The 41,859-nt window shown below is 33.4% G+C and carries 38 protein-coding genes, 3 tRNA genes and 1 pseudogene; 20 read left to right on the top strand and 22 right to left on the bottom strand.

Annotated elements, in window-relative coordinates; translation table 11 throughout:
• Positions 1-50 precede the first annotated feature (50 nt).
• A complete protein-coding gene (xerA, locus tag GMC_RS0112960; RefSeq protein WP_010522547.1) occupies positions 51-1,124 on the bottom strand; it encodes a site-specific tyrosine recombinase/integron integrase in 1,074 nt (357 codons plus the stop codon).
• Between the two features lie 154 nt (positions 1,125-1,278).
• On the opposite strand from xerA, the gene GMC_RS0112965 reads away from it, so the two are divergent.
• Positions 1,279-1,662: a hypothetical protein gene (locus GMC_RS0112965; protein ID WP_010522548.1), complete on the top strand. Its 384-nt coding sequence runs from the start codon at positions 1,279-1,281 to the stop codon at positions 1,660-1,662.
• Between the two features lie 60 nt (positions 1,663-1,722).
• Here the strand turns inward: GMC_RS0112965 and GMC_RS0112970 are convergent, their stop codons facing one another.
• The 5 genes from GMC_RS0112970 to GMC_RS0112990 all read right to left on the bottom strand — a co-directional run bounded on the left by GMC_RS0112970 (position 1,723) and on the right by GMC_RS0112990 (position 5,690).
• Entirely contained in the window at positions 1,723-2,778 is a 1,056-nt protein-coding gene (locus GMC_RS0112970) for an alpha/beta hydrolase (RefSeq protein ID WP_094766298.1), read from the bottom strand.
• Complete coding sequence (locus GMC_RS22350; protein ID WP_010522550.1) at positions 2,768-2,953, bottom strand: hypothetical protein; 186 nt, start codon at positions 2,951-2,953, stop codon at positions 2,768-2,770. The genes GMC_RS0112970 and GMC_RS22350 overlap by 11 nt, the downstream gene beginning before the upstream one ends.
• Positions 2,954-3,018: 65 nt before the next feature.
• The gene (locus GMC_RS0112980; RefSeq protein WP_010522551.1) at positions 3,019-4,320 is read right to left on the bottom strand and encodes a sugar MFS transporter; all 1,302 of its coding nucleotides are present in this window, start codon (positions 4,318-4,320) and stop codon (positions 3,019-3,021) included.
• An 11-nt stretch (positions 4,321-4,331) separates the two neighbouring features.
• The gene (locus GMC_RS0112985) at positions 4,332-4,631 is read right to left on the bottom strand and encodes a hypothetical protein (protein ID WP_010522552.1); all 300 of its coding nucleotides are present in this window, start codon (positions 4,629-4,631) and stop codon (positions 4,332-4,334) included.
• Positions 4,632-4,646: 15 nt separating this feature from the next.
• Positions 4,647-5,690: a hypothetical protein gene (locus GMC_RS0112990; protein ID WP_010522553.1), complete on the bottom strand. Its 1,044-nt coding sequence runs from the start codon at positions 5,688-5,690 to the stop codon at positions 4,647-4,649.
• A 400-nt stretch (positions 5,691-6,090) separates the two neighbouring features.
• Here GMC_RS0112990 and hisG point away from each other — a divergent pair, with 400 nt between their 5' ends.
• The 10 genes from hisG to hisF all read left to right on the top strand — a co-directional run bounded on the left by hisG (position 6,091) and on the right by hisF (position 14,906).
• Positions 6,091-6,948 (top strand): ATP phosphoribosyltransferase, encoded by an 858-nt coding sequence (gene hisG / locus GMC_RS0112995; protein WP_010522554.1) that lies wholly within the window; start codon positions 6,091-6,093, stop codon positions 6,946-6,948.
• Between the two features lie 124 nt (positions 6,949-7,072).
• Positions 7,073-8,353 (top strand): histidinol dehydrogenase, encoded by a 1,281-nt coding sequence (gene hisD / locus GMC_RS0113000; RefSeq protein WP_010522555.1) that lies wholly within the window; start codon positions 7,073-7,075, stop codon positions 8,351-8,353.
• A gap of 18 nt (positions 8,354-8,371) precedes the next feature.
• The gene (locus GMC_RS0113005) at positions 8,372-9,223 is read left to right on the top strand and encodes a ChaN family lipoprotein (protein ID WP_010522556.1); all 852 of its coding nucleotides are present in this window, start codon (positions 8,372-8,374) and stop codon (positions 9,221-9,223) included.
• A 58-nt stretch (positions 9,224-9,281) separates the two neighbouring features.
• Entirely contained in the window at positions 9,282-10,322 is a 1,041-nt protein-coding gene (hisC, locus tag GMC_RS0113010; protein ID WP_010522557.1) for a histidinol-phosphate transaminase, read from the top strand.
• A gap of 25 nt (positions 10,323-10,347) precedes the next feature.
• Complete coding sequence (locus GMC_RS0113015) at positions 10,348-10,932, top strand: hypothetical protein (protein WP_010522558.1); 585 nt, start codon at positions 10,348-10,350, stop codon at positions 10,930-10,932.
• Between the two features lie 193 nt (positions 10,933-11,125).
• Complete coding sequence (hisB, locus tag GMC_RS0113020; protein ID WP_010522559.1) at positions 11,126-12,265, top strand: bifunctional histidinol-phosphatase/imidazoleglycerol-phosphate dehydratase HisB; 1,140 nt, start codon at positions 11,126-11,128, stop codon at positions 12,263-12,265.
• Between the two features lie 70 nt (positions 12,266-12,335).
• Positions 12,336-12,923: an imidazole glycerol phosphate synthase subunit HisH gene (gene hisH / locus GMC_RS0113025; RefSeq protein ID WP_010522560.1), complete on the top strand. Its 588-nt coding sequence runs from the start codon at positions 12,336-12,338 to the stop codon at positions 12,921-12,923.
• A gap of 26 nt (positions 12,924-12,949) precedes the next feature.
• Positions 12,950-13,309, top strand: coding sequence for a four helix bundle protein (locus GMC_RS0113030; protein ID WP_010522561.1), 360 nt, complete (start codon positions 12,950-12,952; stop codon positions 13,307-13,309).
• Between the two features lie 41 nt (positions 13,310-13,350).
• Positions 13,351-14,073, top strand: coding sequence for a 1-(5-phosphoribosyl)-5-[(5-phosphoribosylamino)methylideneamino]imidazole-4-carboxamide isomerase (gene hisA / locus GMC_RS0113035; protein WP_010522562.1), 723 nt, complete (start codon positions 13,351-13,353; stop codon positions 14,071-14,073).
• A 77-nt stretch (positions 14,074-14,150) separates the two neighbouring features.
• Positions 14,151-14,906, top strand: a complete 756-nt coding sequence (gene hisF / locus GMC_RS0113040; RefSeq protein WP_010522563.1) for an imidazole glycerol phosphate synthase subunit HisF — start codon at positions 14,151-14,153, stop codon at positions 14,904-14,906.
• Between the two features lie 307 nt (positions 14,907-15,213).
• On the opposite strand, the gene GMC_RS20830 is transcribed toward hisF, so the two are convergent.
• Both GMC_RS20830 and GMC_RS0113050 read right to left on the bottom strand, forming a co-directional pair.
• The gene (locus GMC_RS20830) at positions 15,214-17,415 is read right to left on the bottom strand and encodes a cellulose binding domain-containing protein (protein ID WP_094766299.1); all 2,202 of its coding nucleotides are present in this window, start codon (positions 17,413-17,415) and stop codon (positions 15,214-15,216) included.
• Between the two features lie 283 nt (positions 17,416-17,698).
• On the bottom strand, positions 17,699-18,751 hold the full coding sequence (locus tag GMC_RS0113050) for a DUF3810 domain-containing protein (protein WP_010522565.1): 1,053 nt from the start codon (positions 18,749-18,751) through the stop codon (positions 17,699-17,701).
• Between the two features lie 71 nt (positions 18,752-18,822).
• Between GMC_RS0113050 and GMC_RS0113055 the strand changes: the two genes are divergently transcribed.
• Positions 18,823-20,283 carry an aminoacyl-histidine dipeptidase gene (locus GMC_RS0113055; RefSeq protein ID WP_010522566.1) on the top strand — a complete coding sequence of 487 codons (1,461 nt, stop codon included), beginning with the start codon at positions 18,823-18,825 and terminating at the stop codon, positions 20,281-20,283.
• 412 nt (positions 20,284-20,695) lie between these two features.
• Here GMC_RS0113055 and GMC_RS0113060 read toward each other — a convergent pair whose 3' ends face one another.
• The 4 genes from GMC_RS0113060 to GMC_RS0113075 form a co-directional block, all read right to left on the bottom strand.
• Positions 20,696-21,451 (bottom strand): sulfite exporter TauE/SafE family protein, encoded by a 756-nt coding sequence (locus GMC_RS0113060; RefSeq protein WP_010522567.1) that lies wholly within the window; start codon positions 21,449-21,451, stop codon positions 20,696-20,698.
• Positions 21,451-21,828, bottom strand: a complete 378-nt coding sequence (locus tag GMC_RS0113065) for a DUF1801 domain-containing protein (RefSeq protein ID WP_010522568.1) — start codon at positions 21,826-21,828, stop codon at positions 21,451-21,453. Before GMC_RS0113065 ends, GMC_RS0113060 begins: the two co-directional genes overlap by 1 nt.
• A 65-nt stretch (positions 21,829-21,893) precedes the next feature.
• Positions 21,894-22,778 (bottom strand): cysteine synthase CysM, encoded by an 885-nt coding sequence (cysM, locus tag GMC_RS0113070; RefSeq protein WP_010522569.1) that lies wholly within the window; start codon positions 22,776-22,778, stop codon positions 21,894-21,896.
• Complete coding sequence (locus GMC_RS0113075) at positions 22,768-23,571, bottom strand: serine O-acetyltransferase (protein ID WP_010522570.1); 804 nt, start codon at positions 23,569-23,571, stop codon at positions 22,768-22,770. Before GMC_RS0113075 ends, cysM begins: the two co-directional genes overlap by 11 nt.
• Positions 23,572-23,792: 221 nt before the next feature.
• On the opposite strand from GMC_RS0113075, the gene GMC_RS0113080 reads away from it, so the two are divergent.
• Genes GMC_RS0113080 through GMC_RS19960 form a run of 3 tightly spaced genes read left to right on the top strand, consistent with a single transcriptional unit; the run spans position 23,793 to position 25,382 of the window.
• On the top strand, positions 23,793-24,476 hold the full coding sequence (locus tag GMC_RS0113080; RefSeq protein WP_010522571.1) for a DUF2461 domain-containing protein: 684 nt from the start codon (positions 23,793-23,795) through the stop codon (positions 24,474-24,476).
• 14 nt (positions 24,477-24,490) lie between these two features.
• The gene (locus GMC_RS22805; RefSeq protein WP_316928978.1) at positions 24,491-24,700 is read left to right on the top strand and encodes an EamA family transporter; all 210 of its coding nucleotides are present in this window, start codon (positions 24,491-24,493) and stop codon (positions 24,698-24,700) included.
• Positions 24,693-25,382, top strand: coding sequence for an EamA family transporter (locus tag GMC_RS19960; RefSeq protein ID WP_316928979.1), 690 nt, complete (start codon positions 24,693-24,695; stop codon positions 25,380-25,382). Before GMC_RS22805 ends, GMC_RS19960 begins: the two co-directional genes overlap by 8 nt.
• A 241-nt stretch (positions 25,383-25,623) precedes the next feature.
• On the opposite strand, the gene GMC_RS0113090 is transcribed toward GMC_RS19960, so the two are convergent.
• Positions 25,624-27,222, bottom strand: coding sequence for a hypothetical protein (locus GMC_RS0113090; protein WP_010522572.1), 1,599 nt, complete (start codon positions 27,220-27,222; stop codon positions 25,624-25,626).
• Positions 27,223-27,429: 207 nt separating this feature from the next.
• On the opposite strand from GMC_RS0113090, the gene GMC_RS0113095 reads away from it, so the two are divergent.
• The 3 genes from GMC_RS0113095 to GMC_RS0113105 all read left to right on the top strand — a co-directional run bounded on the left by GMC_RS0113095 (position 27,430) and on the right by GMC_RS0113105 (position 27,730).
• Positions 27,430-27,513, top strand: a tRNA-Ser gene (locus GMC_RS0113095).
• A 39-nt stretch (positions 27,514-27,552) separates the two neighbouring features.
• A tRNA-Pro gene (locus tag GMC_RS0113100) sits at positions 27,553-27,627 on the top strand.
• 29 nt (positions 27,628-27,656) lie between these two features.
• A tRNA-Arg gene (locus GMC_RS0113105) sits at positions 27,657-27,730 on the top strand.
• A 736-nt stretch (positions 27,731-28,466) separates the two neighbouring features.
• Here the strand turns inward: GMC_RS0113105 and GMC_RS23020 are convergent.
• Positions 28,467-29,297: pseudogene (locus GMC_RS23020) on the bottom strand (recombinase family protein); the annotation flags it as partial.
• 66 nt (positions 29,298-29,363) lie between these two features.
• Complete coding sequence (locus GMC_RS0113110; protein WP_010522574.1) at positions 29,364-29,561, bottom strand: hypothetical protein; 198 nt, start codon at positions 29,559-29,561, stop codon at positions 29,364-29,366.
• Positions 29,562-30,732: 1,171 nt separating this feature from the next.
• On the opposite strand from GMC_RS0113110, the gene mobB reads away from it, so the two are divergent.
• Complete coding sequence (gene mobB, locus GMC_RS0113120; protein WP_010522575.1) at positions 30,733-31,986, top strand: conjugal transfer protein MobB; 1,254 nt, start codon at positions 30,733-30,735, stop codon at positions 31,984-31,986.
• A 2-nt stretch (positions 31,987-31,988) separates the two neighbouring features.
• Here the strand turns inward: mobB and GMC_RS0113125 are convergent, their stop codons facing one another.
• The 7 genes from GMC_RS0113125 to GMC_RS0113155 form a co-directional block, all read right to left on the bottom strand.
• Positions 31,989-32,612 (bottom strand): JAB domain-containing protein, encoded by a 624-nt coding sequence (locus GMC_RS0113125; RefSeq protein WP_010522576.1) that lies wholly within the window; start codon positions 32,610-32,612, stop codon positions 31,989-31,991.
• Between the two features lie 221 nt (positions 32,613-32,833).
• Positions 32,834-33,223 carry a heavy-metal-associated domain-containing protein gene (locus tag GMC_RS0113130; RefSeq protein ID WP_010522577.1) on the bottom strand — a complete coding sequence of 130 codons (390 nt, stop codon included), beginning with the start codon at positions 33,221-33,223 and terminating at the stop codon, positions 32,834-32,836.
• Between the two features lie 11 nt (positions 33,224-33,234).
• Positions 33,235-34,941 carry an efflux RND transporter periplasmic adaptor subunit gene (locus GMC_RS0113135; protein WP_010522578.1) on the bottom strand — a complete coding sequence of 569 codons (1,707 nt, stop codon included), beginning with the start codon at positions 34,939-34,941 and terminating at the stop codon, positions 33,235-33,237.
• A gap of 3 nt (positions 34,942-34,944) precedes the next feature.
• On the bottom strand, positions 34,945-35,676 hold the full coding sequence (locus tag GMC_RS0113140) for a heavy-metal-associated domain-containing protein (protein ID WP_029489770.1): 732 nt from the start codon (positions 35,674-35,676) through the stop codon (positions 34,945-34,947).
• A gap of 2 nt (positions 35,677-35,678) precedes the next feature.
• The gene (locus GMC_RS0113145; protein ID WP_010522580.1) at positions 35,679-36,902 is read right to left on the bottom strand and encodes a TolC family protein; all 1,224 of its coding nucleotides are present in this window, start codon (positions 36,900-36,902) and stop codon (positions 35,679-35,681) included.
• Positions 36,892-40,617, bottom strand: coding sequence for an efflux RND transporter permease subunit (locus GMC_RS0113150; RefSeq protein ID WP_029489771.1), 3,726 nt, complete (start codon positions 40,615-40,617; stop codon positions 36,892-36,894). The genes GMC_RS0113145 and GMC_RS0113150 overlap by 11 nt, the downstream gene beginning before the upstream one ends.
• A 100-nt stretch (positions 40,618-40,717) precedes the next feature.
• Positions 40,718-41,137: an HYC_CC_PP family protein gene (locus tag GMC_RS0113155; RefSeq protein ID WP_029489773.1), complete on the bottom strand. Its 420-nt coding sequence runs from the start codon at positions 41,135-41,137 to the stop codon at positions 40,718-40,720.
• Between the two features lie 454 nt (positions 41,138-41,591).
• Here GMC_RS0113155 and GMC_RS0113160 point away from each other — a divergent pair.
• Positions 41,592-41,859, top strand: a 268-nt coding sequence (locus tag GMC_RS0113160) for an Arm DNA-binding domain-containing protein (protein WP_010522583.1), incomplete at its 3' end; no start/stop codon positions are given.

Consider the following 41,859-nt stretch of genomic DNA (forward strand, 5'->3'; position numbering starts at 1 on the left):
AACAATTGTATATGTGTACCTAGGTACACATATATTTTTTATATAAAGCGCTAATCTAGTGGATTTTTAATGGTTTGCAAATTATTTGTGGCAACTCTGGTGTAAATTTCTGTAGTTTTTGTGGAACTATGCCCTAATAATTCTTGAATGTATCTTATATCGGTACCAGATTCTAGTATATGTGTGGCAAATGAATGCCGTAACATATGTGGGGTAACTTTTTTGTAAATGCCTCCTTTTTTTGCGGCACGTTTTACAATTTTTACAACACTTGCAGCACTGTAAGCAATTCCTTTTTTGCCTTCAAATAAATAAATTTGAGGTTTATATAATTTAAAATATTCACGTAGTTCTAATAGCACCTTTTTGGATAGTAATGTATAGCGGTCTTTATTTCCTTTTGATTGCTTTACGTGTATTAGCATACGCTCGCTGTTAACATCGGTAAGTTTTAAATTTAATAATTCACTTCGGCGTAAGCCAGCTGAATACAACAGGCTTACTATACAACGGTGTTTTAAATTATTAGTATTGTTAATAATGGCAAGCACTTCTTTTTTTGATAGTATTTCTGGCAGTTTTTCTTGCTTTCTAGGGCGCTCAATTTCATAAAATCGATTAGGCATATCCAATACAATTTCGTAGTAAAATTTAATGCTATTGATACATATATTTATGGCTGAGTTTGATCTGCCTTGTTTTATAAGTAGTTGTATGTAGGCTCTAATGTCTATTTCATTTAAAGTGTTTAGTTCTTTTGATTTGTAGTGGTTTATAAAAGCTTCAAATGCCGAAACATAAGAGTTTATAGTATTTAATGCATATTTTTTTAAAATCAATTTTTGAATATAACTATCGGGGCATTTTTTATAGTCAGTTGGGTAAACTCGTCGCTTAAATAATGAAGCATCATTGTTGTTATTGTTATTGTGTAAGGGTTTGTTTTTAAAAAAATAGGAAGTATTGATCCAAGCTACCCCTTTAAATTTTTCGAAAATAAGATCAAGGTTTTCTTTAGTGTTTCTAATGTACACCATATTTAATTTCGCATGCCACTTAGGGTTTGGGAGTTCTTTTATAAGTGCTTGGATGACCTTGTCGGGATAAAATAATAACCCAATCATTTTAATGTCATTGATGAGTAGGTGTTTTAGGGTGATATTTTTTAAATGAGAATGTTTCATTGTCTTCAAAATTCAATGAAAAGAATGGTAAATAAAATTATAACTGTGTATTTATACGTATATTAAACGTTTAATTCAATGATTATTAATCACGATGGATGCTACTTGTTTGTATTGCAATGAAATTTTGTCTGGCAGGTTAGGTAAAAAGTTTTGTTCACCTCATTGCAGGTCAGCATATCATTACAATGAAAATAAACATAAGCAAGATAAGTTATACGTTGCTATTGATAAGCAATTGAAATTGAATCGAAGAATTTTAAAAGAATATAATAAATCAGGTTTATCCACTGTTCGTAAGCAAAAGTTGTTAGATGTAGGTTTTAACCCCAGATATTTTACACACTATTGGAAAAACAATAAAGGGCAAGTATATTTATTTTGTTATGAATTTGGTTTTTTAGAAATTCAGGAGCCTAGTAAAATAAAATATGTGTTAATCAAATGGCAAGCTTATATGGATAAGTCCAAATACTAAGTGAACTAATTTTATATATTAAAAATCGTTATGTATTTTTGAAATAAAGCTTCATCTTATTTATTCCTTCAATAAGTTTTCTAGTTTAATTTTTGAAACAGAATCTTTGTTCAATGCTATTGATTTTTTAAAATGTTCAATAGCTTTTTCTTTATTATCTAACGTTAAATATAAATCTCCCATGGAATCGAATACATCAGCGCTTTCTGGATAATTCAAAATGTTTAATTCAAAAAATTGCTTAGCTTTTTGGTAATTTTTAATGTATATAAAATTATGACCCAAACCATTTATATGATCTTTGTCAGGTTTTATTTCAACACCATATGCTTTTGAAATCTGCTTGTAATGATTTACAACTTTATTAAAAATATCAGTTTTTTCATTTAAAAAATCATTGCTATCAAGTTTAAAATCATAAAAATTAAAAATAAATCGAAATGCATCATAAGTTGCAATTAAAGGGACCGATCCATGAGTATCATTTTCGTAATACTGGCTTTTATAGACTAACTTTTTTTGTTTATTGTTTTTTAAAATGGAATTTAACTTTAAAGTAGAGCGGATATTAATAGAAGTAGTATTATAAGTAGTATCCTTTTTTACACTAGTGGTGTCTACACCATTATTCATGGTATTGGCAATGCCAATAAAAAGGGATTTGTTTTTATAGCGTTCCCCAAATTTTATATTTTTTGCTTTTTTTACTATTCGCTGATAATTTAACCAGACTGAAGGATCAATTGACACGTAAGCATTAAATAATTCAGGTTTTTCTAAAAGTGTATCCATTACAAGTAATCCTCCTAAAGAATGACCTACAAATGTTTTATATGATAAGCTTGGATATTTAGCATCAATATATGGCATCAATTCTTTTTCAATAAATGAAATAGTCTTTCTTCCTCCACCAGAAACTGCAGATGATTGATCATCGATAAAGGGATGTCCCTTAGGTACTTTTACGGGCGATAAATCTCTAAATCGATTTGTATTAAGTATGCCTACAACAATTATTTCAGGAAGAATTTTAGCATAAATACTACTTAATGGTTGAATTATTCCAGTTACAGAATGAAAAAAAAATCTCCATCTAATAAATACACTACAGGATATTTTTTATCACTTGTTGGAGAAGTTTTTTAGGTACGCTAACCCATATTTTTTGTTGTTCATTTAAAATATTGGATTGTATGCTATCTATTTTTTCAATACTAATATCATTAATATTTTGGGCAAAAGCACTGTAAAAACATAAAATAAATGAGGTGATGAGTTTAAGTTTTATCATGTGTTGGTTATTTAGGTATAAAAATTAATAAAGGATTAGGATAGCTCTAAAGAAAAACAAAACTCCTAAACCTTAGGAAATCCAATACGATGTCCTCTTTTCGCAAACCATAAAATATAGATGTAGCATATTAGCATTACAAATACAAAAGCGGATTTAAAATCAAAACCAAAAATGTTGTCTGCATGGTACAACCAACCGTAAAATGGTGGTATAACAGCACCACCAACAATTCCCATAATTAAAATAGCAGATCCTAAATTTGAAAATTTTCCAATACCACGAATGCCCAATGGGAAAATAGCGGGCCACATTACGGCATTTGCAAATCCAAGGGCTGCTAAACAACCCACGGCAAAAGATCCTGAAACAAAATAAGAGGTAATGGTAAGTATCATGCCTAAAATTGCTGAAATGGTCAACCAATTTTCTTGTTTAATATATTTGGGAATAAGGATAATGTTTGTAATGTATCCAACCAGTAAACCTACCAATCCAAAAACTGCAAAAAATTTGGAAGTATCATCGGAAAAGCCAAGGTTTTTGCCGTAAATGGTGATTAAATCTCCAGCCATAACTTCGGCGCCTACATACATAAATATGGCTACAGCTCCTAGGAGTACATGTGGGAATTGAAAAACAGAAGTTTTACCTTCGGAAATATCCATGCTATCTGGGTTAGTATCCGAGGTTTGACTTTTAATATCGGGCAATGATGAGGTGTAGATAACCACAGCAATCACTAATAAAAAAACGCCTAAAACTATATAAGGAGTTTCCACCCGGCTGGCTAAGTTGTCAAGTAATTGATTTTTTAATTCGGGATTGGTTTCATTATCTATTTTGGTTTGAATTTCGGTAGCATTTTTTAATAAAATGGAACCAAACAATACATTAGCCAAAATACCCGCCAATTTGTTGCAAATACCCATAACACTAATTCGTGTAGCGGCAGATTCAATGGGGCCAATAAGACTTACATAAGGGTTTGCAGCTGTTTGCAAAAGGGCTAATCCCATACCTACAATAAACAGGCCTAATAAAAATATAGGGTAGGAGCGACTGCCTGCGGCCGAAACAAATACCAAACAGCCCAAAGCCATAATAACTAATCCGGTGGACATTCCTTTTTTAGTACCCAGCTTATCTAAAATCCACGATGATGGGATAGCCAAGAAAAAATAAGCAGCAAAAAATGCCGTCGCTACATAAAATGCTTGTTGATCTGTCAACTCACATGATTTTTTCAGAAAAGGAATGAGTATACCGTTTACCCAAGTCACAAAACCAAATACGGCAAATAAAACACCTATAATAGTGATTTGATATATATAGTTTTTGTATTTCGAGTTGGATGCGGCAGACATGTTACTAGGTATTAGTTGTTAGTTGTATTTTTTGTGGATAAGCTGTTGTTTTGTTTTGGAGGAACAACCGCATTTCCCTTTCGGTCTCGGGTAAGCACGGCTTTTATGGTTGTGGGTTCTGAAATGATATCTCTTGGATCAGTGATATCCATAGCCTCAGTTACTTTTTTGGTATTTTTATTATTTGAAGTTTCCGGTCTTGATTTTTTGTGAGTCAATGGGATACGTGCACAAACGTAACCCAGCACAAATGATATTAATAAAAGGACTACAATTTCTAAAATTGCTGTAGAACTATCTAAGGGGTTCATATTTTTAAACATATATTACTCAATTATCAGTGTAACACCTTGGTTTAGTTGATTTCCTTTCTCTTGCGATTTTAATGCAGTAATAGTCATGTCAGCTTTTGTGAGCTCTTTTTTTGAAATATACGATTTCACATTTGAAGCTAATTCCAGACCTAATTGGTAATTATCGACGATACTTTCATTCTGATTTGAATATCCAATCAGTTTTATAGTTGTTGCCGTAGCATTAGTAGCAAGAAAGTTTTTTAAATTTCTGGAGCCCTTAAATTTATTATTTTTAAAATCTAGTTGCGTTACAGTATAACTGTTTTTTAAGGAATTCTTTTTTGTTGCTGGTTTTTGCGGTGAAGCTATCGGATAAGTATTTTTTAAAACCTTCTTTTCTAAAGTATTAATTTCAGGGGTGTAAGATACTTTTGGCGAAACGATAGTAGTATTGTTAAACTCAATTTTTTTAATTTCTGGAATATCAACACTAGTATAATCGATATGCTTTAAGTCAACCGTAGTTTCGGAAGGTTGAAATTTGAAAGTGATCCCTCCTTTAAATTTTCCATTTTTAAAAATGAAAGGAGCTTTTTGTGTTTTTAGGGTAATTAATGAATCAGGTATCCCAAGTTTAGTTAAACGTTCAGCAATATTTTGTGCTCTGTTTTTTCCAATTTCAATACTTTCATTTGTATTGTGGAAACTGGCAATGGTTAATAATAGGTTTTTGGTGTCCATTTCCTTAGCAATAGCGTGTCCATAAGTACTCATTGGAAAAGGAATTTGTATTCTGTCAGAGTTTTCATAAATCCTAAAATTACTTTCAAAGTTGATAACTAATTCATCATTGTAATATACATTGAGGTAGCTTGGTTGTAATGAATCCTTTTTAGGAGCTACCGCTTTATTAACAGTTTTGCTATTTTTTATAGAATCTAATGTGCCTTCTGCGTAAGCAAAAGAAGTATCTTTAGTTTTAGTATTTAGCTTGTTTTGATGAGTAATAATTTTTTTATTGAATACCGTAGGTTCAGGCGCGTTATTGGTGATTGGAAGGCTATCCTTATCCAAACATAAGCCTTTAATTTTACAAGTATAATACGTGCTTGCAATGGACGCCCATACAAAAAAACAAAAAAACTAAGCGCAAATCGCTTCATAAACCAAGGTATAATATGGACTAAAATAGTATAAAAAACTACAAATTGATAAAATTAGTTTGAATAGTACTCAAAAAATATAGATAATAAGTTGAAAATGGTTCAATAATTTATTTATTTTGCAGCATACATGGAAACAGGTATAATTAATAAAATTTGAAAATGAATAATTCATGTCTACATCATCATCATTACTACTTAATCGCTCAAGCGGGGTAGTTTGGTATGTAAACATGTAAGCATATTTTAAACCCGTTTGAGTTTGCCTCAAACGGGTTTAGTTTTTTAAAATTGATACAATTTTAATTGTTATGACAAAAATTAGAATAGCCATTCAAAAAAGTGGTCGATTAAACGAAGATTCAGTAGCAATACTTAAGGATTGCGGAATTTCTATTGATAATGGTAAGGACCAACTAAAGGCGGAAACACGTAATTTTCCTATGGAAGTCATGTTTTTAAGAAACGGTGATATCCCACAATACTTGCGCGATGGGGTAGTTGATATTGCTATTATTGGCGAAAATGTTTTGATTGAAAAAGGGAAAGATATTTCAATAGCGGAACGTTTAAACTTTTCAAAATGCAAGGTATCTTTGGCAGTTCCTAAAGGAGTTGCGTATAATTCTATTCAGGATTTAGATGGTAAAAAAATTGCTACTTCATACCCTAATACGGTGGATCAGTATTTAGCTGATAAAGGAATTAGTTATGAAATTCATCAAATTTCGGGTTCGGTAGAAATAGCGCCAAATATTGGTTTGGCTGATGCTATTTGTGATATTGTTTCCAGCGGAAGCACCTTGTTTAAAAACAATTTAAAAGAAGTAGAGGTTATGTTAACTTCGGAAGCGGTGTTGGCAGTATCACCAAAAATATCAGAAGAAGCTAAAGCACTTTTAAGCAAGTTACAATTTAGAATTCAGTCTGTTTTAAAGGCACGTAATTCAAAGTATGTATTGCTCAATGCACCAAATGATAAGTTAGACGAAATACTAAAGCTGTTACCGGGTATGCGTAGTCCAACTATTTTACCCTTGGCGGAAGAAGGTTGGAGTAGTGTGCATACGGTGATTCAGAAAAATAAGTTTTGGGAAGTTATTGATGAGTTAAAAATAGCTGGTGCCGAAGGTATTTTGGTTTGCCCAATTGAAAAAATGGTACTTTAGTTTAGTAGTGAGAAGTTAGATGTTAGATCGCTTCGTTATTAAAGAATTCTTTATATGTGATATTGAAATATAAGTTCCTTTGGTTTCTCATATCTCATATCTCATATCTCATATCTAAATAAAAATGAACAAAATATATAATCCTAAACCAACTGATTGGAATCAACTTTTAAAAAGGCCAACACAAACAGTTGCCGATATTGAAGGAACAGTTGCTGATGTTTTTGATGCTATCAGTACCAAAGGAGATCAGGCAGTAGCAGCATATACAGAAAAGTTTGACGGCGTGGCGTTGGATACTATTTTAGTTTCTGAAAAGGAAATTGAAGCAGCAGTGCATTTGGTGTCTGATGAATTAAAAGATGCAATTCAATTAGCAAAAGGGAATATTTCTCGTTTTCACGAAGCACAAAAAACTACTAAGGTACAAGTGGAAACCATGAATGGTGTAGATTGTTGGCAAGAGAAACGGCCTATTCAAAAAGTAGGTTTATATATTCCAGGGGGAACAGCTCCTTTATTTTCAACAATTTTAATGTTAGTATTACCCGCAAAAATAGCAGGTTGCAAGGAAATAGTGTTGTGTTCACCACCAAATGCAGCAGGAGAAATACATCCCGCTATTTTATACACTGCAAATTTATGTGGGGTTACTAAAATTTGTAAAGTTGGGGGTATTCAAGCCATTGCCGGAATGACATTTGGTACGGAATCTATTCCGCAGGTATATAAAATTTTTGGTCCAGGAAATCAATTTGTTACTGTTGCAAAACAACTTGCTACTAAATACGGAGTAGCTATTGATATGCCCGCAGGTCCAAGTGAACTTTTGATTGTTGCCGATGATAGTGCCAATGCGGCTTACGTGGCATCCGATTTATTAAGTCAGGCGGAACATGGTAAAGATAGTCAGGTGATTTTAGTGGCTACATCCAAAAAATTAATAGATGCTGTGGAGCTTGAAGTTGAAAAACAATTAGCGGTATTACCTAGGGTTGAAATTGCTACAGAAGCCATTAAAAATTCGAAATTAATATATGTTGAGAACGATAAAATTGCGCTAAATTTAATTGATGAATACGGTCCGGAACACTTTATAGTTTGTGTACATGATGAGGATTTTTATGTATCTAATGTAGCCAATGCGGGATCTGTTTTTATTGGTAATTATACACCAGAGAGCGCAGGAGATTATGCCTCGGGAACAAACCATACATTGCCTACAAATGGCTATGCTAAAAATTATAGTGGTGTTAATTTGGATACATTTATGAAAAATATGACGTTTCAAAAAATATCCAAGCAAGGTATCCAAGCTATAGGAAATGCCATTGAACTCATGGCTGAAGCCGAAGGCTTACAAGCGCACAAAAACGCGGTAACCCTTCGTTTAAACGAAGCCTAATAACATAAATTTATTTATATGAAGCAGCTGATTGCATACATTATTTTATCATTTTCGGTAGTATCCATTTACGGACAAAAAGCTGCGTATGTAATTTACAATAGTAAAGGAAAAGCTGTTAAGTATGAAAAAATGATACACTTTTTAGTAAAAAATGAAGTCCTGTTGTTTGGTGAGCTTCATAACAATCCAATTGCGCATTGGATGGAGTTGGAATTAATACGTGATCTAAGTAAACAACGTGCGCTTATTTTGGGTGCCGAGTTTTTTGAAAGTGACGGACAATTAGCTTTAAATGATTATATGTCAGGTAAAACTAATCAAGCATTATTAGAAACTCAGGTAGAATTATGGTCCAATTACCAAACAGATTATAAACCTATTGTAACGTTTACAAAGGCTAATAACATCCCTTTTATTGCTACTAATGTGCCCAGACAATATGCGCAATTAGTACACAAGGAAGGTTTTGAAGTGTTGGAACATTTAGTGCCAGATGAAAAGAAGTTTATTGCTCCTTTGCCTATTAAATATGATCCTGATTTACCAAGTTATAAAAAGATTTTAACCATGTTTGAGGATCACGGCACACCTGAATTAGTAAAAGCACAGGCAATTAAAGATGCTACGATGGCTCATTTTATTTTAGAAAATTATGTGGAGAATAAATTATTTTTTCATATCAATGGAGCTTATCATTCAGATAATTATGAAGGAATTCTGTGGTTTTTAAAGCAGCATAATGATAATTTAAATTACGTTACTATTTCAACCGTTGAACAGAAAGATGTAAATGAATTAATGGAGGAGAATAAGAATAAAGCGGATTACATTATTTGTATCCCCGATACAATGACAAAAACTTATTAAATGTATAGCGGTATTCAATAACTAATTAAGAATAGTATTTTCTATTATTATCACACAAATGAAATTTGATTTAAATACGTTAATACGTGCCAACGTAAAGGCAATGAAAGCCTATAGTTCTGCAAGGGATGAATATGTTTCGGATGGATCTGAAATGGTATTTTTAGACGCTAACGAAAATCCTTTTGAAAATGGAGTAAATAGGTATCCTGATCCTCAACAAAGGAGTGTGAAGGAGGTAATAGCAACGCAAAAGCAAATAGCTACTTCTCATATTTTACTAGGGAATGGTAGTGATGAGGTATTGGATTTATTATTCCGTGCGTTTTGCCAACCCAAAGAGGATAATATAATTACGTTGCCACCTACTTACGGGATGTATACCGTGCTTGCAAACTTGAATGAAATTGAAGAGCGAAAAGTACAATTACAAGCTGATTTTCAGCCTGATGTTGATGCTATTTTAAAAGCTGTAGATAGTAATACTAAAATGGTATTTATATGCTCACCAAACAATCCGACGGCAAATTTAATTGCGGTAGATAAAATAAAGCAACTTTTACAAAATTTTGCTGGTCTGGTGGTTATTGATGAAGCGTATATCGATTTTGCAAATCAATCCAGTTGGATTGAAGAGTTGTCTAATTACTCTAACTTAATAGTAACTCAAACACTTTCAAAAGCCTATGGTTTAGCGGGTATTCGCTTAGGTTTATGTTTTGCTGCTGCAGAAGTAATAACGGTACTCAACAAAATTAAGCCACCTTATAATGTAAATGAACTTACTCAAAAAGCTGCCCTAGAGCGCTTATTGGATAAGGCAAGTATAAGCAATGAAATTGAAGCCATTTTATCGGAAAGGGAACTAGTCATTGAAGCATTAAAAGAAATATACTTTGTAGAAAAAATTTATCCCACTGAGGCCAATTTTGTACTCGTTAAAGTTGATGATGCTACAAAACGTTATAACGAATTATTATCCAAAGGGATAGTTGTAAGAAACCGAACCACGCAGGCTTTATGTAAAAACACTTTGCGATTTACAATAGGTACAGCTGAAGAAAATAAGTTGTTAATAGCGGGCCTAAAATCATTATAATTAACAAATTAAATGCAGTTGCAAAATGAAAAGTAGTTTTTTGTTATTTATTTTAGGGGTTAGTTTATTTTTTTCAAATTTACAAGCGCAGTCTTTACCATTAGGACAAAAAAGATGGAGCGCTACAAATACATTGAATGCAGATGATTATAAAATTGCAGTTGGTGTAAATACTAATGAATTAATTCATAGTCAGTTTATAATTACCCATCAAATAATGGGATTTGATTTTATAAAGAAGAACTTAAATAAAAAGATAGAAAATATTTTTGTAGGAAAAGCTTCTTGGATTGATACTACTAGAGTGGTGAGCATTGATGCTGCTATTGCATATCAGCAATTGCAATTTGACTTATGTGAAGTGTATGCACGAAGGTTTAGAAAACAACTTTTCATAAACAAAAAGAAGTTATTAAAGGGCTTGGATTTTGTTAAAGAATTAAATAATAAAATGATTGCTGGTTTTTCTGAAGAAAGAGCCTTATTGGTACAAGAAACCAAAGATGGTAGGGATAAAGAACAACTGACAGTTTGGGAAGAAAAAATAAGAAATTATTTATCAACTTTAAAGCAGTTTGATTATGCCAATGGTGCCAAAATTAAACTTTAATTTTGCATAGAATTAAAACAGGAAATTAATGCGTAAAGGATAGAGCGGTTACCCCGCAGTCCGACCCAAGGAGGAACGAGGAGTAGTAGCGAAAGCCTGACCCGTAGGGATACGCCCCAAAAAGAGTAAAAATAGAAACAAGCTGATGGTTAATAGCTTATAGCTCAAAGCCATATCGCAAAGCGAAATAAATATGAAAAAAGTATTATTTATTGACAGGGATGGTACCTTGGTGTTGGAACCACCAGTGGATTATCAATTGGATAGCCTTGAAAAACTTGAATTTTATCCCAAAGTATTTCAATACATGGCTAAAATTGCTAGTGAGTTGGATTACGAATTGGTAATGGTAACCAATCAGGATGGTTTGGGTACGGATTCATTTCCTGAGGCTACCTTTTGGCCAGCTCAAAATAAAGTGATAACTGCTTTTGAGAAAGAAGGTGTAGTGTTTTCGGAAGTTTTTATTGATAAAACATTTCCGCATGAAAATGCAGATACCCGAAAACCGAGAACAGGGTTGTTAACGCAATATTTTGATAAAGAAAAATACGATTTAGCGAATTCATTTGTGTTAGGTGATCGTATTACGGATATGGAATTAGCTAAAAATTTGGGAGCCAAAGGAATTTTTTTATCGGAAGATCCAGAGTTGGGAGCTGATGAAATTGAGGCAGATAAAAAGGTTATTACCGACTGTATTGCTTTGACATCCACTGATTGGAGAGAAATTTATGAGTTTTTAAAATTAGAAGACCGCGTTTCTGAAATTACCCGAAATACAAATGAGACTAAAATTTATATCAAGTTAAATTTAGATGGTTCTGGTAAAAATGATATTGCTACAGGTTTGGACTTTTTTGATCATATGTTAGATCAAATTGGGAGACACGGTGCTATGGATTTAACCGTAAAAGTCGATGGGGATTTGCATGTGGATGAGCACCATACAATTGAAGATACCATGATTGCCTTAGGAGAATTGTTTCACAAAGCACTAGGGAATAAATTGGGTATTGAACGTTATGGTTTTTGTTTACCAATGGACGACTGTTTAGCGCAGGCAGCAGTTGATTTTGGGGGACGTCCATGGCTAATTTGGGAAGCTGATTTTAAGCGCGAAAAGATTGGAGACATGCCAACAGAAATGTTTTTGCACTTATTTAAGTCTTTTACTGACGGTGCAAAATGCAATTTAAACATTAAGGCTGAAGGAGACAATGAGCATCATAAAATAGAAGGTATTTTTAAAGCCTTTGCAAAAGCTATGAAAATGGCTGTAAAACGCGATGCCAATAAGATGTTTTTACCAAGTACAAAAGGAATATTATAGTATTGAGACATTAGATTTGAGATGTAAGACGTTCTCAAATCTCATATCTTAATTCTCATATCTTTATTAAATGAAAATAGTAATAATAAATTACGGAGCGGGAAATATTCAGAGTATCAAATTTGCTATTGAGCGTTTAGGGTATAAAGCCGTGTTGAGTGATAATGTTGACGAAATTAAAAATGCAGATAAGGTAATATTTCCAGGTGTTGGTGAGGCTAGTAGTGCTATGAATAAGCTTCGTGAAAGCGGATTAGATAAATTAGTACCTAGGCTAAAGCAGCCCGTGTTGGGAATTTGTTTGGGAATGCAGTTAATGTGTAATTCTACAGAAGAAGGCGATACAAAGGGTTTGGGTATTTTTGATGTTGATGTTGTTCGTTTTACGAATGAGGTAAAAGTGCCACAAATTGGATGGAATCAAATCAGAGATTTTAAATCGGAATTATTTGATGGAGTTATTAATGAATCATACATATATCTTGTACATAGTTTTTATGCGCCTGTTTGTAAGGAAACAATTAGTGTAACTGATTATGGAATAAATTACAGTACGGCATTACAAAAAAACAATTTTTACGGTACTCAATTTCACCCAGAAAAAAGTAGTGATGTTGGAGAAAAAATTCTATCGAATTTTCTCTCTAGTACAAAGTAGTCAGTATAGAGTACAAAGATTTAATAATGAATAAATATCAAGATCTTAAAATTTGGCAAAAGTCAATGATTCTCACAGAGGAGGTTTATAAGCTTTCTAAAGTATTACCAAAAGATGAAAAATTTGGTTTGATTTCTCAAATAAAGAGATGTTCTGTAAGTATTCCTTCTAACATTGCAGAAGGAGCAGGGCGGAACTCTAAAAAAGAATTTTTACATTTTTTAAGTATAGCTCATGGCTCTTTGATGGAGTTAGAAACACAATTACAGTTATTATATAGGCTTGATTTAGTTAAAATAGATATCATTAACTCATTATTAGAAATTTGTAATGAGGTTCGTAAGATGAATTACTCACTTCAAAAATCATTAAAAATAAACATGTAAGTGCTTTGTACTTTGTACTCAGTACTCTTTACTAAGAATATATGAGAATAATACCAGCAATAGATATTATAGACGGACAATGTGTTCGATTATCAAAAGGAGATTACAATACTAAAAAAATATATAATGAAAATCCTTTAGAAATAGCCAAGCAGTTTGAAGCTCACGGAATCCAGCACTTACATTTAGTGGATTTAGATGGGGCTAAGGCAAGTCATATAGTAAATCATAAAGTATTGGAAACCATTGCCACTCAAACCAATTTAAAAATTGACTTTGGAGGGGGCTTAAAAACTGATGATGATTTGAGTATAGCTTTTGAAAGTGGTGCCAATCAAATTACTGGTGGGAGTATAGCGGTTAAAAACCCGGATGTTTTTCGTAGTTGGTTAACTAAGTTTGGAGCGGATAAAATTATTTTAGGAGCAGATGCGAATAATGAAAAAATAGCAGTGAGTGGTTGGTTAGAGGAAAGCGATCAAGAACTTATTCCGTTTGTAAAAGGCTATCAAAAAGAAGGAGTAAGCTATGTAATTTGTACTGATATTAGTAAGGATGGCATGTTACAAGGGCCTTCGTTTGATTTGTATAAAAAAATACTGAATCAAATTCCTAATATTAAATTAATTGCTTCAGGAGGTATTTCAAGCTTTGATGAACTTCCAAAATTAGCCGAAATCGGTTGTGAAGGCACCATTATAGGCAAAGCTATTTACGAGAACCGAATTAGTTTGAAGCAACTAGAAGAATATATTATTAGCTAAGAAAAGAGAGTCTAAAAAATAGGTGTAGAGTATTAAGTCTATTTTCTATTCTCTTTTTTCTATAATCTTGAAAAAAAATGCTTACAAAAAGAATAGTTCCTTGTTTAGATATTAAAAATGGACGCACGGTAAAAGGAGTCAATTTTGTGGATTTACGTGATGCTGGTGACCCAGTTGAATTGGCTGCTATTTATGCCAAAACTGGAGCAGACGAACTCGTTTTTTTGGATATATCAGCTACAGAAGAACGCAGAAAAACCTTAGCAGATTTGGTCAGAAATGTGGCTAAAGAAGTAAATATTCCTTTTACTGTGGGTGGCGGAATTTCATCGGTGGAGGATGTGGATATATTACTTCAAAATGGAGCGGATAAAGTCTCAGTAAATTCTTCTGCTGTAAAGCGACCAGAATTAGTTAATGAATTGTCAGCAAAATTTGGAAGTCAGTGTATCACAGTAGCTATTGATGCCAAACAAATTGATGGAGAGTGGATAGTACATTTGGTTGGTGGTAAAGTACCAACGGAATTAAATTTATTTAATTGGGCAAAAGAAGTAGAGCAACGCGGAGCAGGCGAAATTTTATTTACTTCCATGAATAATGATGGTACAAAAAATGGTTTCGCTAATGAAGCTTTAGCCCGATTGAGTTCTGAATTAAATATTCCTATTATAGCTTCTGGAGGAGCAGGGAATATGCAGCATTTTGTCGATACATTTAAGGAGGGTAAAGCAGATGCAGCCTTGGCAGCAAGTGTGTTTCATTTTAAAGAAATTGCGATTCCTGAACTAAAAGAAAAGCTAAAAAGTGAAGGGATTGCAGTACGATTGTGATTTGTAAGAATTCCATCAGTGTTTATGCCAAATCAAACAAACATATAACGGAAGAATTACGCTCATCATTATCAGTAAAGCTATTTATAGAGTTTAAGGCCAACATAACTATATCTTTAAAGTTTCTTCAAACTTAAACATAACTATGAAATTTAAAATATGTATTCGCTCGGACGGATACGTTAAAAAAGCGATTTTGTTTTTATACAAAATCGCTTTTTTGGTTTTATAACGATGCTGATTTTAAATTAATAAATAATAACATCTTATATGAGGGTAAATTTAATGACAGTGTCAGTGTCAACTTCTATTTTACGACAATTCTTTCAACGTGGTTTTGGAATCCATTAGATTTTATAACCAATAGATATATTCCACTAGCCATAGATGAAACGTCAATAGCAATAGTGTTAAATGTTTTATTTATCAATGATTTTTTAATAATCGCTTTGCCAGTTAAATCTATAATTTCAATACTACTTCCTTTAAAATCAGTAGTATTTTCAACTGTTAGTGTGGCAGTTGTAGCGGGAACTATTGGGTTTGGGTACACTTTTAAATTAGCTATTTTATGGTCAAAATTTTCACTGCTTAAAGTAGCACTGTCGCTAGTTTCAGGCTCGTTACCACTAATTAGCTTTCCTTTGTAGTATAAGCCAACGTTTTCATTTTTACCATAGTCTTTTTGTGATTCTTTAAGTGAATAATCATTCGTTTGGTCTACGTTGGAAAAGTTATCCGTAGCAATTTTCAATTCCATAGTTTTTGAGCTTTGTCCACTGCCAAGTAACCCAGCATTCTCCTTAAATCCAACTTCTAAATAAAATAAATTGTCATCCGTTTCTACAAAAGTACCATTTAATTTATCAGCACCAATGACCACGTAGTCCTGATAAAAGCGAAAATTTTTGTTTTCCTCTGCGGTAAACCAATAGCGAATTTTTAAATCTTCGTAAGCAATATCTTGCGAGGATAAATTAAGTAATTGAAAATGTGGTTTAATTTCGCTAGTAACAAGGCCAGAGGACCCATCCTTGTATTCCAACTGAATAGCATCAGTGCCTACATTGATCAATTTTATGGATGAACTTGTCGCATTACCCGAAATACCATTAGCAATAGCTTTAATTTCATAGTCTCCGTTTGGTAAATTGTTTAATTTGAAATTAAAAGGAGCGGAGGTAGCCGATCCTACAAGTTGATCATTACTATAAAAATCAACACTTGCTACGGTATTGGTAGTATTAATAAGGTTCGTTTGTATATTGATACTTCCACCTTCTAATACTTTTGATCCTGATTTTGGAGTAACTAATGAAATGTAAACACCCTCGCCACCAGACATGGTTTCCATTTTTTCGGAATGTACTTTGAAAATTTCTAAAACAGGATCTCCTTCAAAAACAGCAAATTTATCCTCACCTGTTTCTTCATCTGGAAACCACCAAAAGGCGCTTCCTCCAATTTTCTTTTCTTCAATAAACTCATAAATAATTTCCCACCATTCTGTGCGTTCATCTCTTTCTACATTAAATTCACCTACAAAAAATGGTTTATTCAAAATATCATGTGATTCTTCCGCAAGGGTACAAATTAGTTGTTTCGTTTGTTCAGGTGTAAAGTCAGCCCATTCTTCTCTTATATAAGGGTGTGCCGAAGTAAAATCAATGTTTGGCGATTGGTGAATTTTTATGAAATCATTTCCTTCATCGCCACCAAAGCCATATTTAATACCATGTGCCTCTAGTCCAGTACCCAATAAATGGTTTGAATCGATTGACTTTACAAATGCCCCCATATCATCAACCCATTTGCGAAGCACCTCCGATGTTAAATCATCACCAAAACCTTGATACCTTGGTTCATTCATCAATTCCCAAGCCAGAATAGTTGGGTCATTTCGATATTCCACATTATCGTAATGATTTACTCGGGTTAAAAAATACTCTACGTATTTTTTGTAACCTTCAATAGCCGCTTCGTTGGTAAAAAATTGTCCTTGATCGTGAGTTCCGTTTCCTGTCACCTCAATGCCTTCCCATTTCAACCGATCTTTAATGCCGCCATAGTCATTCCAATAATTTTCAAGTGCTACAATTAGTTTAATTCCATTTGCTTCAGCAGATTTTACAATGTAATCAAACAAGCTAAATTGCTTTTCGTCATAAACTCCTTTTTCAATTTCAAAACCATGCCATTCCTCATGGCTAAATCCCCACAAGCGAACCACACGCACACCGTCTTCGTAAAGTTTTCGCATATGTTTATCAATACGCTCTTTATTCATAAATTGAGTTTCGGTATCACTTTGTTTACCACCAGCACCATAAGTAAAAAAATCATATACATTAGTACCTGAAAAATAAAAAGGCGCTCCGTTTAACATAAATTTTGAACCTTCGGCGTACACAAAACCAGACGGAGGAGTTGTTGTATTTTGGGAAAATACAGTCAGCGTAAAGCAGCACAACAAACAGCTCCATAAGAGCAGTTTCTTAGTTAAAGTCATAGTAGTTAGTTTTAGTTAGTTGTTTGTTATTTAGAATAGCAATTTTTAAATCAAACTAGTTAATAGTTAAGTTGTAATATTCAACTATTCTAAAAACCAAAACTATTTTAAATTTTATCTAAGTATCAATCTATTAAGAAGGATTAATCTTACAATTCAATTTTTAACATTTTTGGTTTTTTTTTTTGAAAATTGAAATCCACGAATAGCTCTTTAAGTTTTAGAATAAAAAGCTTAAAGTAATACGGGTGTTCAAAAATACTTATGTGTAAAAATGAATGTTTTATTTCATGTAGTTTACCAATAAGGCAACCACATAATTGTAACTGCGAATTCCTGAAGCTTGATTATTTACTTTTAAAAATTGACTGTAAAAAGCTTTAAATAAAGGCTCAGTAGGATTTTGATATTGTTTCCAAAAATCTCGGGTTTGTTGATAATTTTCCCGTATTCCTGGTCGTACTTTTTCTAATGCGCAATTAAATTTATCAACGTCGCTTGCATATAATTCGTGTAAACAATAGCGCAAGGCAAACGTATATCCTGAATACTGAAAATACGGATCAGGACTATGCATACAAGCCATAGCACCTATAAAATTAGCCTCATTTTCTTTAGCAAATCCCAATTGATGTGCTTCTTCGTGGCAGCTGGTGGTAGGCATTTTGTAAGGAACAATCAGTTTGTTTACTTGTGCCTCATTTGTAAAAGGATTTAAGTAACCACTAAATCCCATATAGGTTAATGGCAAGCTTAAAAATGATTTTTTTATACTTTTTGGCGAATATTCCAATTTTGGAAAAATTTGCTGTAATCCTGTGTAAGCCGCTGTTGTACGATCAAAAATTTCCTCGGTGGAGTATGGGATGGTTACTGGTAAACTATCATTTGGCTGCAGTTTTTTATGTGCTTCGTTAGATTTTTCAATAAGTTGGTAGGTCACTTTTTCTAAATCCACGGTACTGTACTTATGGTCAATTTGTAGTACTTTATGCAGGGGCAATCGGTAGTAATTTAGCCCCCAAAGGGCATGAAATAAAAAATAAACTATGGAGGCTAACTTTGCAGTTTTTAAAATAGCCGACTGCCAGGATATTTTGCGTTTTAGTAATTTTTTCCAGATAAATGCAATGCAATTAATTGCAAAAAGGATGTAAATGATATCACCCACTGAGCTATCAAAATATCCAAAAATACTACGGGATAGTTTTGATATTTTTGGGTACAGCCCTAAGCTGTAATTTGTTTCAATCCATTCCGGCCAGTTACTAATCCATTTTATTATTAAAATTTGTACAGGAAGCAGTAGCGGAATGATCCATTTTTTTATTTGCATAAGGTTAAAAATACTAAAATCACTTGAAAATAAAATGTGGTTATGGTTATATTTGGTAAAAACTGATATTTATGAATCAAGCCGTACGGTCGCTAGAACCAAAATCATTATGGAATTATTTTGCAGACCTTAATGCTGTACCCCGAGCTTCAAAAAAAGAAGCTGAAGTTATTGCTTTTATAAAAGCTTTTGGGGCTTCACTTTCGTTAGAAGTAAAACAAGATGCTATAGGAAATGTAGTTATTGTAAAACCAGCTTCTCCAGGAATGGAAAACCGTAAAACCATAGTCATGCAATCGCATTTGGATATGGTGCATCAAAAAAATAATGATACAGAGTTTGATTTTGCTACTCAGGGTATTGAAATGTTTATTCAGGAAGATTGGGTAAAGGCAAAAGGGACTACATTAGGTGCTGATAATGGTATTGGAGTAGCTACCATTATGGCAATTTTAGCATCTGATAAAATTGAACATCCAAAAATTGAAGCATTGTTTACTATTGACGAGGAAACAGGTATGACCGGTGCTATGAATTTAAGTAGTGATTTACTAACGGGTTCAATACTGTTAAATTTAGATACCGAAGAGGATGATGAAATTGGTATTGGCTGTGCTGGGGGTGTAGATGTTACTGCGGAAAGAAGTTATAAAGAAGCAACAACGGATGCTACCAAAATTGGCTATCAAATTAGTGTTAAAGGTTTAGAAGGAGGGCACTCAGGTATTGAAATTCATAAAGGTTTAGGGAATGCTAACAAAATTATGAATCGGATGTTACTTGATGCATATGAAAATTTTGGCTTGCAAATATCAAGTATCGTAGGAGGGAGTTTACGCAACGCTATACCCCGAGAAAGTGAAGCTATTGTAGCTATTGATGCAATAAGCGAAGATGTTTTTTTACTTGAAATTAATTTGTTGATTACCGCTATAAAAGCCGAGCAGCAACAAATGGATCCCAATTTAGTTATTGAATTAAATAAGGTAGAGCTGCCTGAAAAAGTAATGGATTTGGGAGTGCAGGAAGGTGTTATCAGATCATTGCATACTGCTCATAACGGCGTTTTCAGGATGTCTCCAGAGGTGGACGGTTTGGTGGAAGCTTCCAATAATATTGCTAAGGTACAATTAGGGAATGGTGTTGTAAAAATTGATTGCTTAACGCGAAGTAGTGTATTATCCTCCCGAACTGATGTAGCCAATAGTTTACGAGCAGCTTTTGAACTTTCGGGCTGTGAAGTTAACTTTGGAGGTGCCTATCCAGGTTGGAAACCTAACAAGAATTCACCTATTTTAAAAGTATTAGACGATACCTACTTAGCATTAAATAGTGAAAGAGCTCATATTATGGCGTGTCATGCAGGTTTGGAATGTGGTATTATTGGCGAACATTATCCGCAAATGGATATGGTATCTTTTGGACCTACTATTTTAGGGGCGCATTCGCCTGATGAGCGCGTTTCCATAACTTCCGTTCAAAAATACTGGAAATTAGTTGTAGCAGTATTAAAAGAAATCCCTAAAAAATAAGGCACTGAAAGTTTAATCTCTGAGGGTCTAATTCCCTGATGCTGGCATCGTGTGAAGAGGAAAGTTTGAAAACCTTAGGTTTTCATTGAAGAGACTAAAATCGAACAAATATCTCGTATGCTTGCATCGAGGAAATTTATTGTTGAAAAAATAGAACCCTCTTTAAAACGGAGGGTTTTTATTGGTCTCAGGTTTAGTTAAAACTATGCATGTTTAAAGCATTTCGCTTTTAGCTTCTAAAAATATTACAAGTGTATTGGCAATTAGTAATTAGCTGTTGGCTTTAAAAATACTGCTAATAGCTAATTTCAAAAAACGGATGTTTAAAAAGTAATGACTTTTAGTCATAACCGAAACTATGGTGTTTTTAATCCATAATGGTTCATTTTTTTAAGTTGACAAGATAGAAGAGCTAAAATACCCAAAGTTTGATCGCCATTAAAATTACGGCGATTACCATAAAAATTTGAATGGCTTTGTCTCCTTTTTTTACGGACCAACGGCTGGCCGACCAACCACCAATGGCGTTACCAATACCAAGTAATAAGCCGTACTTATAATTAATTTGATCGTTAATAGCAAATACGGTTATGGTACCAATAGTAAAAATAAACACCACTATAGTTTTTAGGGCATTTGATTTTACCAGACTCATATTATTTAATACTGAAAGCGCAAGAATTAAAAGTAACCCAGTACCTGCCTGAATAAATCCTCCGTAAATACCTATAAAAAAGAAAGCAATTAATGTAAAGATATAAGCTAATCTTGGTTTACTTTTAAGTAATTGTGGTGGTTTTGGTTTGACTAATGTCAGAATTAATACACCAATCATTACTACAGATAAAATTTTCGTAAACAGTGCGTCGGGTATTTCCAGTGCAATTTTAGAGCCTAATACTGCACCAATGAGGGCAATAATACCAACTAAAATAGATTTTTTAAAACCAAAAACAAACGGAGAGACCCCTTTACTTTTAAAACCCCATGCGGAAAATATGGTTTGAATAAAAATACCAATTCTGTTTGTGCCATTAGCTAAAGTAGGGGGGAGTCCAAAATAAAGGATAAGCACGGGCAGAATAATTACTGAACCACCACCAGCAACCGTATTTATAAATCCAGTAACTACTCCAACTAAAATGAGGACAAGATCTTTTAATTCCATTATTTTTTTGAATTTGGTGCTTTGTATTTAACGGTTTTATCTAGTATTATAGCTTCATCAATACAATTAATTAATGATTTGTAGGGTAAATTTTCTATAGAGTCGACGTAAACACTTTTCACCATTTTTCTACCATTACTTTTAAGGATGCTATGTTTTTCTGAAAGTTCATTGCCACGCATAAAACATACATGAACACCTTCCAATTTTTTGTCAGGATTTAGGTAAACCACCGAAGAAATGCCAAAATAAGTTGGTATTTTCCACTTAATAGCTGCCTTTAAACTATATGTATTTATTAAAATGTCATGCATAAAAGTGAGTATTTTTTGCGTGATTTCGCTTTGGGTGTGAATATAGTCTTCAACTGGGTTCATTAATAGATATGAAATTGTTATTGGCACAATTTACTCAGGAGTATTTAAGTGTATTTTATTTCGCTTTATGCAAATAAATCAGATGATAAGTACCTATCTCCACGATCGCAAATAATGGCAACAATAACGCCGCTTTCTAATGTCTCGGCAAGTTTCAACGCTGCGCAAACTGATCCTCCGCTACTCATGCCTGAAAAAACACCTTCTTCTTTTGCTAAACGTTTAGCCATAGCGGTAGCTTCTTCCTGACTTACCTCAATCACTTGATCTACTTTTTTGGCATCAAAAATACTAGGTAAGTATTCCTTTGGCCACTTTCTTATTCCAGGAATACTAGAGCCATCGGTAGGCTGAGCTCCTACAATTTGAATGTTTTTATTTTGTTCTTTCAAAAAAGTAGAAGTCCCCATTATGGTTCCTGTAGTACCCATTGCAGAAACAAAATGGGTGATTTTATGATTGGTATCTCTCCAAACTTCAGGTCCCGTAGTTTTATAATGTGCCTTCCAATTGTCGTCATTACCAAACTGATTTAACATTACAAAACCTTCATTTTTTACTTTGGCTTCGGCATAATCTCTGGCACCTTCAATACCTATATCTTTGGAGGTTAAAGTTACCGTTGCGCCATACGCACGCATAGTTTGTACACGTTCCTTTGTCGCATTTTCAGGCATTACCAATTCAATATTTAAATTGAATAGACCAGCAATCATTGCCAGTGCAATGCCAGTATTACCACTGGTAGCTTCAATAAGTTGCGTGCTTTTATCAATATCACCCCGGTCCAATGCGGATTTGATCATATTGTATGCTGCACGATCTTTAACACTTCCCCCTGGATTATTTCCTTCTAGTTTTAAGTAAAGTGTAATATTTGGATTTGTAATAACATTTTTAGCTTGTACTAAAGGTGTATTTCCAATAAGGTTCAAAATGCTATTTGTCATAACCACTTGTAGTTTTAATTTTTACTTCTTTTGTATTTGATATTACTGAATTTTCTGCAACAGATTTTGTAAGCCATACGTTACCACCAATAATACTATTGGCACCAATGACTGTATCGCCACCTAAAATGGTTGCATTGGCATAAATGATTACATTATCTTCTACAGTAGGGTGACGTTTGGAGCCCTTTAAATCCCGCGTAACGTATTTCGCGCCAAGCGTAACTCCTTGATAAATTTTCACATTATTTTTTATGATAACGGTTTCACCAATAATAGTTCCTGTAGCGTGATCAATAAAAAAGGAATCTCCTATTTGGGCACCAGCATTAATTTCAGTTCCAGTTAATCGATGCGCAAATTCAGTCATTAAACGCGGTACTAGTGGAAGTCCCATTTTGTACAACTCATGACTAAAACGATATACCGAAATGGCAAAAAATCCGGGGTAGGCTAAATAGACTTCTTCAATGGAATTTGCAGCAGGATCACTGTCTAAAAAAGCCTTTGCATCCAATTGCAATTTGTTTAGTATCATTGGGAAGGAACTAAGGTAATCCATCCAAATTTCGCCGCATGATTTGTCATGTTTCCAGCATGCTAAATTAATCAATTCGTCAAACGTTTGTGCAAGTTTATCAATATTAACCTCTACTGATGCTTCGGTATCAAAAAGTGTTTCAAAAAGTAATGAGGTAAAGTATTCCGTGCGCTCTTTTAAACGGATGGGAAGATTTAAATCTTTTTTTTGAGATTCAATTTGCTTTATTACAGCTTTTTTTAATGAATTCATTGGTTTGGTAATCTTAATAGAGGTAAATATACTTATTTAATTGTTGTTTAGGAGGGTTAATTTTATTGGTTTCTTACAAAAAACGTTTTCATAAAAAACATCATAAAGTTCTGTTTATACACCATCCAAAATTGCTTTTTAAATTGTAGTTTTAAATAGATAAAACTAGGTGAGGGTAGACGTTGTTTTAGGAGGATACTTTCATAATAAAAACTTTAAAAATGGCAGGAGTAGCTACTGATTTACTGGATTTTTTAGATGAGTTAAAGGAGAACAATCACAGGGATTGGTTTGAGGAACATAAACCTACTTTTAAAAAGTTAGAAGTTGATTTTAAAGCTTTGGGCACGGAAATTTTAGAAGGTTTGAATCAAACGGATAGTATTGAAAAAATGAAGGTTTTTAGGATCTATAAAGACGTTCGTTTTAGTAAGGATAAAACGCCCTATAAAACCAATAGATCAATCAGTTTTAGTAGGGAAGGAGCAGCATTGCGCGGTGGGTATTACCTGCATATTGAACCAGCGAATTCATTTATTGCAGGAGGTTTTTTTTCGCCAAATCCTGCTGATTTGTTGCGCATTCGTAAGGAATTTGAAATGGATGATCAGGAAATTAGAGCCCTTATGGCTAACAAAAAGTTTTCAAAAGTATTTGGATCAACATTTGTTCCGTATGCTCAGGTAAAAACGGCTCCCAAAGGTTTTTCTAAGGATCATGCCGCTATTGATTTGATAAAAAATAAATCTTTCTTTTTTGAAAAAAAACTAACAAATAGCGAAATAACAGCCACTGATTTTTCAAAAAAAGTGGTTGAATATTATGAGTTACTCCGTCCGTACTTTAATTATATGAGCGATGTGCTTACCACCGACTTAAACGGAGTTTCCTTATTAAAAGAGTAATATCAAATACACGCATGAACAAAAAGACTTTTTTAATAGTTGTTGCCTTTTTTTCTATTTATGTAATTTGGGGATCTACCTATTTGCTTAATAAAATTGCTGTAACCCAAATAGCCCCTTTCTATTTAGCAAGTATTCGTTTTACTGTTGCAGGGACAATTTTATTTATTATTTCTTTTATTTTAGGTTACGCCAAAGGCATTCAAAAAAAGAGAAATACTTAACTCAGCAATAGCAGGTTTCCTTTTTTTAACTTACGGAAATGGGGTTTTTGTATGGGCTTTGAAGTATGTAGATAGTGGTTTTTCTTCCTTATTGGTTGCCGTTCAGCCATTAGTTATTTTAGTATTAATGAATCTGTTTTACAAACAGAAAATACAATTAAAGTCAATTATTGGTATTGTTTTAGGCATTACTGGTATTGCTATTTTGGTTAGCGAATCAGGATTACATTATACACCCGGTAGTTTTGTTGGTGTAATAATGATTTTTACTTGTATTTTAAGTTGGAGTTTTGCCAGTATTTTTGTTTCAAAACGAGCATTTCCTAAAAAATCATTGATGGATGCAAGTATACAAATGCTATCCGGAGGATTTTTTTTATTAGCGGGTAGTTTCCTTTTCGGAGAAACACACTTGCCTTTTGCCGAATGGACCCAAAAAACAGCTATGTCCATGTATTTACTTACTTTTTTTGGGAGTATTGTAGCCTTTACTGCTTTTAATTTTTTATTACGCAGTGTTTCTCCTGAAAAAGTAGCTACCTCGGGGTATGTAAACCCTGTAATTGCCCTTGTGTTGGGTTGGTATATTTTGGATGAACCTATTTCATATCAATTATTGATAGCCGCTTTAATTTTACTAGTAGGCGTTTATTTTATAAATTCAAGTAAGTCGGTTACTTAAACTTTTAAAAGTAATATTATTCATTTTTGAACATAATTGAAGTTCAATGTTATAATTTCAAAACCCTTTTTTAGGCGAGGTATTCTATCTGATTATTTGTACAATGTTTGAAATAGCCATAGTGTACGATGAATTTTCTATTTTTACCTTCAACTTTTATTTATCAATATAAAATTCTAAACAAGAAATTTGCCTGCGGAGTTGAAACAACTCGTTGAAATTTAATTTAAAATTTGAGGTTTTACTTTCCGCGTAAGCGAAATAAATAACTTTTTGATCCATGGTGCCCTTGAATAACTAAGTCATCATTACTAATTGGCACAACTTTTCCCATTTCAAAACTGGATAAGCGGTGTTTTCCTACTTCAATAGCATTTATTACGGGTAGTTTGTCCAAACTTCCTGAAGCGTCATTAACACGGTAGGCTTGCATAAACATGTAGGCTTGTCGGTTAATGGTGAGTAATTCGGCGTAATCGCCTATTGATTTCCGCAAGTTTTTAAATTGATCCCAATAAAGCACATAGTGATTGCCACCAAAGTACTGATGTACAAAAGACATACTTTGTTTTCCATCAATTCCTGTTTGATTTTTCGGTAATTGATTGAACCAATTTACGGTACCAGATCCATCGATTTTACATGCATATGCATTACGGTAATGGCTAGTATAGTGAATGTGATTTACTCCGTTGATGTAACTTGAAGATTGTAATACGTAGCGTTGTTCAGCAAATAGAGCATAGCTGCCATCAGGATTTGCCATTACTTTATTGATGTGAATTTTTTCAAGATCATACAAGTCGTTTTGACCTCTTTTTCCTCTGGAAATTTGTTGCTGCCTTCGGTTTTCATAAGTAACTAATGTATCGTTTGGAATACGGTGCAATACGGGTTTTATATTTTCGTTTCCATTCAATTTAGCAACAAAAGCACCTACTATTTGTCCTTTAAATTCTTCATCTCCGTAAAACCCAATGGCTACAGGCTCATTTTTTCCTGAAGCATACAACACGGCATCCTCAATAGGAAAATCAGTATCTAGCTGACTGATTTTCCACGTATCGCTATCTTTTGACGCCTTAAAAAACTCGATGTGAAAATTGGTGTCAAGTTTGTTTCGCTTGCCGACTGAAACACGGTCTTTTTCAAATTTTGAAGCCAGCACGTAAAAATTACCCTCATGATCTACCATGAAATCATCGGTGTTTACTTGTTTGAAAAAGTAAGGAATTTCCATAGTGCGTTTCCAATCTAAAGTCATATCCGAATTAAATATCTGAATTTCGATGACATTTTTGGCTTTCCCTGTTTCGTTGGATTTTTCTTTTTTGCGGTGCAGAATTAAAAATTTAGAGGCATCTACTGATTTTTTAATGGCAAAGGCATTGATACGTCTTCCGGCTTCATACCCAAAACGACCCGAAAAGCCAAAATCGTCGGCAATATCCTCTTCTGATTCAATGACAGTAATTGGTTTCTCAATTTTATCAACACTGACTCTCAGTTTTCGTGATAGTAGCTTGTTTTTTTGTCGGTAATACACTTGCACGGTATCCTTTAATTGCATTACGCTTACAAAATCACCTGTATCAGGAAAACTGGTGTTTTTTACTTTTTTAGACAAGTCATTCAACGAATAACGCTCGACTATAAATCCTTTTTTTAGTTTTTTTAAAGATAGAAATCGTTGCCCGTAACTAAAATGAAATTCATCAATACCAGTTACTCTTTTGTATTTATTACCAACTGTTAAGTTAAAATCATTCGTAATGATTGGTTTTTGAGCTAGTAATGATAGTGTAAACACACTGAAAATAAAGAAAAAATTGGCCTTCATAAATTTAATTGTTAGTTCGCAAAATATAAAAACTACTGCATTTATGCTAATGACTAGGGTATAGACTTTATATTTTATTAGATTTCAATAGATTAAAAAAAATATCAAAAAAAAGTAGTTTTTTTCTTCGTGTAATTCCAATAATAGATTAAATTTGCAACCGCTTCGAGAGAAGTGTTCAACGTTCTTTTACAGGATACAATTTTAGGAGAGGTGCCAGAGTGGTAATGGAGCAGATTGCTAATCTGTCAGCGCGCAAGTGCTGCCGGGGTTCGAGTCCCCGTCTCTCCGCAATTTTTTAGTATTTTTGTATCAAATATAAGTACACCTCGGGGTGTAGCGTAGCCCGGTCATCGCGCCTCGTTTGGGACGAGGAGGTCGCAGGTTCGAATCCTGCCACCCCGACATTGTTGTCGTAGCAACATAAAAACTACGGGCTCTTAGCTCAGCTGGATAGAGCACCTCCCTTCTAAGGAGGCGGTCGAAGGTTCGAATCCTTCAGGGCTCACTAAAGCGGATTTTTTATCAAACTTGATAAAATTTCCGCTTTTTTTATTTCCTATATTACCCGTCATTTCTGGGATTAGCGAGAAAAACGAATTTACTCTAGTGATTCGAACTTGGTCTAATTCGTGATTATAGAAGATTCCGTCTGGAAATAGCATTTGTTGAAAAACCTTTTTATTCTCTAAAGTTGAAGATTCCCATAATGGCAGTACATTGGTGGATGTTTTAGCAACAAAATTAATTACTTTTTTGAGGTTCGAACTGTATCCACTTGTTTTTTCAACTTCTTGCTCAATTTCGAAATATTCATTTTTGTATTTAGAGCTGTATTTATCGTAAAGCGGTCTATCTATTTCACCAATAACAAATCGCTCTTCTATATTTTCTAATTTCTTCTTTAAAGCTTTTAGATTTGACTTTAAAATCTTTTCATTCTCTGTTTTCGATTTAAAGAATACTCCCATTTGCTCTTCTAGTTGCACTTTGATAATTTCTAATTCTTCTTTTTCAATTTTAAAAGAAGCCAGTGCTTTGTTAAACAATTGGTGCATTGCTTTGGCGCTACGATTTACTTTGCAGCCTTTTGTACGGCATTTGTAGTAATAAAGATTCTTCTTTTTTACTAAATAACCTGTCATTCCTTTTCCACATTTTTCACACTTTGTGAAAATTTTTAAAGGAAGGTTATCATTGTCTTTATTGTGTACAAAACCATGTATGCGTTTTTCTTTTCTAATATTATGTACTTTTAAAAAAAGCTCTTTTGAAATCATGGCTTCGTGATTTCCTTCAATTACTTGGTCTGGAATCATTTTGCTTGTGATTAACCCACAATAGAAAGGATTTGAAAATAAATCGTTTAAACGCTTTTCTGATAAGTTAATTCCCATCTTTTTTAAACGTCGTACTATTTCTACGTTTGGTAATTGACTATACGCTTTCCATTCAAAAGCCTTTTTTAATAGTTTTCCTTCTTCATTAACTACTAGCTTACGCTGAGTAGCTTTTCCTTTATTTAAGTCCTCATATCCTCTAGGAACAGCCCAAACCCAATACCCTTTTAAGAGCAGTTCTTTCATTCCTGTAACGGTCTTATCCCTTCTTAGCTCATTATCCATTTGTCCGAAAAGAAAAAATATTTTTTGCTGAAAAGAACCCGACGGAGTAGTTGGGTCAAGTTCTTGTGTAATGGCTAACGTAATCACACCATATTTTTTTAGTAATTCTTCAGCAATGGATGCTCCATTAATTCCTGAACGTGAAAAACGTTCGTAAGAATACACAATGATATAGTTGATGTTTTTAGAGCGTTTTACAAACTTTAGTAATTGATTAAACTCTTTTCGATCATCTGTTTTTGCAGATTCGTATGTACCTCCAAAATATCCAACAACATTTAAGTTTCGCCTTTGTGCATATAAATCACAATGCTTTTTTTGAGAGGCTAGACTGGTATTATCTTCTTGATCGCTGGATGAAACCCGAGTATAAATAACGGCATTATTACCTTCTTGAAATTTTTTGGGTGCTTTGGGAGCGAATTGTTTGAAAAGAGTTAAGTTATCCATGGTTTTAAGTGTTGAATATCAATAACAAAGATATAGGTATTGGTCAGTTTTGTGTAAAAGTCAATGTTAAATAATATTTTGATCTTGTACATTAATGGCTTCTAATATGAGTAAAGAAAAGGTTTCAGCGTTTTTAATAAGCTGATTGTATGCTTCGGGAGATATGTTTTTATATTTAGTAATTTGACGTATTTTTTCTATAGGTAATCGTTTCTTGACCCTTTCTGTAGCTTGTTCTATATCTTCTTTATTAATGTGTTGCATTGGTTCATAAATAGAAGTACGTTTTTTACTTCTTTTTATAAACTTATAGCCTTTGATACTATGTAATTTATGGAGGTTTTAATTCGTCTTTATTTGTCGTTACTTGTCTGATTTTATTATCATTATTTAAAATAGAACTCGATTTTTGCAACTAGATTTTTAAATTTTAAGGGGTTTGTAATAAATGAAGCTTTTATCATTTTTCGGGACAACGAAAAACTAGCAGGATATAAGTAGTTCTAATTTGAAAGTTGTTGCTTTTTTCGCTTAACTATCGGTACGCTCAAACACAAAAAATTTCAAAAGAACTGCTACATATCCTTATGTAACTTGTAAAGACTATACAAGTTTTAGAGAATAATAAGGTATCTACTTCCTTGAAAATACGAGTATTTTACTACGTTGCAAACACACCTAATTATTCCCTAAAAGTCTTGACAAATTCCACTTCATTTATTTTGCTATGAATGGAAAGTCAAACCAATACCCCCTTAAAATTATTTAAAAATAGATGACTTCTTTTTTATTAATGAATGCTATTATTTTTGATCAACTAGCTAGTTGTATTGCTGTATGGCTAGCCGTAATTGCTTCTGCTTTTACAATTGACTAGCTGAACAAATAGCTAACTAGTTAATTAGCTAGTAGTACAATCAGCTATAGGTATTTTTGTCCAGCCAGTCATACATATATTTGAATGGTTGACTAGCTAACTGTGCAATTATAAAGTTAGCTGACTAAACGGTTAAGCGTATAGCCGTTTAGCTGGCTATACGGCTGTACGGCGATACATCAAGAAAAACTGCACTTTTACTCTGTTCTTGTTTAAAAATTTCCTTTTGCAGTACCTAAAGGCTTTTGGAGTCTTCTTTTGTCTATAACTATCATAGTGTTAGAACCATTTGTTCGTTTTTAATTTGTAATAATCAGTTCTAGAAGTGGTGATAACGAATCACCATATTAAAATCCACCTAAAAACTGTTCAGCGGAACAGAGCAAGTTGTGTAATGAGTGCCTCAAAATAGCTTTTGTGCCTCTCAATACAAACTTGTCCTACGGAGTTTAAAATCCCTCCGAAGTCGAGGATTTTTTTAAAAGACGAATTGGAGGTTGTATTACTAACGAATTAAAATGATGAAAAAGCATTCATTTAATTCAAAAAAAAAGAATAATGATCGCAAAAATAGGGAGAGGAAGTCACTTAAAAGGAGTGTTATTATACAATTATGAGAAGGTTGAAAAAGACCAAGGAAACATTATTCATAGCCATAATATGATTCACTCCTTGACTGGAGAATTTACGATTCCATTATTGGAACGTTCTTTTGAACCTTATTTGATTGCAAATAATAAAACAGAAAAACCGATACTTCATATCTCACTAAATCCAAATCCGAAAGATGCAGTTTCAGATGAAGTCTTTAGCTCATTAGCTGAAAATTATATGCAAGAAATGGGATATGGCGATCAACCTTATGTGGTGTTTAAACATACCGATACCGAGCGTGCGCATATCCACATTGTTTCGGTTTGTGTAGATGAATATGGCAAGCGTATTTCTGATAGTTTTGAAAAAGTACGTTCTATGAAAATTTGCCGAAAATTGGAGAAACAATTTAAACTTACCTCAGCAATTGGTAAGACGGAAAAGAAGGACACTCCAATACAAAAAGTGAATGCAAAGCAAGATAATTTAAAACAACAAATTAACTCAGTACTTTCATATGTTAATGAAAATTATCATTATCAGACATTTGGTGAATACAATGCCTTATTGTCTTTTTTTAATATAACCGCACAAGAAGTTAGAGGGATTATTCATGGTAAAGAAAAACGAGGATTAGTTTATTTTGCTACGGATAGCTTGGGTGAAAAAATAAGTAATCCTTTTAAATCTTCTCGTTTTTCACAGCCTGTTGGTTTAGCAGATTTACACCAAAAGTTTAAAAAATCAAAAGATTTTATTAAAACCCATAAACCTCAAAAACGAGTTCGTGAATTGGTACGTTATGCAATGCAAAAGCATCAGACCGAAGGTAATTTTAAAAAGTATTTACAAGGCAATAAAATATCAACTTTTGTTCGAGAAAACAAGCAAGGCAGAATTTATGGAATCAGTTTTATAGACCACTCTTCTAAAACGGTATTGAATGGTTCTCGTTTAGGCAAAGATTTGTCTGCAAATGTATTTAATCATTTGTGGAACGAAGCAGAACCATCAATCTCAACTTCTGTTAAACAAAACTACGCGGAACATTTTACAGAATATATAGAAAACGAATTAAAAATAAAAGAGCAAAGCTTTTCTAATGGAAATATTATGGAGACATTTGGGAACTTGTTACCGATAGATATTCCTGAAGAAATGGATAATAATATCGTAAAGAAAAAGCGTAAAAAGAAAAAAGGTGTAAAGCGGAGGTGATATTAAAGTTTTTTGACTCTTAATTTCTCAATTTCTTGAACAGTTAATCCAGTAGAGAAAGCTATTATTTCACTATCAATCCCCTTTCTTTTAAGTTGCTTTGCTATTTCTGTTTTTTCTTTACGCTTAGCAATAGTTGAAGCCTCTTTTTTAATTCGCTCTTCTAGGACATATTGAGGAACATATTTTGTGCTTTTTTCAAGTTCTTCTAATAAACCTATGTTTTTAAAACTTAAATAACTTTTAGGAGTAATAATTAGGTGGTCAGATACAGGTGTGTCAACAATAATTCCTACTTGTATCAATCGATCTGTAATATTTTTATCTCCTTCGGATGGTTTAAGTTCTCCGCTAGGGTGATTATGACATAAAATAATTTTAACTGCTCGTTTTTGTAACGCTAAACTAAATACTTCCATTGGTTCGGCAAGTGTTTTGTTTATTGTTCCTAAACTGATTAATTCAATAAATAGAATGCGGTTATTAGTTTCCAATCCAATAACCCAAAAGTGTTCTCTATTTTGGTCTATTTTACCTTCACGGAGTAAAATCTTTTGCATGATTCCGTAAATGTCGTCTGAGTTTAGAATTTTTATTTTTTCGGCTTCGGTTAAATCAATATCCATGAAAACAAAAATAAGATTTTATCTTTAAAAGTATAAAATCCTTTTTTGATTGGTTAATCAGAAAATTTACCATGATATAAGTATCTAAATATGTATTTACCGAATGTGCTTCAATATTTCTATAAGCCTAACTACTCATAAAAGTAAAAAAGAGTCTTTATTTTTAGACTCTTTTTTATAAGCTACATAGATAGTATTTTAGCAATTTCTTTCTTTTTCTTCTAATTTAAACTCATTTTCATTTCATGATCGTATTTACAACACGCAGGTAAATTTTCATAAGCAGATTCACTACCCATTACTTTATCTGTATCATAGCCTGAAGCTGAAATTGCATTATGAATAGCGTCTAAATTTGTTTTAGATGCATCGAAAGACACGTCTATTTTCTTTTTATCAACATTCCAAATTGCTTTAGATACGCCTTGAATACCATTTGCCGCTTTTTCAATGGTGCTTTTACACATACCACAATTACCACGTACACCAAATGTTGTTTCAGTAGAAGCTACTTCATTTGTTGTAGTTTGGTCCGTTTTAATAGCTTCGTTTTTACAACTTACTAACCCGATGGTAGCTATAATTGCTATACTTAAAATTACTCTCTTCATTTTTTAAAAATTTAATTATTATTTATTTCTTGTTTTACTTCTCCACATTTCAGCATCGTATCCCCGAAATACGGATTTAATACTTGTTTTTCTTTACTTAACCAATACGCACCTTTGTCCCTATCTGCCATTGGGCAATATTGCTTGTAGCTAACCTCGTTAATTCCGAACGACTGGACAGCCAGAATAAAATGCTCTGAAAGTATTTTAAATTGATTGCGTTGCGCTTTAATATCGTTGGAATTGGCAATGCCATTACTACTCGATTTTAGTGTTTTATTTAACGGCATCCATTGCTTGTGAGCTTTGTTAGAGGTTAGCAATTTCATATCGATATTTTGTAATGCCTTGTGTAAAGTTGATGCACCATTTTTTGCTAATTCGGCATCCGATTTTATGAGGTTATCTTTTAGTTTGATATACGCATCGTAGGCAGTTTGTAATTGCGATGTGAATTGTTTGCTCACTTCAAACTGTTCGCTCATTTCTTTTTTATGGTTCATCATCGATTTTTTGCCTTGTAATTGTGCTGATGCATCAATAGTAAATACGCCATTAGTTACCACTTCATCGCCTGATTGTAAACCACTTTTTACTTCATAATTGTCACCTAATTTGTTACCTAATACTATTTCTTTCATTTCGAAAATAGGATTGTCGGCATCTGGTTTTACATAGACTATTGAGCGTTTTCCCGTCCATAAAACAGCTGATGCAGGTATTAATAATTGCACTTTGGTATCCATAACTCTAGTATCTACTTTACCTGTAACAAACATTTCGGGTTTAAAGAGTTCTTTTCGATTGTTTAAAACCGCTCGAACAGTAACAGTGCGTGTTTTCGGATTTAAAACAGGGTTGATAAACGAAATTTTCGCATTAAAAACTTCATTAGGATAGGCATTGGTAGTAATGGCAATAGCTTGCCCAACTTTAAAATTACTGATTTGATTTTCGTACACATCAAAGTTTGCCCAAACCGTATTCAAATTGGCAATTTTAAATAAGGGTTGACCTTGCTTTATATAATCACCTTGTGCTACTAATTTTTCTGAAACAGTTCCTGATACAGTAGCGTATACAGGAAAGTTTTCTTTTACTTTTTTAGAACTTTCAATTTGATTGATTTGGTTATCTGATAGCTTCCATAATTTTAACTTATTACGCACCGCTTTATACAATGCAGGTTGCGTTTCTTTTAAGGTAGAAGCGGTTAGTAGTTCTTGTTGTGCTTTAACCAATTCGGGCGAATAAATAGTGGCTAAAAGTTGTCCTTCTCTAACGTTTTCACCTGTGAAACTGATATTTAAACGTTCTATTCGTCCTGCAAAATAACTTACTTGTACTGCGTTGGCTTCTTCGTTTTTGGCAATTTTTCCTGATAAGGTTATTCCATTATCCGTATTTGCCGTAGCACTACCAATAATAGTAGTTTGCACGTTTGCCAACGCCATTGCGTTTTTAGTCAATTTAAATTGATTAGGCGACAAACCGTCTGCACCTGCTTCGGCAGGAATTAAATCCATACCACAAATTGGGCAATCGCCTGCTTCGGGTTGCATAATTTGAGGATGCATTGAACACGTCCACATTTGCGATGTGTTACTTTCGGTTTGATGATTGTGGCTTGTTTCTTTATCTAATGAATTACCAAAGAATAGTTTTCCTAAAAGTAATCCTGCTACTAAAACTATAATGTATATGATGTATTTTTTCATTTTTTAAAAGATTAACATTAATACAGCCATTACTAACATAATAGCGTTTTCTATAAAAGTTGCTTCGGTCATTGGCAGTTTTAAGGCTGTACCTAAACACGCACAACGAATTGCCTTTTTATCAAGTAATGTTTTAGTTACACCAATGGTTGTTATTCCCAATACGATAATGGTTATAATTAGTGCTATGTTAATTTCAAATCGAATTAAAAATAGTAGCCCTAAAATGGTTTCTATAAATGGATAAATTTTAGCATATGCAGGCACTCGTTTTGCCAATGGGTCGTACATTCTAAAACTATCTGGAAAACCTTTTAAATCTAACATTTTGAAAAAACTGAATACGATATAAAACAAGCCCATAAAATCGAGCATAAACTCACGCCAACTCCAATCTTTGTAGTGTAACAATATACTTGCTACCGTGATGTATAATAAGATTAAAAACAAGGGTTTTAATTGCTCGAATTTGCTTTTTTCTTGTGTCATTTCAAAATCTGAAAATGCGTTTGTAACTACCTTTTTAACAGGTGGTTTTTCAGAAAAGGTATATTTTTCTTGCAACACATTTTGAAAATCTGATAAACTAATAGGCGCACGCATCGTAATTTCGACTTCTTTATTTTCAAGATTTACCTTTACATCGGTAACGTTATCTAAACTACCTAAACTCTTTTCTACGTTAGCTTTACAGCTTCCGCAAGTCATTCCGTCAATTTTATATGTGTGTTTCATTTTTACTGAATTAAATAGTTAATAATGGCACTTTGTACATAATAATTTTGCACCGCCTTAATTTGGTTTAACTGAAACTTTAACTGCAATTCTTGAATATCGAGAACATCGTTAAAATCAATCGTACCTGTTTCGTAACTTTTAACAAGAATGGTTTCTGCATTCTTGGCTTGTTTCAAGTTTTTGCTTTGGTTATTGTAGCGTATTCTTGCCGTTGTTCGCTCGTTAATTGCTTTATCTAACAAGGTTTCTAACTTGTTAAATCGTTCTTGTTTTTGAGTGTTAAATTCTTCTTGCTGAATTTCGTTTTGTTTAGTTTTAGACTTATATTTTTTATTGAAAATTGGAATAGAAAACGATACCATTGGCATTACAATATCTTTTCCGTTATCGTTAAAATTCATGTCAGGACGTTGGGCAACGTTAACATAATCTAACCCGAAACCTATCATTGGGCTACTTTCCTTTTGGTTTAATAGTTCAGATTTTTCAACTGATTGATACAACTTGTCGTACTTAATCAATTCAGGATGAAATTGTAAACTATCTAAATTTATAGTCCTGTCGTCTAACGGAATTCCCAACTCTAAAACCGCATTTACAATGGTGTTTTTATCCCTGTTTAGTAGCTTGTTGAAGGCTGTTTGTTCAGCTAAAAATTGTTGTTGTAAAACGGCTTTAGATTGGTTTAAATCGTTTTGTCGCATTTGCAAGCGCAACACATCTACAACAGATGCTTTGCCAACTTCAACCGACGTTAACGCCATAGTTTCATAGGTTTTTAGCAAGTCGATGTTTTTGGTTAAGACTTGTTGTTTAGCCTTAATTGCGTACAAATTGTAATACGAAGTTGATACCGATGCAATTAATTGTCGTTTGGCTATGGTAATATCTTCAAACTTGGCATCGGCTAACGAATTTACGTAATCTTCTCTCGAACTAATTGTACCAAACCAAGGTAACATTTGATTTACCGATACTTTAAAACGCTGTGCGCCTGTTCGTGTTTCGGGTTCGCTTACAAAATAACCTACACCAATGTTGGTATTGGGTAAGGTATTTACTTCGTTTACCTTTTCTGAAACTCGTTTGTATTGCAATTCAAATTGTTTAATTTTTGGATTGTTTATCAAGGCTTTATCAATAAGCGATTGGAGTTCTTGTGCATTAGAAAATCCACTAAAAACAAGAATGAACAATATGGATAATATGTTTTTAGTCTTCATTTGTTGTCTTTCTTTTTAATAAAAATTCTTCTCGTAAACTGTACAATACAGGCAGTAAAAAATAGGATGTTACATCGATAATCATACCGCCAAAGGCAGGAATAGCCATTGGTATCATAATATCGCTCCCTCTCCCTGTGGATGTTAGTACAGGTAGTAATGCCAATACAGTTGTTGCTGTTGTCATTAAACACGGTCTGATACGTTTTTCGCCTGCTTCTACAACCGATTTTCGTATATCGCCTTTTGTTGTTGGTTCGTTTTTGGCAAAGGTTTGTTTTAAATAGGTTGCCATTACTACACCGTCGTCGGTGGCAATACCAAACAAGGCAATAAAACCTACCCAAACGGCGACACTTAAATTAATTGGGTGCATTTGGAATAGCTCTCGAATATTTTGTCCAAAAAGACTAAAGTTTAAAAACCACGATTGCCCATAGAGCCATATCATTATAAATCCGCCTGCAAAGGCTACAATAATTGCCGTAAACACCATTAAAGAGGTTGTAGCCGAACGGAATTGAAAATATAAAATGATGAAAATAATAAGCAATGCCAATGGCACAACGAGAGACAAGGTTTTTTCGGCTCGTATCTGATTTTCGTATGTTCCTGTGAATTGAAAATTAATACCTTTTGGCACAATTAATTCACCACTATCTATTTTTTTCTGGATGGCTTCTTGTGCATTTTCGACTACCGATACTTCTGCAAATCTGTTAAGCTTATCAAACAATACATAACCAATTAAAAAAGTATCCTCACTTTTAATAACTTGTGCGCCTTGTTCGTAACGAATTGTTGCCAATTCACTTAATGGCACAGAGTTTCCTTTGTTTATTGGCACATAAATTTGTTCTAAATCGGTTGGTGTGGTGCGTAGTTCTCTTGGATAACGAACACGCACGCCGTAACGCTCTCGTCCTTCAACGGTTTGGGTTAACGACATACCACCAACGGCAACTTTTAAAACATCTTGCACCTCTTGAATAGAAATGCCATAACGTGCTATTTTTTCTCTGTCGATATCGATTAACAAATATGGTTTTCCCACAATTCTATCAGCAAAAACAGCTTCTTTTTTAACGCCTGTTACTGTTTTTAAGATGTTTTCTAATTGTACACCAAAGGCTTCAATTTCTTTTAAATTTTGTCCTTTTACTTTAATACCCATTGGCGCACGCATCCCTGTTTGTAGCATCACCAATCGGGTTTGAATAGGTTGTAATTTTGGTGCAGATGTTACGCCTGGTATTTTGGTAGCCTTAACGATTTCGCTCCAAATATCGTCGGTAGATTTTATGTTAGGTCGCCAATTTCGGTAAAACTCCCCTTCGTTGTCTTCAATTAATTCATCCGAAGAAACATCTGAAAATATAAGTTTAGAAGTTGCATCGGTCGAATTTGGATTGGCAACTGTTTTGCCATTTTTCAACACAAATAATCCATCTTTATTTACTTGATAACGTTGGCGTTCGCCGTGGTTATTAAGTGCATATTCGGGTTTGTAAATAATTACATTTTCATACATTGAAAGTGGCGCAGGGTCTAAAGCTGATTCGGTTCGTCCTGCTTTACCAACTACCGTTTTTATTTCAGGAATATTGGCAACCCCCATATCCAACTGTTGTAAAACACGTTTATTTTCTTCAACGCCCGAATGTGGCATTGAGGTTGGCATTAGTAAAAACGAGCCTTCGTTTAAAGAGGGCATAAACTCTTTGCCTGTGTTTTTGAAAATTAAAAATCCGAGAATGCTAATCGTCGTTGGAATTGCCAAAAAGAGCATTTTATTCGCTAATGCCCATTGTAGAATTTGAGCATAATATTTGCGTAATAGTGAGAATGCTCCTAACAACCCGAAACAGATAATAGCCACAAACAACAGGTTTAATAATAAACTTTTGCCTACGCCTAAAGGTCGCCAATATTCAGCCAATAAAAACACAATAGCGAATGATGCAATAACTATATTAATAAGATTTACTTGTTTATTGTAAACTTTTTGTTGTAGTTTTAAAATGTCTGTACTACCGAAAGCGATTAAGAGTATTCCTAACCAATTCCCTAAGACAATAGAAACAATACCCAAAACAATTAATAGAGCATTGATGATGTACGACAGGTTTTTGGTAATACTTCTTCGTTTAAAGATGATCGTTGCAAATGGTGGAATTAAAAACAACGCTACCACCAATGCCATGATAAGTGCAAAGGTTTTGGTAAACGCCAACGGACTAAATAATTTACCCTCTGCGCCAACCATTGTAAATACGGGTAAAAAGCTAATTATAGTGGTCATTACTGCCGTAACAATTGCTCCCGAAACTTCGGCAGTTGCATTGTAAACTACAGTATTGATTGGTAAATTATTTTCGTTTTTTTCTAAATGATTTAAGATGTTTTCTGATAGAATTACACCCACATCTACCATTGTTCCGATGGCGATTGCAATTCCTGATAAGGCTACGATATTGGCATCAATTCCAAAGGTTTTCATTGCAATAAACACCATTAAAACCGCCACAGGTAACAAGCTCGAAATTAAAATGGATGCTCGTAAATTATATACCATTACAATAATTACTAAAATGGTAATGAGTATTTCTAATGTGAGTGCTTCGTTAAGTGTTCCTAATGTTTCTTGAATCAATTCTGAACGGTCATAAAATGGTACAATGGTTAATTGTGATGTTGCGCCATCTGCCAAAACTTTTGAGGGTAATCCTGCGCTTAATTCTTTAATTTTTTCTTTGGCATTATTGATTACCTCTAAAGGATTTGCACCATATCGAGCCACCACAACACCGCCCACGACTTCTGCGCCCTCTTTGTCTAAAATTCCTCTACGAGTTTTTGCTCCGAGCGATATTTTGGCGATGTCTTGTACTTTTATTGGTGTGTAATTTGCTGATGAAACTACCGCATTTTCAATATCTTTTATAGATGTGATATAGCCTAAACCACGCACCAAATATTCTACTTGGTTAATTTCTATGGTTTGCGCTCCGATGTCTTGGTTGCTTTGTTTTACTGCTTTTACAACTTGTTGCAGATTGATGTTGTATTGACGCATTAATTCAGGGTTTACGTCAATCTGATATTCTTGAACATATCCACCAATAGATGCTACTTCAGACACGCCACCTGATGATGATAAGGCGTATTTTACATAGTAATCTTGTATGCTTCGTAGTTCGTGTAAATCCCAACCACCTGTTACGTTTCCGTCTTTATCTCTACCCTCTAATGTGTACCAATAAACTTGTCCTAAACCTGTGGCATCTGGCCCTAAAGTTGGATTAACACCCTCTGGTAATAAACCACTTGGTAACGAGTTGAGTTTTTCGAGAATACGTGAACGACTCCAGTAAAATTCGACATCTTCTTCAAAAATAACATAGATACTTGAAAATCCAAACATCGAAGAACTACGAATGGTTTTTACGCCTGGTATACCTAACAACGACGTTGTTAACGGATAGGTTATTTGGTCTTCTATGTTTTGTGGCGAACGTCCATCCCACTTTGTAAATACAATTTGTTGGTTTTCACCAATATCTGGAATAGCATCTACCGCTACGGGTGCATTTGGTAAAAAGCCTGTATTCCAATTAAAAGGTGCGTTTACAACTCCCCAACCTATAAATAAGACGAGTAATAAAATAGCAATAAGTTTATTTTCTATTAAAAATTTGATGCTTTTATTGAGCATAAAAAATGATTTTAAAGAATTAGACATTGGTATGTAAATACCGTGTACAGCAATATATCCTCTGAATTTTCAGTGGATAATGTGATCTAATATTTTAAAATCAGATTAAATATACTTCGTCAAGAGCCTGAATATCCTTGACGACGAGTGGAGGAGAATAATTTTTAAAAGGAATTACCTTATTATGAAGTCCTTTAAATAAGTTAATATAGCTATAACAAAAGCTTGCTACGAAAACTTGTTGGTCGAAAGATAAATTATCAAATGCAGATTTTTTTAAATCATCTTGTCCCTCGATAACTTTTGTAACGTCTTTACAGCAATTCTTTTTAGAAATAGAACAATCTTTATTGTTTAGGTCTTGCTTTATTTCCATTCCACAAGATGAAGCTTTACTAAAATAACTAACATCCATAACAGTATCACCACAGAAATGACTACTTATGGTAAATGACATTGTAGATAATAATACTACAAAAGTCATAAAGATTGATGTTATTTTATAAATTAAATTATTCATCCTGTGATGCAAAGATACAAAATTTTATAAATCGAAGTGTGAAACAAATTATTGAGATGTAAATGAAAATGAATGTAAAGCAAAGTAACTAATTCTAATATTCTCACCTTTTTTAACTTAAAAAGCAATCAAAAATGAATTGTTTTCTTAAAATCAAAAAACACTGATTTTTACTACTTATTCTAACTATTCATAAAATTCAATATAATATCAAAATCTTCAAGAAGAAAGTTCGATACTTCTTTCGTTGGGCTCACTTTAAATCCTCACCATTTATTTGGTGGGGATTTTTTGTTTTATAAATATTAGTGTTTATAAGGCTTTAGGTGAATTTACACTCTTTCTGTTTCTCTTTTTACAATTTACTGTTAATTGAATGTATGCCTTTTTGGGGTACACTTTTGGGTATCAATTATCCTCTTTGGGTATCAATTTAAAATCAAACTTAAACATTATGAATAAACATAAAATAAGAGTGTTATTTGTAATAGCACTTAATAGAATTAAAAAAAACAATCAAGCTCCAATATATTGTAGGATAACTTATAACAAAAAGAGAAAGAAATTCTCTACTGGTATATTTATAAATCCAGATGATTGGAATAGCAAACAACAAATAGCTAAACCACCCAATAAATACAAAAACTTAAACACTCAACTGAGCCTTATTAGTCAAAAGATTAATGAGGCTTTTTTAATGCTCCAAATTCTACCTAATGGAC

The organism is Aquimarina agarivorans, from assembly GCF_000218485.1.
Lineage (GTDB): Bacteria > Bacteroidota > Bacteroidia > Flavobacteriales > Flavobacteriaceae > Aquimarina > Aquimarina agarivorans.

Excerpts from the sequence above, each read along its gene's own strand:
- GMC_RS0113090 (WP_010522572.1), bottom strand. The coding sequence starts at position 27,222 with ATGAAGGCCAATTTTTTCTTTATTTTCAGTGTGTTTACACTATCATTA.
- cysM (WP_010522569.1), bottom strand. The coding sequence starts at position 22,778 with ATGACAAATAGCATTTTGAACCTTATTGGAAATACACCTTTAGTACAA.
- GMC_RS0113130 (WP_010522577.1), bottom strand. The coding sequence starts at position 33,223 with ATGAAGAGAGTAATTTTAAGTATAGCAATTATAGCTACCATCGGGTTA.
- GMC_RS0113005 (WP_010522556.1), top strand. The coding sequence starts at position 8,372 with ATGAAGCAGCTGATTGCATACATTATTTTATCATTTTCGGTAGTATCC.
- GMC_RS0113015 (WP_010522558.1), top strand. The coding sequence starts at position 10,348 with ATGAAAAGTAGTTTTTTGTTATTTATTTTAGGGGTTAGTTTATTTTTT.
- hisA (WP_010522562.1), top strand. The coding sequence starts at position 13,351 with ATGAGAATAATACCAGCAATAGATATTATAGACGGACAATGTGTTCGA.
- hisD (WP_010522555.1), top strand. The coding sequence starts at position 7,073 with ATGAACAAAATATATAATCCTAAACCAACTGATTGGAATCAACTTTTA.
- GMC_RS0113060 (WP_010522567.1), bottom strand. The coding sequence starts at position 21,451 with ATGGAATTAAAAGATCTTGTCCTCATTTTAGTTGGAGTAGTTACTGGA.
- GMC_RS0113030 (WP_010522561.1), top strand. The coding sequence starts at position 12,950 with ATGAATAAATATCAAGATCTTAAAATTTGGCAAAAGTCAATGATTCTC.
- hisB (WP_010522559.1), top strand. The coding sequence starts at position 11,126 with ATGAAAAAAGTATTATTTATTGACAGGGATGGTACCTTGGTGTTGGAA.
- GMC_RS0112965 (WP_010522548.1), top strand. The coding sequence starts at position 1,279 with ATGGATGCTACTTGTTTGTATTGCAATGAAATTTTGTCTGGCAGGTTA.
- GMC_RS0113055 (WP_010522566.1), top strand. The coding sequence starts at position 18,823 with ATGAATCAAGCCGTACGGTCGCTAGAACCAAAATCATTATGGAATTAT.
- GMC_RS0113110 (WP_010522574.1), bottom strand. The coding sequence starts at position 29,561 with ATGCAACACATTAATAAAGAAGATATAGAACAAGCTACAGAAAGGGTC.
- GMC_RS0113145 (WP_010522580.1), bottom strand. The coding sequence starts at position 36,902 with ATGAAGACTAAAAACATATTATCCATATTGTTCATTCTTGTTTTTAGT.
- GMC_RS0113140 (WP_029489770.1), bottom strand. The coding sequence starts at position 35,676 with ATGAAACACACATATAAAATTGACGGAATGACTTGCGGAAGCTGTAAA.
- GMC_RS0112985 (WP_010522552.1), bottom strand. The coding sequence starts at position 4,631 with ATGAACCCCTTAGATAGTTCTACAGCAATTTTAGAAATTGTAGTCCTT.
- GMC_RS0113065 (WP_010522568.1), bottom strand. The coding sequence starts at position 21,828 with ATGAACCCAGTTGAAGACTATATTCACACCCAAAGCGAAATCACGCAA.
- GMC_RS0113125 (WP_010522576.1), bottom strand. The coding sequence starts at position 32,612 with ATGGATATTGATTTAACCGAAGCCGAAAAAATAAAAATTCTAAACTCA.
- hisF (WP_010522563.1), top strand. The coding sequence starts at position 14,151 with ATGCTTACAAAAAGAATAGTTCCTTGTTTAGATATTAAAAATGGACGC.
- GMC_RS0113155 (WP_029489773.1), bottom strand. The coding sequence starts at position 41,137 with ATGAATAATTTAATTTATAAAATAACATCAATCTTTATGACTTTTGTA.
- mobB (WP_010522575.1), top strand. The coding sequence starts at position 30,733 with ATGATCGCAAAAATAGGGAGAGGAAGTCACTTAAAAGGAGTGTTATTA.
- hisC (WP_010522557.1), top strand. The coding sequence starts at position 9,282 with ATGAAATTTGATTTAAATACGTTAATACGTGCCAACGTAAAGGCAATG.
- GMC_RS22350 (WP_010522550.1), bottom strand. The coding sequence starts at position 2,953 with ATGATAAAACTTAAACTCATCACCTCATTTATTTTATGTTTTTACAGT.
- hisG (WP_010522554.1), top strand. The coding sequence starts at position 6,091 with ATGACAAAAATTAGAATAGCCATTCAAAAAAGTGGTCGATTAAACGAA.
- xerA (WP_010522547.1), bottom strand. The coding sequence starts at position 1,124 with ATGATTGGGTTATTATTTTATCCCGACAAGGTCATCCAAGCACTTATA.
- GMC_RS0113150 (WP_029489771.1), bottom strand. The coding sequence starts at position 40,617 with ATGCTCAATAAAAGCATCAAATTTTTAATAGAAAATAAACTTATTGCT.
- GMC_RS0113050 (WP_010522565.1), bottom strand. The coding sequence starts at position 18,751 with ATGCAAATAAAAAAATGGATCATTCCGCTACTGCTTCCTGTACAAATT.
- hisH (WP_010522560.1), top strand. The coding sequence starts at position 12,336 with ATGAAAATAGTAATAATAAATTACGGAGCGGGAAATATTCAGAGTATC.
- GMC_RS0113075 (WP_010522570.1), bottom strand. The coding sequence starts at position 23,571 with ATGAATTCATTAAAAAAAGCTGTAATAAAGCAAATTGAATCTCAAAAA.
- GMC_RS22805 (WP_316928978.1), top strand. The coding sequence starts at position 24,491 with ATGAACAAAAAGACTTTTTTAATAGTTGTTGCCTTTTTTTCTATTTAT.
- GMC_RS0113080 (WP_010522571.1), top strand. The coding sequence starts at position 23,793 with ATGGCAGGAGTAGCTACTGATTTACTGGATTTTTTAGATGAGTTAAAG.
- GMC_RS0113135 (WP_010522578.1), bottom strand. The coding sequence starts at position 34,941 with ATGAAAAAATACATCATATACATTATAGTTTTAGTAGCAGGATTACTT.
- GMC_RS20830 (WP_094766299.1), bottom strand. The coding sequence starts at position 17,415 with ATGACTTTAACTAAGAAACTGCTCTTATGGAGCTGTTTGTTGTGCTGC.
- GMC_RS0112980 (WP_010522551.1), bottom strand. The coding sequence starts at position 4,320 with ATGTCTGCCGCATCCAACTCGAAATACAAAAACTATATATATCAAATC.